Source organism: Bradyrhizobium sp. NBAIM18 (genome assembly GCF_020193825.1).
Lineage (GTDB): Bacteria > Pseudomonadota > Alphaproteobacteria > Rhizobiales > Xanthobacteraceae > Bradyrhizobium > Bradyrhizobium yuanmingense.
On sequence record NZ_JADYVO010000002.1, the window covers coordinates 387195 to 444739 of the forward strand.

Annotated in this window: 48 protein-coding genes and 1 pseudogene (2 of these 49 cut by a window edge); 18 read left to right on the forward strand and 31 right to left on the reverse strand. The window is 64.7% G+C overall.

All coding sequences use genetic code 11. The annotated features are described in order from the left end of the window. Window positions 1–507 carry the final stretch of an MFS transporter gene (locus I6F17_RS05940; RefSeq protein WP_225124231.1) on the forward strand. The gene continues 984 nt to the left of window position 1, outside the view, so the window shows 507 of its 1491 coding nt (coding positions 985–1491); its start codon lies beyond the left edge, outside the window; its stop codon occupies window positions 505–507. A 360-nt stretch (window positions 508–867) separates the two neighbouring features. Then, window positions 868–2484, forward strand: coding sequence for a hypothetical protein (locus I6F17_RS05945; protein ID WP_225124232.1), 1617 nt, complete (start codon window positions 868–870; stop codon window positions 2482–2484). 95 nt (window positions 2485–2579) lie between these two features. On the opposite strand, the gene I6F17_RS05950 is transcribed toward I6F17_RS05945, so the two are convergent. Further along, on the reverse strand, window positions 2580–3293 hold the full coding sequence (locus I6F17_RS05950) for an RlmE family RNA methyltransferase (RefSeq protein ID WP_225124233.1): 714 nt from the start codon (window positions 3291–3293) through the stop codon (window positions 2580–2582). A gap of 2 nt (window positions 3294–3295) precedes the next feature. Next, a complete protein-coding gene (locus tag I6F17_RS05955; protein ID WP_128262074.1) occupies window positions 3296–4369 on the reverse strand; it encodes a Ppx/GppA phosphatase family protein in 1074 nt (357 codons plus the stop codon). 210 nt (window positions 4370–4579) lie between these two features. Between I6F17_RS05955 and I6F17_RS05960 the strand changes: the two genes are divergently transcribed. Beyond that, window positions 4580–6952 carry a xanthine dehydrogenase family protein molybdopterin-binding subunit gene (locus tag I6F17_RS05960; protein ID WP_225124234.1) on the forward strand — a complete coding sequence of 791 codons (2373 nt, stop codon included), beginning with the start codon at window positions 4580–4582 and terminating at the stop codon, window positions 6950–6952. 226 nt (window positions 6953–7178) lie between these two features. Here the strand turns inward: I6F17_RS05960 and I6F17_RS05965 are convergent, their stop codons facing one another. Next, the gene (locus tag I6F17_RS05965) at window positions 7179–7979 is read right to left on the reverse strand and encodes a hypothetical protein (protein WP_225124235.1); all 801 of its coding nucleotides are present in this window, start codon (window positions 7977–7979) and stop codon (window positions 7179–7181) included. A gap of 107 nt (window positions 7980–8086) precedes the next feature. Here I6F17_RS05965 and I6F17_RS05970 point away from each other — a divergent pair, with 107 nt between their 5' ends. Genes I6F17_RS05970 through I6F17_RS05980 form a run of 3 tightly spaced genes read left to right on the forward strand, consistent with a single transcriptional unit; the run spans window position 8087 to window position 11475 of the window. Continuing rightward, window positions 8087–8578, forward strand: a complete 492-nt coding sequence (locus tag I6F17_RS05970) for a YaiI/YqxD family protein (RefSeq protein ID WP_225124236.1) — start codon at window positions 8087–8089, stop codon at window positions 8576–8578. Between the two features lie 2 nt (window positions 8579–8580). After that, window positions 8581–10392 carry an ATP-binding cassette domain-containing protein gene (locus tag I6F17_RS05975; RefSeq protein ID WP_225124237.1) on the forward strand — a complete coding sequence of 604 codons (1812 nt, stop codon included), beginning with the start codon at window positions 8581–8583 and terminating at the stop codon, window positions 10390–10392. 3 nt (window positions 10393–10395) lie between these two features. Then, the gene (locus tag I6F17_RS05980; RefSeq protein WP_036001049.1) at window positions 10396–11475 is read left to right on the forward strand and encodes a D-TA family PLP-dependent enzyme; all 1080 of its coding nucleotides are present in this window, start codon (window positions 10396–10398) and stop codon (window positions 11473–11475) included. Window positions 11476–11590: 115 nt separating this feature from the next. Here the strand turns inward: I6F17_RS05980 and I6F17_RS05985 are convergent, their stop codons facing one another. The 8 genes from I6F17_RS05985 to I6F17_RS06020 form a co-directional block, all read right to left on the reverse strand. Continuing rightward, on the reverse strand, window positions 11591–12817 hold the full coding sequence (locus tag I6F17_RS05985; protein ID WP_225124238.1) for a TIGR03862 family flavoprotein: 1227 nt from the start codon (window positions 12815–12817) through the stop codon (window positions 11591–11593). 146 nt (window positions 12818–12963) lie between these two features. Then, window positions 12964–13881, reverse strand: coding sequence for an SDR family NAD(P)-dependent oxidoreductase (locus I6F17_RS05990; RefSeq protein ID WP_225124239.1), 918 nt, complete (start codon window positions 13879–13881; stop codon window positions 12964–12966). A gap of 120 nt (window positions 13882–14001) precedes the next feature. Continuing rightward, window positions 14002–14481, reverse strand: a complete 480-nt coding sequence (locus tag I6F17_RS05995) for a MaoC family dehydratase (protein WP_225124240.1) — start codon at window positions 14479–14481, stop codon at window positions 14002–14004. 127 nt (window positions 14482–14608) lie between these two features. Then, on the reverse strand, window positions 14609–16327 hold the full coding sequence (locus I6F17_RS06000; RefSeq protein ID WP_225124241.1) for an AMP-binding protein: 1719 nt from the start codon (window positions 16325–16327) through the stop codon (window positions 14609–14611). Next, window positions 16327–17247 (reverse strand): 3-hydroxyisobutyrate dehydrogenase, encoded by a 921-nt coding sequence (mmsB, locus tag I6F17_RS06005; protein ID WP_225124302.1) that lies wholly within the window; start codon window positions 17245–17247, stop codon window positions 16327–16329. The genes I6F17_RS06000 and mmsB overlap by 1 nt, the downstream gene beginning before the upstream one ends. Beyond that, on the reverse strand, window positions 17243–18310 hold the full coding sequence (locus tag I6F17_RS06010) for an enoyl-CoA hydratase/isomerase family protein (RefSeq protein ID WP_225124242.1): 1068 nt from the start codon (window positions 18308–18310) through the stop codon (window positions 17243–17245). Before I6F17_RS06010 ends, mmsB begins: the two co-directional genes overlap by 5 nt. Next, window positions 18307–19452 (reverse strand): isobutyryl-CoA dehydrogenase, encoded by a 1146-nt coding sequence (locus I6F17_RS06015; RefSeq protein WP_225124243.1) that lies wholly within the window; start codon window positions 19450–19452, stop codon window positions 18307–18309. The genes I6F17_RS06010 and I6F17_RS06015 overlap by 4 nt, the downstream gene beginning before the upstream one ends. Window positions 19453–19572: 120 nt before the next feature. Then, a complete protein-coding gene (locus I6F17_RS06020) occupies window positions 19573–21069 on the reverse strand; it encodes a CoA-acylating methylmalonate-semialdehyde dehydrogenase (protein WP_225124244.1) in 1497 nt (498 codons plus the stop codon). Between the two features lie 102 nt (window positions 21070–21171). Between I6F17_RS06020 and I6F17_RS06025 the strand changes: the two genes are divergently transcribed. Next, window positions 21172–22080, forward strand: a complete 909-nt coding sequence (locus I6F17_RS06025; RefSeq protein WP_225124245.1) for a LysR family transcriptional regulator — start codon at window positions 21172–21174, stop codon at window positions 22078–22080. Window positions 22081–22218: 138 nt separating this feature from the next. On the opposite strand, the gene I6F17_RS06030 is transcribed toward I6F17_RS06025, so the two are convergent. After that, the gene (locus tag I6F17_RS06030; RefSeq protein ID WP_036001077.1) at window positions 22219–22839 is read right to left on the reverse strand and encodes a TetR/AcrR family transcriptional regulator; all 621 of its coding nucleotides are present in this window, start codon (window positions 22837–22839) and stop codon (window positions 22219–22221) included. A gap of 69 nt (window positions 22840–22908) precedes the next feature. Then, window positions 22909–23436: a PaaI family thioesterase gene (locus I6F17_RS06035; protein ID WP_225124246.1), complete on the reverse strand. Its 528-nt coding sequence runs from the start codon at window positions 23434–23436 to the stop codon at window positions 22909–22911. Between the two features lie 155 nt (window positions 23437–23591). Between I6F17_RS06035 and I6F17_RS06040 the strand changes: the two genes are divergently transcribed. From I6F17_RS06040 to I6F17_RS06055, 4 genes and pseudogenes are all read left to right on the forward strand, one after another. Continuing rightward, window positions 23592–24362: an enoyl-CoA hydratase gene (locus tag I6F17_RS06040; RefSeq protein WP_225124247.1), complete on the forward strand. Its 771-nt coding sequence runs from the start codon at window positions 23592–23594 to the stop codon at window positions 24360–24362. 303 nt (window positions 24363–24665) lie between these two features. Continuing rightward, window positions 24666–25857: pseudogene (locus I6F17_RS06045) on the forward strand (acetyl-CoA C-acyltransferase). Between the two features lie 110 nt (window positions 25858–25967). Further along, window positions 25968–27257 carry an MFS transporter gene (locus I6F17_RS06050; RefSeq protein ID WP_225124248.1) on the forward strand — a complete coding sequence of 430 codons (1290 nt, stop codon included), beginning with the start codon at window positions 25968–25970 and terminating at the stop codon, window positions 27255–27257. A 164-nt stretch (window positions 27258–27421) separates the two neighbouring features. After that, complete coding sequence (locus tag I6F17_RS06055; RefSeq protein ID WP_225124249.1) at window positions 27422–28897, forward strand: FAD-binding oxidoreductase; 1476 nt, start codon at window positions 27422–27424, stop codon at window positions 28895–28897. A 97-nt stretch (window positions 28898–28994) separates the two neighbouring features. On the opposite strand, the gene I6F17_RS06060 is transcribed toward I6F17_RS06055, so the two are convergent. From I6F17_RS06060 to I6F17_RS06075, 4 genes are all read right to left on the reverse strand, one after another. Further along, window positions 28995–29588 (reverse strand): hypothetical protein, encoded by a 594-nt coding sequence (locus I6F17_RS06060; protein WP_225124250.1) that lies wholly within the window; start codon window positions 29586–29588, stop codon window positions 28995–28997. Window positions 29589–29868: 280 nt separating this feature from the next. Continuing rightward, complete coding sequence (locus I6F17_RS06065) at window positions 29869–31566, reverse strand: GMC oxidoreductase (RefSeq protein WP_225124251.1); 1698 nt, start codon at window positions 31564–31566, stop codon at window positions 29869–29871. A 276-nt stretch (window positions 31567–31842) separates the two neighbouring features. Continuing rightward, a complete protein-coding gene (locus I6F17_RS06070) occupies window positions 31843–33402 on the reverse strand; it encodes a carboxyl transferase domain-containing protein (protein ID WP_036001111.1) in 1560 nt (519 codons plus the stop codon). Further along, window positions 33332–34306 (reverse strand): helix-turn-helix domain-containing protein, encoded by a 975-nt coding sequence (locus I6F17_RS06075; RefSeq protein WP_225124252.1) that lies wholly within the window; start codon window positions 34304–34306, stop codon window positions 33332–33334. The genes I6F17_RS06070 and I6F17_RS06075 overlap by 71 nt, the downstream gene beginning before the upstream one ends. Window positions 34307–34401: 95 nt before the next feature. Between I6F17_RS06075 and I6F17_RS06080 the strand changes: the two genes are divergently transcribed. From I6F17_RS06080 to glsA, 4 genes are all read left to right on the forward strand, one after another. Then, window positions 34402–34623 (forward strand): biotin/lipoyl-containing protein, encoded by a 222-nt coding sequence (locus I6F17_RS06080; protein WP_225124253.1) that lies wholly within the window; start codon window positions 34402–34404, stop codon window positions 34621–34623. A gap of 167 nt (window positions 34624–34790) precedes the next feature. Next, window positions 34791–35957 carry a TAXI family TRAP transporter solute-binding subunit gene (locus tag I6F17_RS06085; RefSeq protein ID WP_225124254.1) on the forward strand — a complete coding sequence of 389 codons (1167 nt, stop codon included), beginning with the start codon at window positions 34791–34793 and terminating at the stop codon, window positions 35955–35957. A 236-nt stretch (window positions 35958–36193) separates the two neighbouring features. After that, a complete protein-coding gene (locus tag I6F17_RS06090; RefSeq protein WP_225124255.1) occupies window positions 36194–38269 on the forward strand; it encodes a TRAP transporter permease in 2076 nt (691 codons plus the stop codon). 21 nt (window positions 38270–38290) lie between these two features. Continuing rightward, a complete protein-coding gene (glsA, locus tag I6F17_RS06095; RefSeq protein WP_225124256.1) occupies window positions 38291–40138 on the forward strand; it encodes a glutaminase A in 1848 nt (615 codons plus the stop codon). Between the two features lie 131 nt (window positions 40139–40269). Here glsA and I6F17_RS06100 read toward each other — a convergent pair whose 3' ends face one another. The 14 genes from I6F17_RS06100 to ugpC all read right to left on the reverse strand — a co-directional run bounded on the left by I6F17_RS06100 (window position 40270) and on the right by ugpC (window position 53423). Then, window positions 40270–40572: a nucleoside triphosphate pyrophosphohydrolase family protein gene (locus I6F17_RS06100; protein WP_036022497.1), complete on the reverse strand. Its 303-nt coding sequence runs from the start codon at window positions 40570–40572 to the stop codon at window positions 40270–40272. A 28-nt stretch (window positions 40573–40600) separates the two neighbouring features. Further along, complete coding sequence (locus I6F17_RS06105; RefSeq protein WP_036001128.1) at window positions 40601–41128, reverse strand: carboxymuconolactone decarboxylase family protein; 528 nt, start codon at window positions 41126–41128, stop codon at window positions 40601–40603. A gap of 639 nt (window positions 41129–41767) precedes the next feature. Continuing rightward, a complete protein-coding gene (locus I6F17_RS06110) occupies window positions 41768–42127 on the reverse strand; it encodes an OB-fold domain-containing protein (RefSeq protein ID WP_225124257.1) in 360 nt (119 codons plus the stop codon). After that, the gene (locus I6F17_RS06115; RefSeq protein ID WP_225124258.1) at window positions 42124–43260 is read right to left on the reverse strand and encodes a thiolase family protein; all 1137 of its coding nucleotides are present in this window, start codon (window positions 43258–43260) and stop codon (window positions 42124–42126) included. Before I6F17_RS06115 ends, I6F17_RS06110 begins: the two co-directional genes overlap by 4 nt. 157 nt (window positions 43261–43417) lie before the next feature. Beyond that, a complete protein-coding gene (locus I6F17_RS06120; RefSeq protein ID WP_225124259.1) occupies window positions 43418–44617 on the reverse strand; it encodes a CoA transferase in 1200 nt (399 codons plus the stop codon). Window positions 44618–44741: 124 nt separating this feature from the next. Next, window positions 44742–44948: a hypothetical protein gene (locus tag I6F17_RS06125; protein ID WP_036001140.1), complete on the reverse strand. Its 207-nt coding sequence runs from the start codon at window positions 44946–44948 to the stop codon at window positions 44742–44744. Between the two features lie 121 nt (window positions 44949–45069). Continuing rightward, window positions 45070–46239 (reverse strand): acetyl-CoA acetyltransferase, encoded by a 1170-nt coding sequence (locus I6F17_RS06130; protein ID WP_027571779.1) that lies wholly within the window; start codon window positions 46237–46239, stop codon window positions 45070–45072. Window positions 46240–46299: 60 nt separating this feature from the next. Next, window positions 46300–46950, reverse strand: coding sequence for a bifunctional 4-hydroxy-2-oxoglutarate aldolase/2-dehydro-3-deoxy-phosphogluconate aldolase (eda, locus tag I6F17_RS06135; protein ID WP_036022476.1), 651 nt, complete (start codon window positions 46948–46950; stop codon window positions 46300–46302). Window positions 46951–46975: 25 nt separating this feature from the next. Next, entirely contained in the window at window positions 46976–47950 is a 975-nt protein-coding gene (locus tag I6F17_RS06140) for a sugar kinase (RefSeq protein ID WP_225124303.1), read from the reverse strand. A gap of 24 nt (window positions 47951–47974) precedes the next feature. Then, entirely contained in the window at window positions 47975–48961 is a 987-nt protein-coding gene (gene denD, locus I6F17_RS06145; protein WP_036034293.1) for a D-erythronate dehydrogenase, read from the reverse strand. Between the two features lie 75 nt (window positions 48962–49036). Further along, on the reverse strand, window positions 49037–49972 hold the full coding sequence (locus I6F17_RS06150) for a carbohydrate ABC transporter permease (protein WP_036034295.1): 936 nt from the start codon (window positions 49970–49972) through the stop codon (window positions 49037–49039). Continuing rightward, complete coding sequence (locus I6F17_RS06155; RefSeq protein WP_085972022.1) at window positions 49965–50918, reverse strand: sugar ABC transporter permease; 954 nt, start codon at window positions 50916–50918, stop codon at window positions 49965–49967. Before I6F17_RS06155 ends, I6F17_RS06150 begins: the two co-directional genes overlap by 8 nt. A 65-nt stretch (window positions 50919–50983) precedes the next feature. Continuing rightward, window positions 50984–52303: an ABC transporter substrate-binding protein gene (locus I6F17_RS06160; protein WP_225112195.1), complete on the reverse strand. Its 1320-nt coding sequence runs from the start codon at window positions 52301–52303 to the stop codon at window positions 50984–50986. A gap of 52 nt (window positions 52304–52355) precedes the next feature. Continuing rightward, on the reverse strand, window positions 52356–53423 hold the full coding sequence (gene ugpC, locus I6F17_RS06165) for a sn-glycerol-3-phosphate ABC transporter ATP-binding protein UgpC (RefSeq protein ID WP_036001178.1): 1068 nt from the start codon (window positions 53421–53423) through the stop codon (window positions 52356–52358). Window positions 53424–53624: 201 nt separating this feature from the next. On the opposite strand from ugpC, the gene I6F17_RS06170 reads away from it, so the two are divergent. The 3 genes from I6F17_RS06170 to I6F17_RS06180 form a co-directional block, all read left to right on the forward strand. Further along, entirely contained in the window at window positions 53625–54725 is a 1101-nt protein-coding gene (locus I6F17_RS06170; protein ID WP_225124260.1) for a LacI family DNA-binding transcriptional regulator, read from the forward strand. A 122-nt stretch (window positions 54726–54847) separates the two neighbouring features. After that, window positions 54848–56677, forward strand: coding sequence for an IlvD/Edd family dehydratase (locus I6F17_RS06175; RefSeq protein WP_225190409.1), 1830 nt, complete (start codon window positions 54848–54850; stop codon window positions 56675–56677). A 154-nt stretch (window positions 56678–56831) separates the two neighbouring features. Continuing rightward, window positions 56832–57545 carry the 5' portion of an SDR family oxidoreductase gene (locus I6F17_RS06180; RefSeq protein ID WP_225124262.1) on the forward strand. 18 nt of this gene lie beyond the right edge of the window, so the window shows 714 of its 732 coding nt (coding positions 1–714); the start codon lies at window positions 56832–56834; the stop codon falls past the right edge of the window.

The following is a 57545-nucleotide window of genomic DNA, read 5'->3' on the forward strand; positions in this document are numbered from 1 at the left end:
ACGGTGAACGCGATCATCAGCGCGTTCTTCCTCGGCGTCTGCGCGCTGTTCACGGTGACGACGCCGCTGCTCATCATCATGGTCATCCTGGTGGTCGGCGGCTTCTTCCGCTCGCTGCAGTTCACCGCGATCAACACGGTCGCCTATGCCGACGTCGAGACCCCGCAAATGAGCCGCGCCACCACCCTCGTCAGCGTCAACCAGCAGCTCGCGATCTCGGCCGGCGTCGCCGTCGGCGCGGCCTGTGTCGAGACCACGATGTGGTTCAGCCATGTCAGCGAGCTCAACGCCACGGTGTTCGCGCCGGCCTTCGTCGTGGTCGCGCTAACCTCGGCGGCCTCGAGCTGGTTCTTCTGGCAGATGCCCGCGGACGCCGGCCACGAGATTTCGGGACGCAAGGCGGTGGAGATCGCGAGCCGCAAGGGTGCCGGCAAGGGCGCAGAGAAGGCCGCGGTCAAGGCAGCGAGCGAGGATACGCAGGACGTGCGGGATCAGCGGCTGGGATAAGGCGTTGCTTGCATCTGCAGACGGGCCAAAGCACAGGTTCCCTGCCGTCCGCGGCCTACCTGGAGCCCCACATTGAACGCTCCCATTAAATCTCGCAGATAAATCAGTCTCGATTAAATTTGATTAGACATTAATGCAACTTGTAATTTAATACCGCCCGCCTGCAGAGAGCAGTGCTGCGGCAAAGGAAGCCTACGAAAGAATGATGCAGACCCGAGCCGATGAGGCCCGGCGGAGCGCCGACACGCGAATGCGTGAAGCGGCAGCGCGAAGCGATATTCATTTTTGCCGCGCTTCGCGAAATTCAATCCATGCGCCGAATTCCATTGACTTTGAAATTTCATATCCAAGGAGGAAAACATGGCGAATACCATACAAACAAAAAGCCAGGTCGCTCACCGATTGCTTCGAACCGACGGAACTCTCGCCGCAGATTCTCATCTATTCGACTGGATCTCCCTCCTGGACCCCATCAACAGTTTGATCATCGGCAGCAGGCACGACGATGTCCTGAGCGCGCACGCCGAGGGCGACATTGTCTTGGGACTTGCCGGCAATGATCATCTGGATAGCGCATGGAACCGGACAGCATTGATCGGCGGCAGCGGCAACGACAATCTGACGACCAATGTCGTCGTCCCGCTGCAGGGTGATACGTCCCTGCATGGACTCGCCATTCAGTTCGGGGGGACAGGCAACGACGCCCTCCATGCGACCGTAACTCTGCAAGGTGGGAACGCGCCTCAGGGCCCGGAGCAGGTCGCCGATGTGCGGCTCGATGGTGGCAGCGGACACGACACCATCAGCGCCACCGCGAATGTGGCGCTTCCTGTAGTCGCAGATGTGACGGTGAGGACCGATCTGATCGGCGGAAGCGGCAACGATACCATTCACGCCGTTGCCGATGGTCGAAATACCCTTGGCAATAGCATCGCCCTGAACACCATTGACGGCGGCTCGGGCGATGACCGGATCACCGCTCATGCCGAAACTGCATTCTTCGCCCTCCACGGCACAGCCTGCAACGTACTCTTCGGCGGCGCCGGCAACGACGAGTTGAATGCAAGCGCCCATGGCGTATCCAATCAGACCGATCTGGTCACGAATGAGCTGCACGGGGGCCACGGCGACGACGTCCTGCACGCCTTCAACCTGACCGATTCCAATACCAGGGCTCCGGTGGGCATCAACCAGCTCTGGGGCGATGACGGCAACGACACCCTCGAGGCGATCCACTCCACCGATGGGGAGAACGCCGTCACGGATGTCACGAATTACCTGGATGGCGGGGCAGGCAATGACAATCTGGTCGCAGACTCCACCGCGCTCGGCGGGTTTGTCCACGCACTGAATCAACTTGAGGGAGGCAGCGGACGAGACAATCTCACGGCGCACCTCCACGCCGTCGCTCACGGTGGGTTCGGTCCGGCGCAGGCTCTATACGATGTCGCGAACGTCCTGAATGGTGGTGCCGGAGATGACCAACTCACCGCGTTTCTTTCGGCAACTCCTGATCCTACGGTTACAGACGATTCGACTGCCGAGAACCGTCTGAATGGCGGCGCTGGAAACGATGTTCTGACCGCAACTGTTGCGCCAGGTTCGCTCGGATCGAGCGTCCTTGCTGGCGGGGCAGGCAATGATCAACTCACAGTGTTTGGTGGGTCGGGAAATGTCCTCAATGGAGGCGATGGCAAAGATACGCTCGTGAGCGGCATCGGGAACGATAGCATGTTTGGCGAATCCGGCGCGGATACGTTCGTCTTTGCCGCCCAGAACGGGCATGACATGGCCATTTTCGAACAGGGCCAAGATAAAATCGATCTCAAGGGCCTGGCCGCGAACGACATCCACGGTTTTGAGGACTTGAATATCGAGGTCACCGGGGCAGAGACCATCATTCACTTCGATGCAAATAACGACCTCACGATCGTGGGCGTTGTGAATCTCAACGCAAATGATTTTCTGTTCGCCTAGTCGGAGGCCAAAAAACTCCGACCGACAAGACTCTTGTAAAGAATGACCTACAGACCGAAGCCGCGTTGCATGGTGAGAGCGGCCGATTGATCGCTCTACCCTGATCGAGAGGGTATATCAGACTCGCTCCTCGTACCGCCCCGAAATCCCGTCGCCAGCACGTAGCGCTCCGAGGAGTCCTGCCGGCTCGCGGCCGGCTTGACGTGACGCACGGTGGCGAAGTCGCGCTTGAGCTGGGCGAGCAGCTCGGCATCGGCGCCGCTCTGGAAGGTCTTGGCCAGGAACGCGCCGCCGGGCTTGAGCACATCGCAGGCAAAGGCCGCCGCCGTCTCGACCAGGCCGACGATGCGGAGCTGGTCGGTCTTGCGATGGCCGGTGGTGTTGGCGGCCATGTCGGACATCACGACGTCGGCCTTGCCGCCCAGCATCGCGGTGAGCTTCTCAGGCGCGTCGTTGTCCATGAAGTCGAGCTGCGCGAAATCGACGCCCGGAATCTCGGGCATCTCCAACAGATCGATGGCGACGACCTTGCCCTTGCCTTCCAATGAGCCGACGCGCTTGGCGGCGATCTGGCTCCAGCCGCCGGGTGCTGCGCCGAGATCGACCACGGCCATGCCGGGCTTTAGAAGCCGGAACTTGTCGTCCATCTCCAAGAGCTTGAACGCGGCGCGCGAGCGATAGCCCGCCGCCTTGGCCTTGGCGACATAGGGATCGTTGAGTTGCCGCTCCAGCCACAGCTTCGACGACAATTTGCGCTTGCCGCCGGTCTTGACCTGAACGTGCAAGCGGCCGGTGGTGTCCTTGGCCATACTCACCAGCTCCTGAGCGCGCCGTCCTCGCGCATCATCTCGACCAGCATGCCCTCGCGCAAGCCACGGTCGGCGACGCGCAGGCGCGGCAGCGGAAAGGCGCGGCGGATCGCGTCGAGGATGGCGCAGCCCGCCAGCACGAGATCGGCACGCTCGACGCTGATGCAGCTGTTGGCGGCACGCTCCTCGTAGCTCATGCCGAGCAGCTTGTTGATGGTCGCGGTGATGTCGGCATCGTTCATCCAGATGCTGTCGATGCGGCGGCGGTCATAGCGCGCGAGGTTGAGATGGATGCCGGCCAGCGTCGTCACCGTGCCCGACGTGCCGAGCAGGTGCATGTCGGCGAGATCGCGGCCGTGCTCCTCGGCGAACGGCGCGACGTGGCTTGCGACCTCCTGCTCCATGGCGGCATAGATCTCCGGCGTGACGTCACGCCCGCCGAACTGCTCCGCGAGCGTGACCACACCGTACGGGATCGACATCCAGGCCTTGATGCGCGGCTCCGGGTTTTCCGGGTCGCGCTCGATCCGCACCAGTTCCGTCGAGCCGCCGCCGATGTCGAACAGGATCGCGCCCCGCCCCCTGGGGTCGACCAGCGGCGAGCAGCCCAGCACGGCGAGCGCGGCCTCGGTCTCGCGGTCGATCACCTCGAGCTCGATGCCGGTCTCGGCCGCGACACGGCTGCGGAAGCCTTCCGCGTTCGAGGCGGCGCGGCAGGCTTCGGTCGCGATCAGCCGCAGCCGACGCGCCTTCCGCAAATTGATCTTGTCGCGGCAGATGCTGAGCGCGGCGATGGCGCGCTCGATCGCGGCGTCGCTGATGCACCCCGTCGCCGAGACGCCCTCCCCGAGCCGGATGATGCGGGAGAAGGAATCGACCACGCGAAAGCCGTCCTGGGTCGGACAGGCGATCAGCAGCCTGCAATTGTTGGTGCCGAGGTCCAGCGCCGCATAGACGCCGGTTCCCGGCGCCTGCGCGCCGACGGCCGGATTGGTGGCCAACGCCACCGCCGCCATCGACCCCTCCAGCTCGCTATGCGGCGCATGGCCGTCGCGGAGCCGCGTGTGGTCATTCATACAAACTGTCTTTCCGCGGCCGGTCGGGCCGGTCTGGAATTGATTATTCGCCTGAAACATTAGCAGCGCGGCAGGCCTGCGCAACAACGCATCACATGGGACCATGTCCAATCGTGCGTTGTCGTGAACGGGGGTGGTGGGTTATTTGAGGGAGTCCGGTGCTCCGCTGCCGCGAAAATGCGCAAATGCCGGCTTTTCAGGTCAATTCCCATGCAAGAACACACCAAATCGTCGACGCTCGAGAACGCTATTGCACTGCAAAAGTATGGCGTCGGGCAACCGGTCCGCCGCAAGGAGGACGACACGCTGGTGCGCGGCAAGGGCCGCTACACCGACGATTTCAACCTGCCGAACCAGGCCTATGCCGTAGTCGTCCGCTCGACCCATGCCCATGGCATCATCCGCGGGATCGGCCTCGATGCCGCCAAGGCCATGCCGGGCGTGCTGGGGGCGTGGTCCGGGAAGGATCTTGATGCCGCCGGCTATGGCCCCTTCACCTGCGGCCTGCCGCTGAAGAGCCGCGACGGCTCGCCCCTGCTCCAGACCAACCGCCAGCCCCTGGCGACCGACAAGGTCCGCTTCGTCGGCGATCCCGTCGCCTTCGTGGTGGCCGAGACGCTGGCCCAGGCGCGCGACGCGGCCGAGGCGGTCGAGCTCGACATCGAGCCGCTGCCGGCGGTGACCGACCCCGAGGCAGCCGCCAAGCCCGGCGCGCCGCAGCTCTATGACCACATCCCTGGTAACGTCGCACTCGACTACCACTATGGCGACGTGGACAAGGTGAACGCAGCCTTCGCGAACGCCGCCCATGTCACCAAGCTTGACATCGAGAACACCCGCGTCGCCGTGGTCTCGATGGAGCCGCGCGTGGGGCTTGCCTCCTACGACAAGAAGACCGAGCGCTACACGCTTCAGGTGCCGACCCAGGGCGTTGCCGGCAATCGCGCTAACCTCGCGAAGAACCTGAAGGTGCCGAACGAGAAGGTGCGCATCCTCACCGCCAATGTCGGCGGCTCCTTCGGCATGAAGAACATCAACTATCCCGAGTACATGTGCATTCTGTATGCGGCGAAGGCACTTGGACGCCCGGTGAAGTGGCTGGACGAGCGCTCGACCAGCTTCCTCTCCGACAGTCACGGCCGCGCGCAGAAGATCCATGCCGAGCTCGCGCTCGATGCCGAGGGGCAGTTCCTCGCGGCAAAGCTGTCCGGCTACGGCAATCTCGGCGCCTACATCACAGGCGTCGCGCCGGGGCCGCTTTCGCTCAACACCGGCAAGAACTTCTCCAGCGTCTATCGCACGCCGCTGATGGCGGTCGACATCAAGGTGGTGCTCACCAACACCACGCTGATGGGGGCCTATCGCGGCGCCGGCCGGCCCGAGGCGAACTATTACATGGAGCGGCTGATCGACCGCGCCGCCGACGAGATGGGCATCAACCGGCTGACCTTGCGCAAGCGCAACTTCATCAAGCCGAACCAGATCCCGTTCGCGGCGTCCTCCGGGGTCACCTACGACAGCGGCGACTTCCAGGCCGTGTTCAACAAGGCGCTCGAGATCTCCGACCACGAGAACTTCGCCAAGCGCAAGAAGGAGAGCAAGAAGGCGGGCAAGCTGCGCGGCATTGCGGTCGGCTCCTATCTCGAGGTCACCGCGCCGCCCAGCCCCGAGCTCGGCAAGATCGTGTTCGATCATGACGGCACCGTGCAGCTCATCACCGGCACGCTCGATTACGGCCAGGGCCATGCCACGCCGTTCGCGCAGGTGCTGTGCGAGCAGCTCGGCGTCCCCTTCGAGAGCGTCAAGCTCGTGCAGGGTGACAGCGATATCGTCCACACCGGCAACGGCACCGGCGGCTCACGCTCGATCACTGCGACCGGCCAGGCCATCGTGGGGGCCGCAAAGCTCGTCATCGAGAAAGGCAAGCGCGCCGCCGCGCACATGCTGGAAGCATCCGAAGCCGACATCGAGTTTGCCGACGGCAGCTTTACGATCGCCGGCACCGATCGCAGCATCGACATCATGGAGCTCGCCAAGCGTCTGCATGACGGCAAGGTGCCGGAGGGCGTGCCTGACAGCCTCGATGTCGACCACACCAGCGAACCGGTCGCCTCCGCGTTCCCGAACGGCTGCCACGTCGCCGAGGTCGAGATCGACCCGGACACCGGTGTGGTGCAGATCGTGCGCTACAGCGCGGTCAACGATTTCGGCACGGTGATCAATCCGATGCTGGTCGCAGGCCAGCTCCATGGCGGCGTGGTCCAGGGCATCGGCCAGGCCCTGATGGAGCACATTCGCTACGACGACAGCGGCCAGCCGATCACGGGCTCGCTGATGGACTACGCCCTGCCCCGCGCGGAGGACGTCCCCAACATGACGGTCGGCGACCACCCGGTGCCCGCCACCACCAATCCGCTCGGCAGCAAGGGCTGCGGCGAAGCCGGCTGCGCCGGCAGCCTGTCGACGGTGGTGAACGCGGTGCTCGACGCGCTGTCGGAGTACGGCATCAAGCACATCGACATGCCGCTGACCCCCGAGCGGGTGTGGCGCGCGATCCAGGAGGCGAAGGCCAAGGCGGCGTAACAGACGAGGCTCCCTCCGTAGTCATGGCCGGGCTTGTCCCGGCCATCCATGTGTTAGGGGCGCCATGCCGCTCCATACCCACGACTGTCATCGCCCGCGAAGGCGGGCGATCCAGTACTCCGAGACGGCAGCGATTGACCGAGAAGCTGCGGCGTACTGGATACCCCGCCTTCGCGGGGCATGACACCGACTTTGGAGTGACGAGCTTGGCCTTTCCTCTCCTTCGCTACGCCGCCGCCTGCTCGCGCGGCTGGTAGATCGCGGTGTGCTGGCAATGCGCAATCGGCGTCGTGCCGTTGGCGACGACCAGCGCGTCGAGCTCGACGAAGCGGTGGCCCTTCTTCTCGTAGTTTGCGGTGACTTTTGCCCGCGCGGTAATGTCGTCGCCGGTACGTACCGCAGACAGCAGCTGCATGCGGCTTCCGACATGGATCCAGGGGCCCAGGATGGTGTTGTCCACCAGCACGCGGTTCATGACGCGTTGGATCAGGCCGGGATGGCCGAGCCCCTCGCGCGCGAAGATCGGATCGGCCTCCCTGACGTCAGTGAGATAGTCGGCCGCATCCTGCCCGGCCCAGCGGCGCGGTGTCGTGCCCAGCCATTTGCCCAACTCGAATGTCGCAGGACTGACAGGCTTGCGCTCGGCGGCGGCGGGGACTTCGAGATATTCGCTCAACGACACCGCCGGCACCGCCGCCGGCAGCGACGCCGTTCCCGTGGCACACAGCTCGGTGCGACTGAACACCTCGATAGTCAGCAGGCCGTTGTGCTCGGTGGCATCGACATCGGCGGTCTCGCCGTCATAGACCGGCTTGATGAAGCGGGCCTCGACCAGCCCGCGAGAGAGGAAATCGCGGCCCCAGCGCGCGATCGGCACGTGCATCATGTAGGCGAAGACGTCGACGCCGGGGACCAGCCCGCCGGAAAAGCCGAAGCGGCGGGCCACATTGTCGTCGTGCATCTTGTTTTCGGACTGCTTGGCGGTGTTGTAGGCCTCGACGCGGTAGGTTTCGAGCCGGTTCGGCATGGCTTGGCTTTCCCGTATTCTTATTGTTTCAGGAGCGATCGTAGGCTCCCGGGAACAGCGGTCAATCCCCTCGCCTTTGCGGCCCGAATGCGGTACCACGCGGCGGAATGACCGAGACCCCGACCCGCATCTATGTCGACGCCGACGCCTGTCCGGTGAAGGACGAAATCTATCGCGTCGCGATCCGGCACGGCGTGCCCGTGAGCGTGGTCGCCGGCAATTTCATCCGCGTGCCACAGGACCCTCTGATCGAGCGCATTGCCGCGGGCAGCGGCATGGACGCCGCGGACGACTGGATCGCCGAGCGCGCCAGGCCCGGCGACGTCGTGGTGACCTCGGACATTCCGCTGGCCAGCCGCTGCGTGAAGGCGGGCGCCGACGTGATCGCCCCGAACGGCAAGCCGTTCACAGAGGAGTCGATCGGCATGACGCTGGCGGTGCGCAATCTGATGACCGATCTGCGCTCGGCCGGCGAAGTCACCGGCGGCCCACGCTCGTTCTTGCCACGAGACCGCTCCACCTTCCTCTCGGCGCTCGACCAAACGCTGCGCCGGATCCAGCGCCGCCGCGCAGATCAGGCCGCAACGAGCCAAGGTTAACCATGGCGCCGCCGCTGATCCAACTCAAAGACATCAGGCTGACCTTCGGCGGCACGCCGCTGCTGTCAGGCGTCGAGCTCAACGTCGCGCCATCCGAACGGGTCTGCCTGATCGGCCGCAACGGCTCCGGCAAGTCGACCCTTTTGAAGATCGCAGCCGGCCTGGTCGAGCCTGACGCCGGCACGCGCTTCGTGCAGCCCGGTGCGACGGTGCGCTACCTGCCGCAGGAGCCGGATTTCGGCGCGCACAAGAGCACGCTCGCCTATGTCGAGTCCGGGCTCGCGCCGGGGGACGACCAGCACCAGGCGCGCTATCTCCTGGAGCAGCTCGGCCTCACCGGCGAGGAGAACCCGCACAACCTCTCCGGTGGCGAGGCGCGCCGCGCGGCGCTGGCCTTTGTGCTGGCGCCCTCGCCCGACATTCTGCTGCTGGACGAGCCGACCAACCATCTCGATCTCGCCACCATCGAATGGCTGGAGCAGGAGCTCGACTCCAGGCGCAGCGCGCTCGTCATCATCAGCCATGACCGCCGCTTCCTCACCAATCTCTCGCGCTCCACCGCCTGGCTTGACCGCGGCAGGATCAAGCAGATCGACCGCGGCTTTGCCTCGTTCGAGAGCTGGCGCGACGAGGTGCTGGCCGAGGAGGAGCGCGACCAGCACAAGCTCGACCGCAAGATCGTCGACGAGGAGCACTGGCTGCGCCACGGCGTCTCCGGCCGCCGCAAGCGCAACGTCAAGCGGCTCGCCAATCTGCATGCGCTGCGCGCCCAGCGCCGCAACTATCGCGGCACCGCCGGCAGCGCCAACCTCGCAGCCAGCGAAGCCGAGCAGTCCGGCAAGCTGGTGATCGAGGCCAAGGGCATCACGAAGTCCTACGGCGAGCGCAAGATCGTCGAGAATTTCTCCACCCGCATCCAGCGCGGCGACCGGCTCGGCATCATCGGGCCGAACGGCGCCGGCAAGACCACGCTGGTCAATCTGCTCACCGGCGGCATGCAACCTGATTCAGGCATGGTGCGACTTGGCGCCAATCTGGAGATGGCCACGCTCGACCAGCACCGCGAAAGCCTCGATCCCAAATCGACGCTCGCCGAAGCGCTCACCGGCGGCCGCGGCGATCAAATCACGGTCGGCGGCAAGCCGAAGCACGTCGTCGGCTACATGAAGGACTTCCTGTTCGCGCAAGAGCAACGCGGCACACCGCTGGAGGTACTCTCGGGCGGGGAGCGCGGCCGGCTGATGCTGGCGCGCGCGCTGGCAAAGCCGTCGAACCTCCTGGTGCTGGACGAGCCGACCAACGATCTCGATCTCGAAACGCTCGACGTGCTCGAGGAGATGCTCGGCGACTACGAAGGCACCGTGATCTTGATCAGCCACGACCGCGACTTCCTCGACCGCGTCGTCACCTCCGTGATCGCGCCCGAGGGGAACGGCAAGTGGATCGAATATGCCGGCGGCTACAGCGACATGCTGAGCCAACGCGGTGCGGACCTCAAGCGCGAGACAGCGAAGGCGCAAGCTCCCGTGGAGAAGAAAGAGGAGCGCGCCACGGTCCCCTCGTCCGCGCCCAAGCGCAAGCTCAGCTTCAACGAGAAGCACGCGCTGGAAACGCTGCCGAAGAAGATGGAAACGCTGCACGCCGATATTGCAAAATTGCAGCGCGTGCTCGACGATCCCGGTCTCTATGCGAAAGATCGCAAAAAATTCGACGACACCTCGGCTGCCATCGCCAAGGCGCACGAAGAACTGTCCGCCGCCGAAGAGCGCTGGCTCGAACTCGAAATGCTCCGCGAAGAGATTGAACAGGCATAACTCATGACAACAACTCTTGCAGCCAAGATCGCCCGCGAATACGGCACACCCTGTGCCGTCATCGACATGGATAGGGTCGAGCGCAACATCGCGCGGATCCAGAAGGCCTGCGACGACGCCGGAATCGCCAATCGCCCCCACATCAAGACGCACAAGAACCCGACCATTGCCAAGATGCAGGTCGCGGCCGGCGCCAAGGGCATCACCTGCCAGAAACTGGGCGAAGCCGAGATCATGGCCAATGCCGGCATCGACGACATCCTAATCAGCTACAATCTGCTGGGCGATGAGAAGATGGCGCGGCTCGGCGCGCTGCAGGCGAAGGCCAACATGACGGTGGCGGCCGACAATTCGACCGTCGTCGCCGGCCTGCCTAAGGCGGCTGCGGCGTCAGGCCGCCCGCTCTCGGTCGTGGTCGAATGCGATACCGGGCGCAAGCGCGCAGGCGTCGAAACGCCGGCGGAGGCGATTGCGCTGGCGCGCGAGATCGCTTCGTCCAAGGGGCTCGAATTCGCCGGCTTCATGCTCTACCCCACTGAGACCGGGTGGACGGATGCGCAAAGATTCTACGACGAGGCGCTGGCCGGCGTGCGCGCGCACGGGCTCGACGCCAAGATCGTCTCGACCGGCGGCACGCCGAACCTCGTCAATATCGGCAAGCTCAAGGGCGGCACCGAACATCGCTTCGGCACCTACATCTACAACGATCGCATGCAGGTCGCCGCGGGCTCAGCGACCTGGGATGATTGCGCGCTGCATATCTATTCGACGGTGGTGAGCCGCGCCGCGCCCGAGCGCGGCATCTTGGACGCCGGCTCGAAGACGCTGACCACGGATACCGGCGGGCTCGACGGCCACGGCCTGATCCTGGAGCATCCCGAAGCCAGAATCGCCAAATTCGCCGAGGAGCACGGCTTCCTCGATCTCTCCCGCAGCAATACCCGGCCCAATGTCGGCGATGTCGTCCGCATCGTGCCTAACCACGTCTGCGTCGTCGTCAACATGATGGACGAGGTGGTGATGGTCCGCGGCGAGGAGATCATCGGCACGCTGCCGGTGGCCGCGCGTGGGAAGCTGCGGTAGGGGTACGCGCACCGTTGCCACGGCCGTCATTGCGAGGAGCTCTTGCGACGAAGCAATCCAGACTTCCGCGGAGGAGGGATTCTGGATTGCTTCGCTGCGCTCGCAATGACAGGGGTTAGCGTTTGAGCCACTCCAGCACGCCCCTGCCCGCGGCAGCCCCAGTCGCGAAGGACGCCTGCAGGAGATAGCCGCCGGTCGGCGCCTCCCAATCCAGCATCTCGCCGGCCGCAAACGTGCCCGGCAGCTTGCGCAGCATGAATTGCTCGTCGAGCTCGCCGAACGTGATCCCGCCTGCCGTCGAGATCGCGCGATCGATCGGCGGCACTCCGGTGAGCTGAACCGGAACAGCGTTGACCAGATCTGCGAGCTCCGCCGGCGAGAACGCGGCCAGCGGCCGGCCGGATGCGATGGCGGCTTCCTGCATCAGGCCGATGCCGACCGGCGACAATTGCGCGGCCTTGCGCAGGAAGTTCGCCAGCGATTGCTTGCCGCGCGTGCCTGACAGCCGCGTGGTCAGCCCGGCTGTGTCGAGATCGGGCCGCAACGCGATCATCAGCGTCGCCTGCCCGAGACTCAGCACGGCCTCGCGCAGTTCCGCCGAGAGTGCGTAGATCGCGCCGCCTTCGATACCGCTGCGGGTGATCATCGCCTCTCCACGCACCGTGTGTGCGCCGATCGTCAACGCCACGCCCTTGAGCGGCTGGCCTTCGAAACGGTCACGGAACACTTTGGACCACGCGACCGTGAAGCCGGAATTGGCCGGCCGCAGCTTCGAGACGGCAATGCCCTTTGCAGCGAGGATATCGACCCAGCGAGCGTCCGAGCCGAGCCGCGGCCAGCTTGCGCCGCCGAGCGCGAGCAGCGTGGCGTTCGCTTCGATGGCGGAGACGCCTTTCGGCGTCTGAAAGATCAACCGACCCTCGCCGTCCCAGCCGATCCAGCGATGGCGAAAAGCAAAGCGGACACTGGCATCGAGCCGCCGCAGCCAGGCGCGCAGCAAGGGCGAGGCCTTGAACGTTTTCGGAAACACGCGTCCGCTGCTGCCGACGAAGGTCGGCTCGCCCAGCGCTTCGCTCCAGGCCCGCAGTGCATCCGGCGAGAATGCCTCGACCGCCGCCTGAACCTTCGGTGCGGCCTCGCGATAGCGCGTCATGAACTGCTGCAGCGGCTCGCTGTGGGTGAGGTTGAGTCCGCCGCGGCCGGCCATCAGGAATTTGCGTCCCGCTGATGGCATCGCGTCATAGACGGTGACGCGGGCGCCGCCTGACGCCAGCACCTCCGCCGCCATCAGCCCGGCGGGACCGGCGCCGATCACGGCGATATGGGGGGCGGTAATGGTCATGGCGTGAGTTTAGGCCGAGCCGCGTGCCAAACCAAAGGTCGTCATGCCCGGGCTTGTCCCGGGCATCCACGAGAGCGATGTTCGCGGATACGAAGACGTGGATGGCCGGGTCAAGCCCGGCCATGACGACTGAGACTGAGATTCGCTTAAAGCTTGATCCCCGCCCGCGCAGCAGCCTGGGCAACGTATTTCTGCGTCTGCTCGAACGCGCCCTGCAGGGCCCTGGCCTTCGACATGTCACTGATTTCGGCGAAATGCGCGGCGATCGCATCCGGCGTCCACTCGCTCTCCGGCAGGTTGATACCTTCGCTCTCCAAAATCTTGATCACCGCAAACGAGCCGGCGCCCGCGCCCATGATGGTGCGGGTCGGTGCATCCTCGCTCAGCATGTACTCGACCGCAGGCGTGATCGCGTTCGGCTTCATCAGCTGCAGCGCCTGCGGCGGCAACAGCTCCTCGGTCATGCGGGTCGCCGCGGTCGGCGAGATGATGTTGACGCGAATGTCGTTCTTGCGGCCCTCCTCGGCGAGCACGTTCATCAGGCCAACCATGCCGGATTTCGCGGCGCCGTAATTGGCCTGGCCGAAATTGCCGTAGAGGCCCGAGGACGACGTCGTCAGCACGATGCGGCCGTAATTGCGGTCACGCATGCCGGTCCAGGCCGCCTTGCAGCAATAAAAGGTGCCGACGAGATGCACGTCGAGCACCTTCTGGAAGTCGGCCACCTCCATCTTGCCGAACGACTTGTCGCGCAGGATGCCGGCATTGGCGCACAAGAGGTCGACGCTGCCCCACTCCTTGGTAGCGCGCTCGACCATGGCGGTGACCTGCTCGAAATTGGAGACGTCGGCGCCGTCGGCCATCGCGGTGCCGCCGGCCTTGCGGATCTCCTCGACCACGGCCTCGGCCGGCGACAGCGAGCCGCCGCTGCCGTCGCGCGCGCCGCCGAAATCGTTGACCACGACCTTCGCGCCGCGGCTCGCCAGCCCCAGCGCATGCGCCTTGCCAAGACCATTGCCCGCGCCGGTGACGATGGCGACGCGTCCGTCGAACCTGATTGCCATGAGTGCGTTTCCCAGATGTTAGCCGTCATGGCCGGGCTTGACCCGGCCATCCATCAAAATCGACAGGCTTTTGAGCAGCGATGGGTTGCGGGGTCAAGCCCGGCAAGGACGGCACGGGGCCTACTCGAAATAGATCAACCCAAGCCAGTCGGCGACCAGCGCCGGCTTGTCCTCGCCCTCGATCTCCACCGTGACGTTGGTGCGGGACTGCAATTCGTTCGGCTTGCGGAGCTTGGCTTCCGCCAGCACGAAGCGGCCGCGCACGCGCTTGCCTGAGCGCACCGGCGAGATGAAGCGCAGCCTGTCGAAGCCGTAATTCACGCCCATCGTGGTGCCCGCAATCACGGGCATCACCTCGTAGGACATGATCGATAACAGCGACATCGTGAGAAAACCATGCGCAATGGTAGTGCCGAACGCGGTTTCCTTCTTCGCGCGTTCCGGATCGACGTGAATGAACTGGTGATCTTCGATGACGTCGGCATAGCTGTCGATGCGGGGCTGGTCGATCAGATGCCATGACGACACGCCGATCTCCTTGCCGACCATGGCCTGATAGGCCTCGAGCGTAACAGGCGGCTTCTTCCAGACTTCGTTCATGGTAACTCCGATTGCCGTCATTCCGGGGCGCGCGAAGCGCGAGCCCGGAATCCATTTGACAGCAAGCTCTGCCGCAAAATGGATTCCGGGTTCGATGCTGCGCATCGCCCCGGAATGACAAGCTCCACTACGTTTCGCTCCGTGTCTTCGCCAGCTCCGGAAAATCCTCCTCGCGGAATTCCCGGCCGCGCAAGGGATCGCTGCGATCGTCGTCGCGTTCGAGCCGTCGTAGCTGGACGCGGCGGATCTTTCCAGAGATCGTCTTCGGCAGCTCGGTGACGATTTCGAGGCGGCGGATGCGCTTGAACGGGGCCAGACGCGCGTGCAGGTGCTTGAAGATCGATAGCGCGGTTTCCGACGAGCGTTCTGCACCCGCGGTCAGCAGCACGAACGCCTTGGGGATCGCGAGCCGGATTGGATCCGGGCTCGGCACCACCGCAGCTTCCGCGACCAGCTCGTGCTCGAGCAGGACGCTCTCCAGCTCGAACGGGCTGATGCGATAATCGGAGGATTTGAAGACGTCGTCAGAGCGGCCGACGAAGGTCAAGTAGCCGTCCTCATCCGCGAACACGACGTCGCCGCTGCGATAGAGCGCGCCTGCGGCGCCGGACAATTTGCCGTCGTCGCCCTGATAGCCCTGCATCAGGCCGGCGGGGCGGTCGGCGCCGAGCACCAGCGTCACCTCGCCCTCCTTTGCGGGATGACCGTCGGCATCGCTGATTTGCACGCGATAGCCCGGCAACGGACGGCCCATCGAGCCGATCTTGATCGGCTGGCCCGGCGAATTGCCGGCGAGCGCCGTGGTCTCGGTCTGGCCGTAGCCGTCGCGAATGGTGAGGCCCCAGGCCGCCTGCACCTGATCAATCACCTCGGGATTGAGCGGCTCGCCGGCGCCGCAGACCTCGCGAAGCGCCACCTTGAACGAGGCCAGATTCTCCTGGATGAACAGCCGCCACACCGTCGGCGGCGCGCACAGCGTGGTGACACCGCAGCGGCCGATGGTGGCAAGCAGCGCCTTGGCATCAAAGCGCGGCTGGTTGACCACGAACACGGTCGCACCCGCATTCCACGGCGCGAAGAAGCAGCTCCAGGCATGCTTGGCCCAGCCGGGCGAGGAGATGTTGAGATGGACGTCGCCGGGCTTCAGCCCGATCCAGTACATCGTCGAGAGATGGCCGACGGGATAGCTGCGCTGACTGTGTCGCACCAATTTGGGTTTTGCTGTCGTACCCGAGGTGAAATACAGCAGCATCGGATCGTCGGCATTGGTCGGACCATCAGGCGCGAAGCTTTCGGAAGCTTCTGCTGCTTCGTCATATGCAAGCCAACCGTCGGAGCCCGCGCCGACGACGATGCGAACGACATTCTCGGCGCCTAGGCTCGTGAATTTCGCGACCTGGTCCTGCGCGGCGACCACTGCCCTTGCCTTGCCGCGATCGAGCCGGTCGCGCAGCTCATCGGCGGTCAGCAGCGTCGTGGCGGGAATGACGACCACGCCGAGCTTCATCGCGGCAAGCATCGTCTCCCACAGCGGAACCACGTTGCCGAGCAGCAGCAGGAGATGGTCGCCGCGCCTCAGGCCCTGCGCGCGGAGGAAGTTGGCGACCTGGTTGGAGCGGCGCGACAGCGCCGCGAAGGACAGCTTCGTCTGCTTGTCCTGGGCGGCATCGACGATCCAGAGCGCGGGCCGATCCTTGCTGTCCGCATTGGCCGCGAGCTCGGCGTCGAACCAGTCGAGCGCCCAGTTGAAAGGAACCGGATCAGGCCAGCGGAAACCTTTGACCGCAGCCTCGTAATCCGTGCGGTGTTGCAGAAGGAACGCGCGTGCTTCCTGGAATGTGGTCATCAAGCTTTCCCGGCTAAACTCCTAACGTGCTTGATAATTCCGGAAAAATCCACCCCGCCCTGGCCGGCTGCGTCGAAAGACTGATAGATCTCCTGCGCATGCTTGCCGAGCGGCGTCGCCGCGCCCGCAGCCTTGGCCGCATCCTGCGCCAGGGTAAGGTCCTTCACCATCAGCGCCGAGGCAAAGCCCGGCTTGTAATCGTTGTTGGCCGGCGAGGTCGGCACCGGGCCCGGCACCGGGCAATAGGTCGTCAGCGACCAGCACTGGCCGGACGAGGTCGAGGCCACATCGAACAGCGCCTGATGCGAAAGCCCGAGCTTTTCAGCCAACGCAAAGGCCTCGCTCACCGCGATCATGGAAATGCCGAGGATCATGTTGTTGCAGATCTTTGCGGCCTGGCCGGCACCGGCGCCGCCGCAATGCACGATCTTCTTGCCCATATTCTCGAGCACGGGCTTTGCCGCGGCAAATGCCTTCTCCTCGCCGCCGCACATGAAGGTGAGCGTCGCACCCTTGGCACCGCCCGTGCCGCCGGAGACCGGCGCATCGACCGAGAGCACGCCGTGCTTGGCGGCGAGCGCATGCGCGGCCCGCGCGCTTTCAACGTCGATGGTGGAGCTGTCGATGATCAGCGCACCCTTGGTCATGGCGGGCACGACCTCGTTCCAGACGCCGAGCACGTGCTTGCCTGCGGGCAGCATGGTGACGACGACATCGGCGCCCTTCACCGCGGCCGGGGCGCTGTCGGCGATGCTGGCGCCATCGGCCTTGGCCTGATTGCGCGAGGCTTCGACGAGATCGAACGCCACCACCTTGTGGCCGGCCTTGACGAGGTTGGCCGCCATCGGGCCGCCCATGTTGCCGAGACCGATGAATGCGATCGTGGCCATTGTCGTTTCCTCCCCTGTCGCGTTGTTAATTGAACTTCAACTCGTCCGCGCCGATCTCGGCGAGATAGGGCGCAAGCATCTCCGGCGTCACATGCTCGATTGCTCGCGGCGACCAGGTCGGGTTGCGGTCCTTGTCGATCACGGCAGCGCGCACGCCCTCACGGAAATCATCGCTCAGAAACACTTCCAGCGCGGCGCGGTATTCGCGCACCAGGCACTCTTCCAGGCTCGATGATTGGCGAGCAAGCCGCAGCAGCTTGAGCGTCACCACCATGCCGCGCGGCGATTTTTCGTTCAGCGTCTTCAACGTGGCCAGCGCGAACTCGGAACCATCGCGTGTCAACGCAGCGAAAACGTCCTCCATGCGATCGAAGCCGAACAACGCATCGATGGCCGGCTGCCTGGCGGCGACCGGCCCCGCAGTCTCGCCGGAGGCGAAGCCGTCGATGAGCTTGCTGACATCGGCTGCGGTCGCACTGGACCGCAGCTTGGTCAGCGCCTCGCGCAGCTCCGGCAATCTCACGGCCGGCACCACCCAATCGGCAAACTTCGCGTAGATCGCGTCCGGCCCGTTCATGGTCTGGCCGGTCAGCCCGAAATAGGTGCCGATCTCGCCCGGCGAATGCGACAGCAGATAGGTGCCGCCGACATCGGGGAAGAAGCCGAGGCCGACTTCGGGCATCGCGAGCTTCGTCCGATCGGTGACGATACGGTGGCTGGCATGGGCGGACAGACCGACACCGCCGCCCATCACGATGCCGTCCATGAAGGCGACATAGGGTTTTGGAAATTTCTTGATCCGGGCATTGAGGATGTACTCCTCGCGCCACAGGATCTTGCCGAGATCGCCATTGACCTTCGAGCTTTCCCAGAGCGCGCGGATGTCGCCACCGGCGCAGAGGCCGCGCTCGCCGGCGCCTTCCAGCAGGATCACGGCAATTGCAGGATCAGCCTCGAAGCGGTCGAGCGCCTTGTCGATGTCGCGAAACATCTCCAGCGTCACGGCGTTGATCGCCTTGGGACGATTGAGCCTGATGATGCCGGCCGCGCCTTCGACGCGCGCGACCAGATCGCCCTCTTCCGCTCCGCTCATCGCGCGCCCTCGATCAGTTTGCGCGCCACGATGAGCCGCATGATTTCATTGGTGCCTTCGAGGATCTGGTGCACGCGTAAGTCGCGCACGATCTTCTCGATGCCGTATTCGCTGAGGTAGCCGTAGCCGCCGTGGAGTTGCAGCGCATGGTTGGCAACCTCGAACCCGACATCGGTGCCGAAGCGTTTCGCCATCGCGCACAGCATGGTGGCATCGGGGTCCTTGCGATCAAGTGCCGCGGCGGCGCGCCACAGGAAGGTGCGCGCGGCCTCCAGCTCGATCGCCATGTCGGCGAGACGGAATTGCAGCGCCTGGAATTCGTCCAGCCGTTTGCCGAACGCCTTGCGCTCCTTCATGTAGGTGCGCGCCTTGTCGAGTGCTGCTTGCGCGCCGCCCAGCGAGCACGCCGTAATGTTGAGACGGCCGCCGTCGAGACCCGCCATCGCGATCTTGAAGCCTGTGCCCTCCTCGCTCAGGCGATTGGCCACCGGCACGCGGGCGTTCTCGAACATCACCGCGCGGGTCGGCTGCGCGTTCCACCCCATCTTGCGCTCATTGGCGCCGAACGAGACACCCGGTGTCTTGCCGTCGATGACGAGCGTCGAGATGCCGCCGGGGCCATCGCCGCCGGTGCGGACCATCGCGACCAGAATGTCGGTGCCGCCGGCGCCGGAGATGAACTGTTTCTGGCCGTTGAGCACATAATGATCGCCGTCGCGCACCGCGCGGGTGCGGAGCGCTGCCGCATCGGAGCCGGCACCCGGCTCGGTCAGGCAGTAGCTCGCGATCAGCTCCATGGTGCAGAGTTTGGGCAGCCATTGGTGGCGCTGGGTGTCGCTGCCGAAGGCATCGATCATCCAGCTCGCCATATTGTGGATGGAGATGAAGGCCGAGGTGGTCGGGCAACCCGTCGCCAGCGCCTCGAAAATCAGCGCCGCGTCGAAGCGTGTCATCGCGGAGCCGCCGACATCGTCGCGGATGTAGATGCCGCCCATGCCGAGCGTGGCAGCCTCGCGCATCACGTCGACGGGGAAATGCTTCTCCTCGTCCCAGCGCAGCGCGTGCGGCGCGATCTTTTCCGCCGCAAACGCCAGCGCCATGTCGCGAACCGCGATCTGATCCTCATTCAGAGCGAACTGCATGCCGGGCTGCTCTTTCTTTCGTCATTGCGAGCGAAGCGAAGCAATCCAGACCGTCTCCGCGGAAAGATACTGGATTGCTTCGTCGCTACGCTCCTCGCAATGACAGGCTGGGCTACAGCCTTACTTCATCAGCGGAATCGAGAACTCCGCGCCTTCCTTGACGCCCGACGGCCAGCGCGAGGTCACCGTCTTGGTCTTGGTGTAGAAGCGGATCGAGTCCGGGCCGTGCTGGTTGAGATCGCCGAAGCCCGACTTCTTCCAGCCGCCGAAGGTGTAATAAGCGATCGGCACCGGGATCGGCACGTTGATGCCGACCATGCCGACGTTGACTCTGGCCGCGAAGTCGCGCGCGGCATCGCCGTCGCGGGTGAAGATGGCAACGCCGTTGCCGTAATCGTGGTCGGACGGCAGCGCCAGCGCCTCGTTGTAGTCGTGCGCGCGCACCACCGAGAGCACCGGGCCAAAGATCTCTTCCTTGTAGATCCGCATGTCCTTGGTGACGTTGTCGAACAGCGAACCGCCGAGATAGAAGCCGTTCTCGTAGCCCTGCATCTTGAAGCCGCGGCCGTCGACGGCGAGCGTCGCGCCTTCCTTGACGCCGATGTCGATGTAGCTCTTGACCTTCTCGACCGCCTCGCGGGTCACGAGCGGACCGTAATCGGCCGACGGATCGATCGAGGTGCCGATCTTGAGCGACTCGACGCGCGGGATCAGCTTTTCCATCAGCCGGTCGGCGGTGGACTTGCCGACGGGGACCGCGACGGAAACGGCCATGCAGCGCTCGCCGGCGGAGCCGTAGCCGGCGCCGATCAGCGCGTCGACGGCCTGGTCCATGTCCGCGTCGGGCATGATGATCGCGTGGTTCTTGGCGCCGCCGAAGCACTGGCAGCGCTTGCCGGTCTGCGCGGCGCGCTCGTAGATGTATTGCGCGATCGGCGTCGAGCCGACGAAGCCGATGGCCTTGATGTCGGGATCGTCGAGGATGGCGTCGACCGCCTCCTTGTCGCCGTTGACGACGTTGAGGATGCCGGCCGGCAGGCCCGCTTCCATCATGAGTTCAGCGAGCAGCATCGGCACGCCGGGGTCGCGCTCCGACGGCTTGAGGATGAAGGCGTTGCCGCAGGCGATCGCCGGCGCAAACTTCCACATCGGGATCATCGCCGGGAAATTGAACGGCGTGATGCCTGCGACGACGCCGAGCGGCTGGCGCATCGAATAGATGTCGATGCCGGGGCCAGCGCCTTCGGTGTATTCGCCCTTCATCAGATGCGGAATGCCGCAAGCGAATTCCGCGACTTCTAGGCCGCGCTGGATGTCGCCCTTGGCGTCGGGGACGGTCTTGCCGTGCTCGCGCGCGAGCAGCTCGGCGAGCTTGTCGTAATCGCGCTGGACCAGCTCAACAAATTTCATCATGACGCGGGCGCGGCGCTGCGGATTGGTCGCGGCCCATTCCGGCTGTGCCGCGCGCGCGTTCTCGACGGCGGCGCGGACTTCGGCCTTGGACGCCAGCGCCACCTTGGCCTGGACGTCACCGGTCATCGGCTCGAAGACGTCGGCAGTGCGGCCCGAGGTGCCCTTGACCTCCTTGCCACCGATGAAATGTCCGATTGAACGCATGGAATGGTCTCCTTCAGGCCGAGCGTGGTCGCTTTGACAAATCCTATTGACCTGCATTTTATAGGATTCAAGTCTGAGATAATGCACCATAGATGTGCGAAAATGCCGGATCAAGGCGCTATCGATTGGGACGACTTTCGCTTCGTGCTGGCCATCGTGCGGGGCGGCTCGGTGTCGGCTGCGGCAAAACAGCTGGGGGTCGACCATGCCACGGTGATCCGCCGCGTCGACCGGCTGGAGAAGCACCTCTCGGCCAAGCTGTTCGACCGGCGCAAGACCGGCTACCTCCTCACCGAGGCCGGCCAGCGCGTCGCCGACAGCGCCGAAGCCATGGAATCGACTATTGTTGCCAATCAGGAGCAGGTCGGCGGCTCCGTGGCGCGGCTGACCGGGACGGTGCGGATCGGCGCGCCTGATGGGTTCGGCACCGCCTTCCTGGCGCCGCGGCTGACGCCGTTCGCGGACCGCTATCCCGATCTCGATTTGCAACTTGTGGCCACCGCGCGGCTGTTCAGCCTCTCCAAGCGCGAGGCCGACATCGCCATCAGCCTGACCATGCCCAAGGAAGGCCGCATCGTCGGCCGCAAGCTGCTCGACTATCGCCTTGGGCTCTACGCGGCCCCCGCCTATCTCGACCGCTTCCCGAAAATCGCCTCGCGGCAGGATCTGACGCAGCACCGCTTCGTCGGTTACATCGAGGAACTCCTGTTCACGCCGGAGCTCGACTATCTGCCGCAGGTGTCGCCGCGAATCTCGGCGCGCTTCCGCAGCGCCAATCTGATCGCCCAGCTCAACGCCACGCTCTCAGGCTTCGGCATCGCGGTGCTGCCGCATTTCATGGCGAGCGACTATCCGCAGCTCGTCGCCGTGCTGCCCGACGAAATCTCGATCACGCGGACGTTCTGGATGCTGATGCACGCCGACAGCAAGGACCTGGCGCGGATCAGGGCCGTGGCGGATTACATCTCGGAGATTGTCGAGCGCGAGCGGGCGTTGTTTGCTGGGCGGTGAGCGACGGTCTCGTAGGGTGGGTTAGCCGAAGGCGTAACCCACCTCTTCCGTCTCCGCGGACGAACACAGTGGTGGGTTACGCCAAGCGAATGCGCTTCGCGCAATCGCATGGCTAACCCACCCTACACGGCATCTCGCCTAATTCTGTTTCGCCTTCTTCGCGGCCGCCACCTTCGACTCACGCTTCGCTCCCTCGAGCGCGTGGTCCCGGCCGGCCTTCAGCATCTCGTCGGACAATTCGCTCGAGCCGGCGATGCGCGCCAGCAGCATGGTTCCGGCCATCGTCGCGAGCGTCGCGATCGCCTGCTTGCGTGCCGCCTTGCGCGGCATGTTCGGGATGGTGTCGGTCAGGGCCTCGATCATCTCATCCAGCTTGCCGGCAAAGGCCTTGCGTGTCTTCGGGCTCTCGCGGGCGATCTCGGCTCCCAGCGCGGGAATCGAGCAGCCGTGACCGGGATTGTCGCGATGCAGCGTGGACAAATAGCTTTCCGCGATCAGCGCCAACCGCTTTTCCGGAGCGACCTCGCCGGTGAGCTTGCGCCAGTGTTCCATCGAACGGTCCATCGCGTAGGCAAAAGCCTCGATCACCAGCGCCTCGCGGGAATCGAAATGCGCGTAAAAGCCGCCGTGGGTCAGGCCCGCCTCCTTCATGAGGTCGGCGACGCCGATACCGTGGGCACCCTTCTCCCGCAGCCGCACCGAGGCCTTCTTCACGATGCGATCGTGGGTTTCCTGCTTGTGTTCCCGGGAATAGCGCATGCGGATCTCATTGAATGTCGGAGATCATCTCATAACACGCAAATGCCGAGATGGGTGCATTAATTCATGTCAAGTTGTGCCGATCATGGAGAAGGTCGCAGTTGCATGGACCGCAAGTGCGCCCTTGCCGTCCCGCACAAAACCCTCGGTGTAGCTGGTCTGGCGTCCTAGCTTGATCACCTTGCCCTCGGCCGAAATCAGCCCGGAACGCACCGACAGGGGGCGCAGATAAGTCAGCTTCAGATCGAGGGTCACCGAGCTTTGTCCGGCCTCCAGCCTGGTCGAGATGGCGCATCCCATGGCCGTATCGAGCAGCGCTGCGGCGGTCGCGCCATGGAGAAGTCCGATGGTGTTTTCGAGATCCTCGCGCGGCTCCAGTTCCATGACGATCCGGCCCGGCTCGACCACGGCCATGGTGAAACCTATCAGCTTGGCGAAGGGCGGCGGCGGCAGGCGGCCGTCGCGGATGCCCAGCATGGCATCCATGCCCGACAGACCCATCGCCGCCCGCGCCACCGGCGCAGGCACCTGCCAGTCCACTACGCGTTCCCGCCTCTGCGTGGGCGAAAACAGGTCGGGTTGATCGTCACCGGTCATGGCAGCCTCTTTAGATGATATGCGTCATGCTATGCCACGGACTTCACGCTGGCAACCCGCCCTCCCCGCCGCTTGACAAGACGTACGTTTCGGCCCGGAAGTGATCCCGACCGGCGCGCCCCGCGCATGTCCACGAAACCTTTCGAGATCCCACGATGGAAATGCTCAACAATCATTGCGGCGTGACGCGCGATGCGCGCGGCGTCGTGCATGTCGCGATCTGCAACGCCGGCCCGCTCAACATCCTCGGCTCGCCCGTGACCGACGCCGTGCGCGAAGGCCTGGAGCAGCTCGCATCCGACCGCAGCATCCGCGTCGTGGTGCTGCGCGGACAGAGCGAGAAGAGCCTGATCGGCGGAGCCGACATCAAGGAGATGGCCGGGCTCGACCAGACATCCGCCGAGGCCTTCATCAGCCGCCTGCGCGATCTCTGCGAGGCGATGCGCGCCTTCCCGGCCCCGGTCATCGCACGCATGCCGGGCTGGTGCCTCGGCGGCGGGCTCGAAGTGGCGGCGGCCTGCGACTTCCGCGTCGCCGCGCATGATGCCCATTTCGGCATGCCCGAGGTGCGTGTCGGCATCCCCTCGGTGATTCACGCCGCGCTGCTGCCGCGCCTGATCGGCTGGGCCCGCGCGCGCTGGCTGGTGATGACGGCCGAGAACATTGATGCCCCGACGGCGCTGGCATGGGGGCTGATCGACAAGGTCGCCGCGCCCGGCGAGCTGGATGTCGAGGTCGAGCACGTGGTGAACGCCTTGCTCGAATGCGGCCCCCAGGCGCTGCGGTCGCAAAAGGCGTTGTTGCGGCAATGGGAGGAACTGCCGCTGACCGAGTCGGTGAATTTGAGCGTGAAAGTGTTCGGCGAGTCGTTCCTGACGGACGAGCCGACGCGGCTGATGGGCGCGTTTGTCAACCGGAAGCGGTAGACGCGAGGAAGCAACAGCGCAGCCAAGAAAAGACGGTGTCATGCCCCGCCTAGTGCGCAATTGCGAACGGGGGTGGGGCCCCCAGTACGCCGCGCCTTCTCGGTTCTAGCCGCGTGGCCTCTGGAATACTGGATTGCCCGCCTTCGCGGGCAATGACAGCGTACTGTGGGGAAGCAGCCCCCCAACCGCACGACCAAATCTCATCCGACCCACGACATTTTCTCATCCCTGCCGCGGTTGCATTTTTTGCGCCGCATCATATGATGATCATAATCCTACAAATCATCGCCAGGGAACCCCATCATGGCCGAAGCCGCCGATCCCGTCGTCATCGTCTCTGCCGCACGCACCCCGCTCGGCCGCTTCATGGGGCGAGTTGTCGTCGCTCCCCGCGCACAAGCTCGGCTCGCACGTGATTGGCGCGGCGCTGGAACGCGCCAAGCTCGCGCCCGAGAAGGTCGACGAGGTCTTCATGGGCTGCGTGCTGCCGGCAGGCCAAGGTCAGGCGCCGGCGCGGCAGGCAGCACGGAGCGCCGGTTTGCCCGATGCGACCGGCGCCACCACCGTCAACAAGGTCTGCGGTTCCGGCATGAAGGCGACCATGCTGGCGCACGACATCATCCGCGCCGGCTCGGCCGACATCGTCGTCTCCGGCGGCATGGAGAGCATGAGCAACGCGCCCTACCTGCTCGCCAAGGCGCGCGGCGGCTATCGCGTCGGCCACGACCGCATCATCGACCACATGATGATGGACGGCCTGGAGGACGCCTACGAGACCGGCCGTTCCATGGGCGATTTCGGCGAAGCCACGGCGGAAGCCTATCAATTCACCCGCAGGGATCAGGACGCCTATGCGATGGAGACGCTGAGTCGCGCCCGCAAGGCCGTCGAGGGCGGCGCGTTCAGGGCCGAGATTGCGCCGATCACGCTGACCGAAAAGGCCGGACCGCGCGTGATCGCCAATGACGAGCATCCGCTCAAGGTCGACCCCGCCAAGATCCCCGGATTGAAGCCGGCGTTCCGCGCCAACGGCACCATCACGCCGGCCGCCTCCTCCGCCAATGCCGACGGCGCCGCAGCGCTGGTGCTGACGAAGCGCGCGCTTGCTGACCGGGGCGGCCTGCCTGTTCTCGCCGAGATCAAGGGCCACGCCACCCACAGCCAGGAGCCGCAATGGTTCACCACGGCGCCGATCCCGGCGATCCGCAAGCTGCTGGACAAGGTCGGCTGGAGTGCGGGCGATGTCGACCTGTTCGAGATCAACGAGGCCTTTGCCGTGGTGGCGATGGCGGCGCAGCGCGACCTCGGCATTCCCGGCGAGAAGCTCAACGTCAACGGCGGCGCCTGCGCGCTGGGCCACCCCATCGGCGCCACCGGCGCGCGGCTGATCGTGACGCTGCTGCATGCGCTGGAGGCCAACAACCTCAAGCGCGGCATCGCCGCACTCTGCATCGGCGGCGGTGAAGCCACGGCCATCGCGGTGGAACGCCGCTGACGCGGACGTCCGGAAACGAGGGAACTCTGTCATTTGCGACAGATACATCCCGTGTCATTCTCTAGACTGACGCAGGTCTGTCTCGGCCTGCCCATCAATGTTGAGGCCCAATGATCTCGAACTGGCTCGCGGCAGCACTGTCCCGCCGTAACATTCATTACGGTTGGATGATGGTCGGCGTGACTTTCCTCACCGCGCTGATCAGCGCCGGCACGGTCGGCGCGCCCGGCGTGTTCATCGTTCCCCTGCAGAAGGAGTTCGGCTGGAGCACGGCGGAGATCTCGTCCGCGCTGTCGATCCGCTTCATCCTGTTCGGACTGATGGCGCCGTTCGCGGCCGCCCTGCTCAACCGCTATGGCCTGCGCAACGTCACGCTGGCGGCACAGCTGATCGTGGTCTCGGCGCTCGTGCTCTCGCTCGGCATGACGGAGGTCTGGCAGCTCATTGCCCTCTGGGGCGTGGTGATCGGGATCGGCACCGGCATGACGGCCTTGGTGCTCGGCGCGACCATCGCCACGCGCTGGTTCGCGGCACGACGCGGCCTCGTCATCGGCATCATGACGGCGAGCGTTGCCACCGGCCAGCTCGTGTTCCTGCCGCTGCTGGCAAGCCTCACCGACCGCTATGGCTGGCGCCTCGCGCTCGGCCTCGTCTGCATCATGCTCGGTGTTTCCGCGCTGGCCGTGCTGCTCGCGATGCGTGACCGCCCCAGCGACGTCGGCCTGCGGCCGTTCGGCGACGAAGGCACCGCACCCTTGCCCGCGCCGCCCGTCAGCCACGGCTCGATCACGGGCGTTGCACTCGGCACGCTGCGCGACGCCTCGACGTCGATGACGTTCTGGATCCTGTTCGCGACCTTCTTCATCTGCGGCGCCTCCACCAACGGGCTGGTGCAGGTGCACCTGATCCCGATGTGCCTCGATTTCGGCATCCCGCAGGTGCAGGCGGCGAGCCTGCTGGCGGCGATGGGCATCTTCGACTTCTTCGGCACGATCATGTCGGGCTGGCTGTCCGACCGCTACGACAATCGCTGGCTCCTGTTCTGGTACTACGGCCTGCGCGGGCTCTCGCTGATCTTCCTGCCGTTCAGCGATTTCTCCTTCTACGGCCTCTCGGTCTTCGCGATGTTCTATGGTCTCGACTGGATCGCGACGGTGCCGCCGACGGTGCGGCTCACCGCGCAAAAATTCGGGCCCGAGCGCGCCAATCTGGTGTTCGGCTGGATATTCGCCGGCCATCAGCTCGGCGCCGGCGCCGCGGCGTTCGGCGCGGGGTTCTCGCGCACAGTCTACCAGAGCTACCTGCCCGCCTTCTTCATCGCCGGCGCGCTCTGCGTGTTCGCGGCCTTGATCGTGCTGGCGCTGTCGCGGCAGCCGAAACTGCAGCCGGCGGCGGCCTGAAGCCGGCTTACGACCCGATCGTGATGGTGACGCCTGACCCGGCGGCGTCACCATCCGCAGGTCGCGCTCGGCCACATTCCCATTAGACTCCTCGCGCCAAACGTGGACAATGCCCTCCGCACGTCATCGTGCGCAGTGCACACCAAGATGCGCCAGAGGAAACAATGCCGGCTGCCTTCCCATCGTCCCCGCCCGTCATCCCAACCGCCCCCTTGACCGCCGAGATGCGCGATGCGTTGCGCGCGATCGTCGGCGAGAAAGGCCTGATCGAGGACGAGCACGACAAGCAGCCGTTCGTGACGGATTGGCGCGGATTGCTGGTCGGCAGCGCCGGCGCGGTCATTCGCCCTGGGAGCACCGAGGAGGTCTCAAGCGTGGTCCGGCTCTGCCATGAGCAGGGCGTCGCGATCGTGCCGCAGGGCGGCAACACCGGTCTGATGGGCGGGGCGACGCCCTGGCCTGCGCACACCGGCATCGTGCTGTCGCTCGGCCGGATGAACCGCATCCTGGATGTCGATCCCGTCGGCTATTCGATGACGGTCGAGGCCGGATGCGTGTTACAGACGCTTCAGGAGACCGCAAGCGAGCACGACCGCTTCCTGCCGCTCAGCCTCGGCGCCCAGGGCTCCTGCATGATCGGCGGCAATCTCTCGACCAACGCCGGCGGCGTGCAGGTGCTGCGCTATGGCAATGCCCGCAATCTCGTGCTGGGGCTCGAAGTCGTGCTGCCGAATGGCGAGGTCTGGGACGGATTGCGCGCGCTCAAGAAGGACAACACCGGTTACGACCTCAAGCATTTGTTCATGGGCGCCGAGGGGACGCTGGGCATCATCACCAAGGCCGTGCTCAAGCTGTGGCCGGCGCCGAAGGACGTCTGCACGGCGTGGCTGGCGGTCCGCGATCCCCGCGCGGCGCTGGAAATTCTGTCCGAGGCGCACGCGGCATCCGAGGACAATGTCGGCTCCTGCGAGCTGCTCAGCCGGGCGGCCATCGACCTTTCCCTGCGCCACATTCCCGGCACGCAGGATCCGCTGAAGGCGGACACGCCCTGGTACCTGCTGCTGGAATGGTCGTCGGCGCGCCCGCGGCAGGACGGAACCGAGGGCATGTCCGGCAAGATGGAGCAGTTTCTCGCCGATCAGCTCGAAGCCGGCCGCGTGCTGGATGCGGCGATCGCGCACACATTCGGTCAATCGCGCAACATGTGGCGCATCCGCGAAGCCATGGCGGAGGCCTCCCGCGCCGGGGGACCGGGGATCAGTTTCGACGTGTCGGTGGCGATCTCCAGAATCCCGGAGTTCATCGACAAGGGCCTCAGGGCCGTGCTCGGCATTCTCCCGACCATCCGGCCCTATCCGCTCGGCCATATCGGCGACGGCAATCTGCACTTTTCGTTCATGGGGCCGAAGGGCATGGACCAGCAGACGCTGAACCAATACACGGCCGCCATCACGCGCGCCGTCAACGATCTCGTCACCTCCATGGGCGGCTCAATCTCGGCGGAGCACGGCATCGGCATCGACAAGCTCGACGAGCTCAGCCACTACCGCTCGAAGACCGAGCTCGACATCATGCGCGCCATCAAACGCGCGCTCGATCCGCACAACATTATGAATCCCGGCAAGGTGCTCCGACTGTGATCGGCTCGGCGCCCGGCGCCAACAATTTGTTTCGGCGTTGGCGGGTCGCAAAGATGTTGCGACCCGTCCGCCGTTTTTGGAGTGCTATCCGCTGGCCTCAAGCCACCGAGCCGCCGCGCGGGTTGACAATCGTATACCCTCGCAGCGAACGCGCGTGGATTCGCGTCGCGCGCCCACCCGAGTTGGCGTCATAGGCCATCCAGACGTCGCCTCCGAGGTGCTGCTCAAGGACGAACACGTGTCCTCGTCGCGCAGCAACCATTCCCGGCGCGGGTGATGTCCTGGGAAAGCGGAGCCAATTGGACGCAAGATTTAATTCCGGCACGATACGGCCGAACACGCGCAGAGCCGCGCCGCAGCCGCAGAACGACGAAGGGCAACCGGCCGGACGGCCACCGACAATGCGAGTGCCGTGGGCACCGGAGACGGCCGCCGGCGTGGTCGTGCTCCCAGCGTCAGTCACCGTCAGTTGTGTCGAGCGGTACGCTTGCAGTGTGGGCCTGGAAATCAGCGAAGATCTGGAAGCCAGTGAGGGCCTGGCAGCCCGCTCGCGTCGCGTCTGCGAATAGGAGAAGTCGCAGGGCATGGTGACGTTGCATTCAGGAGCTTGATGAATGCGATAAGGGCGCGCTTCCGAAGCGACAGAACCCAGGGCAACGAAGACGCACGCAGAAAATACTCGCTTGAACATTGCAGGACTCCAAATGAGAGACCCTGCCCCGGGGCAAAGAGACCAATAACAGTTTGGCTGAAATGGGCCTAAAGCGCGGCTGAAACGGGCTGCGATCGTGCGCCACGACTGCACGACCTCATAGCCTACACGTAGCGCCTGAGATGATTAACTCGCAGCGCTCGAATGCTCGATCAGCGCGTCAAGCTCGCGGCATGCAACCAAGTCAGACCGCGCGAGGCAAGTATCGATCAGGGCTCCTCCTCCCCGCACTGCCCGGATCGCCAAAACTCGCTGCCGCTCATTGCATCATTGCGGCCGCGATCTTCTCCGCCGACATCAACACCGGAAAGTTGGTGTTGGCGCATGGCACCACCGGGAAGATCGAGGCATCGACGACGCGCAGCCCCTGCACGCCCTTGACGCGGCCCTGATTGTCGACCACCGCCATCGGATCCTCAGTGCGGCCCATGCGGCACGAGCACGAGGCGTGCCAGACGCCGATCGTCGCCTTGCGCACGAAGGCTTCCAGCGCCTCGTCGTCGTTCATCACCTGATCGAAGGTGAAGCCTTCGACGACGAAATTGTCGATCATGTAGTGACGCAGCGCCGCCGGCCCGTCCATCAGGGTCGCGGCAATCGTGGTGAGAATCTTGTTCCTGGTGTTGACCACGCCGATCTTGCGGACGCGATCGGTATAGGCGGCCGGAAACGGCTTGTCCGTCACCTTCCTGACCACCTCGCTCATCTGGATCGCCGCCATCTTGCGGAAACCGCTCATCAGGCGATCGAGATCGCGGCGGTCGGACAGCAGGTTGAACTCGACGATCGGCTCTGCCGAGGGATCGCGCGAGGCGAGCTTGACCTGTCCGGTCTCGGAATAGGTCTTGTTGACGAAGGTCAGGAGCGAGCCGATCTGCGCGCCGACGGCGTGCCAGGCCGATTTGCTGATGACGACGACGAACATGTCGCCCTTGGGCACATCAGGCAGCCCGGAGGAATAGCGCAGGCCGAGCTGCATGTGACGCCTGGTGTGCTCGTTCATGCGCGCGCCGCGGCGGACAAAGGACGACAGCGAGATCGAGGGATGATCCATCAGACGTTGGCCGACGCCCGGCAAGGCCGCCAGCACGGGAATGCCCAGGTCCTTGAGGTGACCGACGGGGCCGATGCCGGCGCGGAGCAGATGCGCCGGCGAATGAATGGCGCCGCTGGAGAGAATGATCTCGCGTCCGCGGAATTCCTGCTCGCGTCCGTCGACCATCGCCTTCACACCGACGCAGCGCGTGCCTTCGAACAGCAGCTCTCGTACCTGCGTGTTGGTGGAGATCGCAAGGTTCACACGTGCGCGGGTGTCGCGATCGAGATAACCCATCGCGGCCGAGACGCGCTGCTCGGCCTGGTTGGAATGCGTCACGGGGAAGAAGCCGTCGACGAATTCGCCGTTCTGGTCGGCCACGAATTGATGGCCGGCCTGCTGGAAGGCCTGCGCGAACGCCTCCGAATGCCGCGTCCAGTGCTCGCGCGGGATGCGGCGGACAGGGATCCTTCCGTCCTTGCCGTGATACGGTCCGTCGAAATCGAGGTCGCGCTCCACCTTCTTGAAGAACGGCAGCACGTCAGCCCACGACCACCCCTCGGCGCCGCGCGCCTCCCATTCATCGTAGTCGGTCGGCGCGCCGCGGTTGGCCATCTGCCCGTTGATCGACGAGCCCCCGCCCAGCACGCGCGCCTGCTCGTATTTGCGCAAAGGAGGCCGCGACTCCTCGGGATTGTTGTGGCTGACGACCTGGGTCGTCACCTTGAGCTCGGTCCAGTGAAAGCGCGGATCGAAATAGGCGGTGCCGGGATAGCTGTCCCTGATTTCGGCTGGCTCGTTGCCGGGTGGCGTGTCCTGACCGGCTTCGCAGAGCAGGACCTTGTTGGCGCTCCTGGCGGAGAGCCGGTGGGCCAGCACGGACCCCGCCGAGCCGCCGCCCACGATGATGAAGTCGTACACGATTGGCGCTTCCTCTTGTTCTTGTTGGCGGAGCTTACCGCGTTATTGTTTTGCCGTGGAAGTGTCTTGGATTGTGTCGATGCCGCACCTCGTGTCCCGGACGCAGTGCAACGCTTCAAGCGTTGCGGCGCTGAGCCGGGACCCAGGAGGCTCCGGATTCGCTGTGGCATGGGCCCCGGCTCTGCAGCGCACTGCTGAACTGGACGATGCTTCGCATCGCCAGGGCAGCGGCGCGCTGCGTCCGGGGCACGAGCGTCATGACTTGGCACAAGGATGCTACGGCCTGATCGTCATATTCTCCGGCGGCCCCGGCTTTCGCAGCGGCTCCGCGAGCCGGGCAAACTCGCACAGCAGCGATCGCGTCTTCCTGGGATCGATGATCTCCTCGACCCAGAATTTTTCGGCCGAGCGGAACGGCGAGCGGAGCTTGTTGAGCCGCTCCTCGATCTCCTTCAGCTTCGCCGCCTTGTCTTCCGCCGCGTCGATGTCGGCGCGGTAGGCGGCTTCGATGCCGCCTTCGAGCGGCAGCGAGCCCCAATAGGCCGAGGGCCAGGCATAGCGGATCGAGAAGCGGTCGGCCGGCTGGTGCACGACACCGGCGACGCCGAAGGCGTTGCGCAGGATCACGGTGCACCAGGGCACGGTGGTCTGGTTCACCGCCGCCATGGCACGCACGCCGTGGCGGATGGTGGCGGCCTTCTCCGCATCAAGGCCGATCATGAAACCGGGGCAATCCATGAGATAGACGACCGGCAGGTGGAAGGTCTCGGCGAAGTCGACCCAGCGCACCACTTTCTGGCAGGCATCCGCGGTCCAGGAGCCGCCGTAATGAAAGCTGTCGCTGGCGAGCAACAGCACCGCCCTGCCCTCGAGCCGCGCGAGACCGACAATGATCGGCTTGCCGAAGTTCTTGGCGACCTCGAAGAACGAGCCCTTGTCGACGACGGACTCGATGATCGGCCGCATCTTGTAGACCTGCTTGCGGTTGCGCGGCACCGCGTTCATCAGCGCTTCGTCGCTACGTTCAGGACTGTCCGTGCAGGGCAAGGTCGGCGGCAGCTCGTAGACCGATGACGGCAGGTAGGAGAGGAAGCGCCGCGCGCAGGCGAACGCCTCCTCCTCGGTGTCGACCGCATGATCCACCGCGCCGGCGCGGGTCTGGATATCGGCGCCGCCGAGCTCCTCCTTGGTAAGGTCCTGCCCCAGCGCCTTCACTACCGGCGGACCCGCGACGAACATCGCGGACTTCCGCGTCATGATGGAATAGTGGCTGGCGGCAAGACGCGCGGCGCCCAGGCCCGCCACCGAGCCGAGGCCGAGCGCGACCACCGGCACGCGCGACAGATTCTCCGTCGTGAAGCGATACCAGCGCGTGCCGCCGATGCCGCCGGGCAGATTGGCCGCGCCCTTGGTCTCGATGGTCTTGACCGAGCCGCCGCCGCCGGAGCCTTCGATGATGCGGACGATGGGCAGGCGGAAATCGTGCGCCATCTCCTCCGCCATCAGCGGCTTGGCCGAGATCGACGCATCCGCCGAGCCGCCGCGCACGGTGAAATCGTCGCCGACCACGACCAATGTGCGGCCGTCGACGCGCGCGCGGCCGAACACGCAATTGGCCGGCGTGAGCTTCTTCAGATCGCCGCTGGAATCGTACTCACCGATGCCGGAGACGGCACCGATCTCGTGAAAGCTGCCTTTGTCGATCAGCTTGTCGATACGCTCCCGAACAGTCAGCCGGCCCTGGTCATGCTGTCGCTTGACCTTGTCAACGCCGCCCATCTCCCGCGCGAAGGCTTCGCGCCGGGCGAGCTCGTCGAGTTCCGGCTTCCAGTTCATTCACTCCCTCCGAATGGATCGGCTTGTTATTGTTGTGCACGGCCATGGCGACCGGCTTACGCGAGATACGGTTGTTGAAGGCGTCGCCTTCCGCGCCTTCCATCAGGCTGCCGAGCGAGCGGCCAAGCTGGAGCATCAGCGGTGCGACTTCCTCGTGCAGACGCTGCTCGTCATACATCGCCGACAGAAGGCCGATCGTGATGACCACGAAGGTCTGGTACTGCGGCGACCAGATCGGCACCGCGAGGCCGTTGATGTGCGGGCTCCACAGGCCGCAGGCGACGACATAGCCGCGCTCGCGCAGCATCTGCCGGTTGGCCTCGATGCGGGGCTTGAGAATCTTCGCAGCCTCGGGCGCTTCCCGCTCCATGTCCGCGACGAAGGCATCACCCACTTCCGGCGCGAGCGCCGCGGTGTAGGCCGCGCCCGCGGCGGTCGAGGCCATCGAGATGCGGCTGCCGGTGCCCTCGTGCAGGCCGAGCGCAGTCGCCGAACGCGCGAACTGGAGATAGACGAGATGGAAGCGGTCGGGGACGACGAAGCCGACCGTGCCCGGCAGCTGCTCGGCGACTTCCTGCAGCCGCTGGCGAATCATGCTGCGCAGCTGCGCGCCCTTCATCATCGAAGCACTCATCGCCACCGCGCTCGGGCCGATGCGATACTTCTGGTCGCGCGGGAGATACACGAGCTGGCCCATGCGGGTCAGCGTATGCGTGAGCCGCGATACCGTCGAGCGCGGCAGACCGCAGCGATTTGAAATCTCGAGATTGCCGAGTCGCGCCTCGTGGCCCTCGAAGCATCGCAATACGTCGAACGCGCGCGACACCACCTGGATCACATCACCCTCACCGGCTTCGCCAGCGAGCGCACCTTGCCTGCTCAACCGCTCCGAACGTCGTCCCATGATCCCTACCGTTGTGTTCCGCTGTGCGGAATTAAATTCCACTTGCAGACGACGCTACCTCAGGCATTTTGCGACGACAACAAAAAGGCGATGGCATGCCAGAAATTAAGATCGTCACGGAGGTCGCGGGACGCATCTGCGCAACTCCCGTGCAAGTTGGAGGAACCGTCGCGGATGGCGATGACGTTGTGGTGGTCGAAGCGATGAAGATGGAGATCCCAGTGCCCTCGCCCGCAAACGGCACCCTCACATCGCTTCTGGTAAAGGTCGATGACGTCGTTGCGGAGGGACAGGCGATAGCGATCGTCGCGAGCTGAGCGTCTTATCCGGTCTTTTCCGCGACAATGTGTCAGTCGCATTCCCACGCGCGCTGTATGGCGTTGCCATCGCTTGATCGCGGTGACATGATCGGTTTCAAACAAAACGTTGTTTCAAACAAAGAATGAAAATCTTCGCGGCAAAGCGAAGATCATTGGAGGGAAACATGCTTCGTGGGCTGCTCGTGCTCGCGCCTGCTCTGGTGGCGGGCATTTCTTTTGCGTCTACACGCTATTCGTCCGCCGAAGACATCAAGCTGCCGGCGACATTGACCTTCACCGCCTATGACACCGGCACCGCCGGATTCAACATCGCGGTCGGCGTCGGCAAGATGATGAAGGACAAGTACGGCACCGACGTGCGCGTGCTCCCCGCAGGCAACGACGTCGCGCGCCTCGCGCCGCTGCGCGCCAAGCGCGCGGTTTCCGCGGCGATGGGGTCGGGCACCTACTTCGCGCAGGAAGGCGTGTTCGAGTTCGGCTCGAAGGAATGGGGTCCGCAGCCGCTGCAGACCCTGCTCTCGACCGTCGACTGCAATTGCGCCTCGCTTGCGGTGGCCGCCGACACCGGCGTGAAGGAGCTGAAGGACCTCAAGGGCAAGCGCGTCGGCTTCGTGGTCGGCTCGCCCGCGCTGAACCAGAACTCGCTCGCGGTGCTCGCCTTCGCCGGGCTGACGCAAAAGGACGTCAAGGCTGTCGAGTTCGCCAGCTACGGCGCGATGTGGAAAGGGCTGATCAACAACGACGTCGATGCCGCCTTCGGCACCACCATCACCGGCCCCGCCAAGGAGGCCGAGACTTCGCCGCGCGGCCTGATCTGGCCACCGCTGCCCGCCAAGGACAAGGAAGGCTGGGCGCGGATGCAGAAGGTCGGCTCGTTCTTCTTCCCGCAGCTTGCGACTTGCGGTGCCGGCATCTCGCCGGAGAAGCCGATCGAGCTCGGCAATTATCCCTACCCGATCTTCGTCGCCTACGCCTCGCAACCGGCCGACCAGGTCTATGCGATCACCAAGGCGATGATCGTCAACTACGACGCTTATAAGGACTCCGCGCCCGGCGCCGGCGGACTCGCGGCCAACCGCCAGACCAAGAACTGGGTGGTGCCGGTGCATCCCGGCGCGGTGAAGGCGTTGAAAGAGGCCGGCCAATGGAGCGACGCTCAGGAGGCACACAACAACCAGCTGATCAAGCGGCAGGAGGTGCTGGCGGCCGCCTGGGCCGATTACGGCAAGTCCAATCCGCCGTCGGACGACAAGGCGTTCCTCGACGGCTGGACGAAGGCGCGTGCCGCCGCGCTAGCGAAAGCGGGCATGCCGAACGGGTTCGAGGAATAGAGTGAGGTGTTGTTAGGCGTGATCGTTGCCTCGCGAGAAGTGCGCCCCCTCTCCCGCTTGCGGGAGAGGGTTGAGGAGAGGGTGCCTCCGCGCTGGGATTCCCCCAGAGGAGAAAGCCCTCACCCGGCGCTTCGCGCCGACCTCTCCCGCACGCGGAAGAGGTTGAGCGCGCGGCCAGAGCGGTTCAAACAACTGCCGTTTGCCTGATTGCGTTCACCAGCCCACGCGCGGGATCGATGATGTCCTCTTCCACTTCCACCGTCCCGCAAGACGAGCCCAAGCGCGTCGTGTTCGATGATCCCCATGGCGCCGCCGGCAACATGCAGGAAGCGGAAGTCACGCGCGTCCGCACGTTGCGCGGCGCGTGGCGCTGGACGCTGATCGTTGCGACCGCGGCGACGATCCTGCTCTGCATCAACCAGCAATTCTCGCTGCGCTTTTTCATCGGCTTCACCCAGCTCAACACGGAATATTTCTATCTCCTGATCGCGTTGATGCTGCCATTCACGTTCCTGATCTTTCCGGGCACCGGCCGCGCGCCGCTCGACCGCGTTCCCTGGTATGACCTCGTCTTATTCGTCGTGACCTTCGCGGCGGCGCTCATACTGATGGTTAACGTGCGCAAGGGGGCGGAGGCCGGCTGGGAATTCGGCGGCGCGCCCAACACGGTGATCGCCGCAGGCCTCGTGATGTGGGTGATGCTGATGGAAGCGTTGCGCCGCACCGGCGGCTGGAGCCTGCTCCTCAGCGTGCTGCCCTTCACCGTCTATCCGCTGTTCGCGGAGGCTGGCTGGCTCGGGCCGTTCCGTGGCACGCAATCGACGCTCGAGCAGGCGACCGCCTATCACGTGCTCTCGGGCGAGAGCCTGCTCGGCATTCCCATCCAGGCCTTCGCCGACACCGTGATCGGCTTTTTGGTATTCGGCACCGCGCTGATGATGACGGGCGCCGGAAAATTCTTCATCAACCTCGCCTTCGCGCTGTGCGGCACCTTCCGCGGCGGCGCGGCAAAAGTCTGTATCTTTGCCAGCGGCCTGCTCGGCATGATGTCGGGTTCGATCATCTCCAACGTGCTCACCGCCGGCACCATGACCATCCCCGTGATGAAGAAGAGCGGCTTTCGCGCCTCCTATGCCGCCGCGATCGAGGCCTGCGCCTCGACCGGCGCCGTGCTGGCGCCGCCAGTGATGGGTGCGACCGCTTTCGTGATCGCCCAATTCCTCAACGTCAGCTACGCCGATGTCGCCCTCGCTGCAATCATTCCGGCCGTGCTCTATTACGTCGGCCTCTTCATGCAGGTCGATGCCTACGCGGCGCGCCACAAGCTGAAGGGTATTCCCCGCGCCGAGCTGCCGCGGATCATGGATACGATCAAGGACGGCTGGTACTACGTCTTCGTCATCGCGCTTCTGATCGTGATGCTGCTCTATTTCAAGCGGGAGAGCCACGCGCCATTCTACGCCACTGCGCTGCTTCTCGTGCTCAACCAGTTCTTCTCGAAGGACACGCGCTGGACATTTGCGACGATCGGCAAGTTCCTAGAGGTCAACGGCCGCACCTTCGTCGAGCTGGTCGGTATTCTCGCCGGCTGCGGCCTGCTGATCGGCGCGTTCTCGATGACAGGTGTGGTGTCGAGCCTTGCCAACGACCTCCTGCACATTGCCGGCGACAACGCCTTCCTGCTGCTCGGCATGTGCGCGCTCACCAGCCTCATTCTCGGCCTTGGGCTGACGACGACGGCCTGCTACATCTTCCTCGCCATCCTGGTCGCGCCGGCGCTGGAGAAGCTCGGCCTCAACCGCATGGCCGTGCACATGTTCATCTTCTACTGGGGTATGCTGTCATCGATCACTCCGCCGGTCGCGATCGCCTCCTTCGCGGCCGCCGGCATCGCCGGCTCGCCGGCCATGAAGACGGGCTGGGAATCGATGTGGGTCGGCAGCATCATCTATTTCCTGCCGTTCTTCTTCGTGCTCAATCCGGCGCTGGTGCTGCAGGGACCAAGCCCCTATCTCGCCGGCCTCGGCCTGATGGGCCTGGCTGCCTTCGGTACGCTGTTCATCTGCGGCGGCATCCAGGGCTACCAGCCTTTCGTCGGGGACTTGCGCGGCACAGGCAGCCTGGAATGGCCCATCCGTGTGCTGCTGGTGATCGGCGGCTTCGTGGTGGCGACCCCCGGCGGCGGCATCATGCCGCTGTCGCAGATGCAAGTGACGCTGCTCGGCCTTGGCATCCTGCTGCCGACGATCCTGATCGCGCTTCTCTTGGTCCGGCGCCCGCCTGTGATGCCGGATGGGTTGCGCGTGCCCTGATTGCGTTGCACAAGGGAGGCGATGAAACCGCTCTCGCCTCTCGCCAGCGCTTGGACCCGTTCGAAGCCGCCCCTGCTGCGGTTTCTGGACAATTGCCTCAGCGAATTCTCCGCCGAAACGTCGGGCCATGTCGCCGATTACATTCCCGAGCTCGGCAAGGCCGACCCTGCCTATTTCGGCATCAGCCTGGCGACGCTGGACGGCCATGTCTATGAAGTCGGGGACAGCCGGGTGCCCTTCACCATCCAGTCGATGTCGAAACCCTTCGTGTTCGCGCTGGCACTGGACCTGCTCGGCGCCGGCAAGGTCGAAGGCGCGATCGGCGTCGAGCCCTCCGGCGATCCCTTCAACTCGATCCGGCTCAATTCCGAGAACCATCCGTTCAACCCGATGGTCAATGCCGGCGCGATCGCCTGCACCGGGTTGATCTACGACAGCAAGGGCGCGGAGGCTTTCGAGCAGATCCGCCTTGCGCTCAGCCGTTTTGCTGGCCGCGACCTTTCCGTCGACGACGCCGTCTATGCTTCCGAGAGCCAGACCGGCGACCGCAACCGCGCCATCGGCTATCTGCTCAAGACCAACGCGGTGATCTCGGACAACGTCGCCGGCGTGCTCGACGTCTATTTCCGGCAATGCGCCGTGCTGGTGACCGCGCGCGATATCGCGGTGATGGCGGCAACGCTCGCCAATCGCGGCATCAATCCGGTCACCGGCGAGCAGGTGCTGAGCGCCTACGCGATCTCGCGCACACTTTCGGTGATGACGTCGTCGGGCATGTACGACTATGCCGGCGAGTGGATCTACCGCATCGGCATCCCCGCCAAGAGCGGCGTCGGCGGCGGCATCCTGGCCGCGCTCCCTGCCCGCCTCGGCCTCGGCAGCTATTCGCCAAAGCTCGACAAGCACGGCAACAGCGTGCGCGGCATCAAGGTGTGCGAGGCGCTGTCCTCGCATTACGACCTGCACATGCTCAACCGCAGCGACGACGCACGCAACGCCGTCATCGCCGACTACGACATCGGCAAGAGCCCGTCGCGCCGCGTGCGCCGCCCGCAGGAGCGCGAGATCCTGGCGGCCCACGAGCAGGAGGTGCGCATCATCGAACTGGTCGGCACGCTGTCGCTGTCGGCGGTGGATTACGTCTCGCGCCGGCTCGCGGGACGACCGCGGCCGCAATTCGTGATCTTCGATCTCCACCGCGTGACCTCGACTACGCGGGCCGGCGCACGACTTGTGGCCGAAGCGTTCGAGGAATTGGCCGCGCTGAATGTCACGGTGGTCTTGTCGGGCGTCCGGCGCGCCTCCAAGGAATGGAATACGTTACGAGAATGGACCGCTGAGCTGAAGAACGTGCGCGATTTCTATCTGCTCGACACTGCGATCGAATGGGCCGAAGACCAGATCGTCTATCGCTACGGCGGCTCGATCGATTTTCACGAGACCACCGAGCTAGCCGACCAGCCGCTGCTGACCGGGCTGAGCGAGGAAGAGCTGACGGATCTCGCCTCGCTCTGCACCATCAGGACCTATCAATCCGGCGCCAAAATCCTCACGGCCGGCGACCCCGCCGATGCCCTGTACTTCCTGCGCAGCGGCGCTGTGCACGTCACCTTGCCCGATGGCGTCAGGCTGGCGACGCTCACCGCCGGCATGGCGTTCGGCGAGATGGCGCTGCTGGAACAAACCCGCTCCGCCGACGTGTTCGCCGACATGGCAGCGACGGCATGCGAGGTCCCGCTGAAGGATTTCGAGCGCTTCCGCAAGCAGCACCCCCGCGCCAGCGAATGCGTCATGCGCAACCTGGCCCAGCTCCTGGCCGACCGCCTGATCGTCGCCAACGCCAAGGTGGATATTCTGACCTCGACGTGAGCGGTTCATGCGCAACAGATCGTCATGCCCGGGCTTGTCCCGGGCATCCACGTTCTCCGTACCGATTGGCAAGTCGTGGATGGCCGGGACAAGCCCGGCCCAAACGCCGGACTTCCCAGCTCAAGCTTACATTAACGGCTCGCCGCTTCGCTGATGCGTCGCCTTATCTTGGCGGCACTGGCGTTGAGCAGCGCGGACGGCTGCTGACCGGTGGCGGCGCACAGGCAGGCCCAGTAGTAGACGACATCGCCAAGCTCTTCGACGAGACCGGCCTTGTCGAGCCAGTCGTCGCGCAGGAGCTTCTTGATGTGCTCGGCGACCTCGCCCGCCTCAGCGGCAAGGCCCAGCCCGAGATAAGACAACCGCTCGTTCGACGGATGCTCGTCGACTTTGGCAATGGTTGCGGCCCAGGCCGCATATTCATCGATTGTCATGAGCATCCCTCGCAAGCCGAGCTTTGGATCAGCCCACCACTTCGGTGACGGGCTGGAGGTCGATCTCGAACGTCTCCAGGAATTTTGACGTCATGATGTAGAAGCCGACCGAGAGCTGGAGCTCGACCAGCGCCGCTGGCGTCAGCTTCGATGCGATCGCCTTGAAGGTCGCATCCGTCGGCTTCGTCAGCTTCACGATCTCGTCGGTGAAGGCGAGCGCGGCGCGCTGCACCTCGTTGAAGCAGGATGCGGCCTGCCAGTTCTCGAGCGCCTCGTTCTGCTCGTCGGTGACGCCGACATTCTTGCCGATGCGCTTGTGCGCGACGATCTCATAGGGTGCCTCGCACAGGATGCCGGTACGGGTGATCGCAAGCTCGCGCACGATGGGGTCGAGCTCGCCCTTGTGCCTGATTGCGCCCCCGAGGCGGCAATATTGCTCAAAGTAACTCGGCGAATGCGCCATCATCCGGAAGATGTTGGCATGGCGGTTCTTGTCGAGGATTTCGCGGGTGCGGTCGGATGCCTTGGACGGGTCGCTGTACTGAATGCGGGCCATGATTTTCCTGAAGTTTTCCCTGATCTTTTGATGCTTTTTGTCGCCATTGGCGAAGGTTCCCGAAGACTCTATTCGCGTGGGGACGCACGAGCAACATCATCGAGTCAAATTGCCGCCGCATTGCTGATCGACCCTGACACAGTCGATATTCGCCGCGGGGGGACAAATCGCGGCGGATACTCGCAAGGGGTGTTCCGAGTAAAAACAATTGGCCGTCGTATGCGCTCACCGCGCAACGATGAGTCACGCCCAAGTCTAGGGAGAAAACGGCATGAAGGAAGCCACCAAGGGGGCGGCCTCGGGAGCGCTCGCGCATATGCTGGCGGTGACGGCGATGCTCGTCATCGCCAGCATCTTGTTCTACGGGCGTTAGAGTATTTCGATTGCGCATGATCTTTTCGGAAAACTGCTTCACACTTTTCCGGATCAGGTGCTCAGCGTTTTCGTCATTCCGGGGTGGCTCTCGCACAAGCCAAGCCCAGAATTCCCGTTCCAGGCTCGGTCGCATGACCGCCCCCGAATGACGGATCCCCTCTGTTGGCGTGTAGCCCGGATGAAGCGCAGCGCAATCCGGGAAGTCTGTCCGCGAGGTGCGAATCCCGGATTTCGCTGCTCCATCCGGGCTACATTCGCGTTTCCCTATTTGGTTTGGGCAAAGAACGGCACCAGATTGCCGGCAAACGGCTTGAAGCTTGCGATGACCGAATCGCCAATGGCGAGGTCATGCTCGCCATGGGCCATCATGCGAAAGCCCTCGGCGCAATCGACCAGCAGGATGTTGTAGGGCACGTGCGCGCGCGTCTCGGGCGTTGCCGCGCGGCAGACCAACGAGGTCGCATACACCCTGCCCTTGCCACTGGCGCGCTGCTCGCGCGGGTCCGATTCGCCACAAGCTGCGCAGAAGGCCCGATGAAAATACTGTACATGCCCGCATGCGGTGCAAATCTGGTAGGTGATGGCCTCTTCACCCTTGGTCCAGTCCGCCAGACGCTCGCTCATCTGACCCGCTCCAGGAACATGCTGACGTGAGACGACAGCACGCCGCCATCGCCGTGCAGCAGTACAATCGAGGCGTCGCGGACTTGGCGGCTAGCCGCCCGCCCCGTCATCTGCAAATGCGCCTCGACGAGATGCGCCATGGCGCCGCCGACGCCGCAATGGCCGTAGCTGAGCAGGCCGCCATGGGTGTTCAGCGGCATCGCGCCGTCGCGGCTGAAATGGCCGGCGCGTACGCGCGCGGCCGCCTCGCCGCGGCCGGCGAGACCGAGGTCTTCCAGCAGCATCGCGAGCGTGATCGTAAAGCTGTCATAGATCGCGGCGTAGCGCACGTCGGAGATCGCGAGACCCGTGGTCGCCTTTGCACGCGCGACGGAGATCTCGGCGCCAAGCTCGCTGAGGGCGGGCGCTGCCGTGACATGCTGATGCGTGTGGGCCTGGGCGCAGCCGCGGATACGCACGCCCGCTTCCCCGGTTCGCTCGCGGCTGACAACGAACGCCGCGCCGCCGTCGGAGACCGGGCAGCAATCGAGCAGCTTGAGCGGCAGCGCCACTGGCTTGGAGGCCATGACGTCGGCGACATTGATGGGATCGTGGAATTGCGCGCCGGGATGGGTGCAGGCGTGGGCACGCATCAGCACCGCGAATTCGGCGAGATCCTCTTCGGTCACGCCGTATTCGTGCATGTATCGGTTGGCAACGAGGCCGTAATAAGCGGGAATGGTCGGTCCTAACGGCACCTCGTAGTCGGGATGGCCGACCTGCGCCAGCGCCTGGATCGAGGCATCGCGGCTCTGCCCGGTGAGCCGGTTCTCGCCAGCGACCACCAGAACGTTCCGGCAGACGCCTGACGCGACGAGATGATGTCCAAGCATCGTCATCGCAAGACCCGTGGCGCCGCCGACCTGGACGGCATGAGCGTAGGACGGGCGGATGCCGAAATGCTCGGCGAAGACGGTGGCGAGCATGATGTGCGGGGAGACCGTGGAATAGCCGCAGAGAATCCCGTCGATGTCGGTGCGCTCGAGGCCGGCATCGTCGAGCGCGGCTTGCGCGGCCTCGCTCATCAGGTCGAGCGAGGAGGAGCCCTCGTGCTTGCCGAACGACGTGAGGCCGACGCCGGTGATGAAGCTCATGGTGCCATTTCTCCACCGTCATTCCGGTGCGCGACGAAGTCGCGAGCCCGGAATCCATCGAACGGCATGTGCGGAGGATGAATGGATTCCGGGCTCGCGCCCAAGTGGGCGCGCCCCGGAATGACGGATGAGAGAAGCGTGGTCATCTCCACTCTCCCTACTCCGGCGCCACGCGCGTGACGCCGTCGCGCACCATGGCTGCGATCTCGTCAGCGGAATAGCCGATCTCGCGCAAGATCTCCGCGCCATGCTCGTTGAGCCGCGGCGCCAGGCGTACCGGCTCGGCTTCGGTCTCGGACCAGGTCGCCGTCACCTTCATGCTGCGGATCGGACCTTCGGTCGGATGGGTCACCACCGGGAAAAAGCCGGTCGCCTCCAGATGCTCATCGTGCAGGATCGAGGCGAGATCGTGCATCGGCATGACAGGCACGTCGGCTTTCGTCAGCAGGTCGATCCATTCCGCCGTGGTCCGCGTCTCGAAGATGCGGGCGAGCTCGGCATACACCACATTGATATTGGCGGCCCGGCCGGCGAAGGTTGCAAATTTGGGATCGGCGCGCAGCTCGTCGCGCCCCGTGGCCTTGAAGAAGTTCTCCCACTGCTTGTCGTTGTAGACGATGACGCTGAGATAGCCGTCCGAGGTCTTGTAGGGCCTGCGGTCGCGCGAGAGATGGCGGGCATAGCCGCCCTTGTCGAGCGGCGGCTCGAACGTGAGCCCGCCCATGTGGTCGCCCATGACGAAGCCGGCCATGGTCTCGAACATCGGAATGTCCAGACGCTGGCCGCGGCCGGTGCGGTCGCGGTGCACGAGGCTGGCGCAGATCGCGCCGACCGCGGTGAGTCCGACGATACGGTCGACCAAGGCGTTCGGCACGTAGCGCGGCACGCCGTCGCCAGTCTGCGCCATCAGCGCTGGAAGCGCAGTCGCGCCCTGGATCAGGTCGTCGTAAGCGGGTTTTGCGGCATAGGGCCCGTCCTGGCCGAAGCCGAACACGCCGGCATAGACCAGGCGCGGGTTGATGGCGGAGACGACGTCGTAGCCGAGCTGAAGCCGCGCCATCGCCTGCGGGCGGACGTTGTAGACCAGGACGTCGGCGTCCTTCAAAAGCCGCAGCACGGCTTCGCGCCCCGCAGCCTTCTTCAGATCGAGGCAGATCGAGCGCTTGCTGCGGTTGGTGTTGAGAAACACCGGCCCCATGCCGGCGTGACGCATCGGGCCGATCAGGCGGGTGACGTCGCCGTCCAGCGATTCCACCTTGACGACGTCGGCACCGTAATCGCCGAGCATTTGGGTCGCATAAGGGCCCATCAGCACGGTGGTCATGTCGACGACCTTGATGCCTTTCAGCGGCCCCATCGTTCGCTCCCGATTGCGCCGAGCCCAACTGCCCACGCGATTTCGGTCCAGCTAACGGCAGTGCCGCCGCTCGCGCAAGGGCGGGCGGCGTATGGCGGCATGCGCCGCGGGGCGACGTCGGCCGCTATTTCTTCTGACGGGATTCCCGGATCTTCAGGAGCCGGTCGAGTTCGTCATTCTGCTGATTGATCCGGTCGGCGATGCGCGACTCGTTCTGCTCGCCGGAGGCGGCAGCGGCCTGCTCGATGAGCTGGCGGATATTGTCTTCGAGGATCGCGATACGATCGTTGAGTGCGTCCATCGACAGTGAATCTTCGTAGTTAGTGCTCATGATGCATTTCCCGCAAAATCAATCAGAGCATTAAGGGGGCCGCGCGAGCCCACCATGATCTAACGCAAAGAAATAAGGCGGGCATGGCGTATGGCGCCTTTGCCCACCCTACAGGATCAAACTACTTCAGCGGCTCCAGGACGGAGACGTAGTTGGCGACGGCCGCGCCACCCATGTTGAAGATGCCGCCGAGCTTGGCGTTCTTGAGCTGCATGCCCTCGGGCGCCTGGCCCGCGAGCTGCATCGCGGTCATCACATGCATGGAGACGCCGGTGGCACCGATCGGATGGCCCTTGGCCTTCAGGCCGCCTGACGGGTTGACCGGCAGCTTGCCGTCCTTCAGCGTCCAGCCTTCTTTGATGGCGCGGGCGCCCTGCCCCTTCGGCGTCAGACCCATCGCTTCGTACTCGATCAGCTCGGCGACGGTGAAGCAGTCATGGGTCTCGACGAAGGAGAGATCGGACAGCGTGACACCGGCCTTCTCCAGCGCCCGCTGCCAGGCGACCGTGCAGCCCTCGAACTGCAGGATGTCGCGCTTACTCATCGGCAGGAAGTCCTGGGCGTGCGCAGTGGCGCGGAAGCCGATCGACTTGGTCATGCCCTTGGCCGTCTCGGCATCGGCCAGCACCAGCGCAGCGGCGCCGTCGGAGACCAGCGAGCAGTCCGTCCGCTTCAGCGGGCCGGCGACATAGGGGTTCTTCTCGCTCTCGGCGCGGCAGAAGTCGAAGCCAAAGTCCTTGCGCATCTGGGCGAAGGGATTGGCGACGCCGTTCTTGTGGTTCTTGGCCGCGATCAGCGCCAGCGCATCGGACTGGTCACCGTATTTCTGGAAATAGGAGCTGGCGATCTTGCCGAACACGCCGGCGAAACCGCCGACCGTGTCGCCGTCCTCAGGGAGGTAGGAAGCCTTGAGCAGGTTCTTGCCGATCTCGGCGCTCGGCGTGCGCGTCATCTGCTCGACGCCGACGACCAGCACAATCTTGGCCGCCCCTGCGGCAATCGCGCGCAGGCCCTGATGCACGGCAGCAGATCCCGTGGCGCAGGCGTTCTCGACACGGGTCGCCGGCTTGAAGCGCAGCTTGGGATCGGCCTGCAGTACCAGCGACGCCGTGAAATCCTGCGGCGAGAAGCCGGCGTTGAAATGCCCGAGCACGATCTCGTCGACATCACCGGCCGAAATGCCGGCATCCGCCAGCGCCTCATTGGCGACGCGGGTGACGAGGCTTTCGACGGTTTCGGTGTCGAACTTGCCGAACGGCGTATGCGCCCATCCGACGATGCTGGCGGTCATGGTCATTTCTCCCTGGAGGCCTCTTCCTGAGCTAAGTCTTAGCCCAGGGATGGCAAGACTTCACGCGGCTTTCAGCGCCTTGAGGGTCCGCTCGCAGATGGCAGTTATGCCGGCCCAGTTCCCGGCCCGGATTTCCGCCGTCGGGCACAGCCAGGACCCGCCGACCGCAACGACATTGGGTTCGGCCAGCCAGGTCGCGGCATTGGCCTCGCCCACCCCGCCGGTCGGGCAGAACCGCACGTTCGGGAACGGCCCGCCGAGGGCGCGCAGGCCCTTGATGCCGCCGGCCTGCTCCGCCGGGAAGAACTTTGCGACGTCAAAACCGTAGGACAGCGCCATCATCAGTTCCGAGGCCGTGGCAATCCCCGGCGCGAACGGCAAGGAGCTGTCGGTCGCGGCCTTGAGCAGATCGGGGGTCAGGCCCGGGCTGATGCCGAACGCGACGCCGAGCTTCTCGACCCGGCTGAAGTCGGACGGGTTGAGAATGGTGCCGATACCCACGACCGCCTCGGGGACCTCGGTCATCATCGCGCGCGCCGCCTCGATCGCAACGGGGGTGCGCAAGGTCACCTCCAGCGTGCGGACACCGCCGGCAACCAGCGCGCGCGCCAGCGGCACCGCATCCTGGATGCGCTCGATGGTGAGGACGGGAATGACGGTCGCAGCCTTGAACAGCGCGACGAGGTGGTTCTGTTGGGCAGCCGTGGTCATGGGTCTCGATTCATTTGGTCGCTGTCTAATTGTTGGCCTGGCGGGACGCCGCCGGCCGGTGCCGCTTCTTCGGCGGCATGGCATAGCCCGGAATGATGGCGCCGGGATAGCAGATCACGAGGCTGGCGAGCCGATGTCCTGATAGGGCCGCCTCCACCGGCTCGGCGCCGGCGAGCCGGGCCGCGATATAGGCCGCGGCGAAGCTGTCGCCGGCGGCGGTGGTATCGACCACGGGCTTGGTCATGGGCTCGGCGCGGACCTCGCTGGCGCCGCCGGGGTAGCGCAACAGGCTCACCGGCTCGGGCAGACGGAACACCAGTTCCGGGGTTGGGATACGCGCCATCAGCTGGTCGTGACTTTCGCCGGGATGGAGGGCGAGCAGATCCTCGGTCGAGGTCAGCACGATGTCGGCGGCTGCGAAGGCGGTCGCAAACACCTCCCGCGCGATATCGCGGTCCGGCCAGCCGCGCGCGCGGAAATTGGTGTCGAACACGAAGCGAGTGCCGAGCAGGCGCGCGCGCTTGATGGCGCCGAACAGGCGCTCGCGCCCGGCCGCGTCGTAGATCGAGAGCGTGATCGCAGAGAGATAGACGACGTCGTAGCTCATCAGCGAGTTGAGCAGCTCGTCCGTCTCCGGCAGGCCCATCAGCTGGCGCGCGGCCGCACTGTCGCGCCAATGGAAGAACTGGCGCTCGCCCTTGCCGTCCGTCTGGATCATGTAGAGGCCGGGCAGCTTGCCCGCGAGCCGCACGACACGCCGCGTGCCGACGCCTTCCGCATTCCAGGCAGCGACCATCTCGTCGCTCAGGGCGTCATCGCCGAGCGCGGTGAGATAATCGACCTTGACGTCCAGCCGCGCCAGATACACCGCCGTGTTGAGGGTGTCGCCGCCGAAGCCGCGTGAGTACAGGCCACCGCCCTGCCCCTGCCCGGCGGACGCGCCGCCCTGGGCCTGCCGCAGCTCGACCATGCATTCGCCGATGCAAGCAACGCTCGCCATCATCAGGGCCCGCTCAGTCCGAGCTCAGGCGACGAAATTGCCGCCGAGCTCGTCTTCGATGTGAATGCGGATGATATCGTCGAACGTCTTCTCGGCGGTGGTGAAGCCGAGTTCGCGCGACCGCCTGGCATCGAAATTGCGCGGCCAGCCGCCGACGATGCCGACAATGAAGGGATCGGGCTCGCGCTTGATGCGCGCGGCGACCTTCTCGCCCGCAACCCGCTTCAAGGCGGCGATCTGCTCGCCGACCGTGGCCGACAGGCCCGGCATGGTCAGGTTGCGGCGCGGGCCGACAGTGGCGAGATCCATGGTGCCGGCGTGAAGCAGGAAGCCGACGGCCGAGCGAGGCGTCGCGTGCCAGTGGCGGACGTCCTCGGAGACCGGGAGGATCGCTTCCTTGCCGGCGAGCGGTTCGCGCAGAATGTTGGAGAAGAAGCCCGATGCCGCCTTGTTGGGCAGGCCCGGCCGGATGCAGATGGTCGGCAGGCGGATGCCGATGCCGTCGAGGAAGCCCCGGCGGGAATAATCGGCGAGCAGAAGTTCGCCGATCGCCTTCTGCGTGCCGTAGCTGAGCAGCGGGGTATGGAAGAACTCGTCGCCGATCGCATCGGGAAACGGCGCGCCGAACACTGCGATCGAGGACGTGAACACCACGCGCGGCTTGTAGCCGCCGCCCGCAAGGCGTATCGCATCGAGCAGCATCCGCGTGCCGTCGAGATTGATGCGATAGCCCTTGTCGAAATCGAGCTCGGCCTCGCCGGAGACGATCGCGGCGAGATGGAAGATCACGTCGGGGCGACCTGCGATCAGTTTCTCGGCGGCACCGGGGACTGCGAAATCGCCCGACACGGTCTCGACCGGGAAGCCGGCCTTCTCCGGCTTCCTGGGCTCGACCACGTCGTGCATGGTCAATTTCGTGATGTCGCTCTTGCCGAGCCGGCCGTCGCGCAGCAGCCGTTCACAGAGTTTGCGGCCGACCATGCCGGCGGCGCCGAGAACCAGAATGTGCAAGAGCTCAACTCCTTCTTATTGGCCGAAGCGCGCCGCTCTTGAAACAATTGGCGCGCCCCTCGGCAAGCCCCGCGATCATTCCTTCACGGCGCCGGTCATCGCCGACACATAATGCTCCACGAAGAAGGCGTAAAGGATCACGAGCGGCAGCGAGCCGGCCAGCGCGCCCGCCATCAGCGAGCCCCAGCGGTAGATATCGCCGTCCACGAACTCGTTGACGATCGCGACCGGCACCGTCTTGTTGCTGGTCGATTGCAGGAACGTCAGGGCGTAGATGAACTCGTTCCAGCACAGCGTGAAGCAGAAGATGAAGGCCGAGATCAGGCCGGGAATGGCCAGCGGCACGACGATCTTGACCAGGATCTGCCAGCGGCTCGCGCCGTCGATCAGCGCGCATTCCTCGAGCTCGAAGGGGATGGTCTTGAAATAGCCCATCAACAGCCAGGTCGAGAACGGGATCAGGATGGTCGGATAGGTCAGGATCAGCGCCAGCGGCGAATCGAACAGGCCGTATTGATACACGACCGTGGCGAGCGGAATGAACAGGATCGACGGCGGTACCAGATAGGCGAGGAAGATCAGGCCGCCGACGAGATTGGCGCCCTTGTAACGCAAGCGCACGATGGCGTAGGCGGCGAACACCGAGGCGATGATCGAGAGCACCGTCGCGCAGATCGCCACATACATCGTGTTCCAGAGCCAGTACGGATAGTAGCTCTCGAACAACAGCTTGTGGAAGTGCTTGAAAGTCGGATTCCAAGTCCAGAACGGATTGTACTTGTCGAGGTCGAGCAGCTGCTCGTCGGGCTTCACCGAGGTCAGCGCCATCCAGTAGAACGGGAACAGCAGGACGACGACGATGATGGCGAGCGGCAGGTACAGCGTCACCAGCCTGCGCGGCACCGACTGCAGATAGCTCATGCCCTCGCTGTGATCATCCTTCGCGACTGTCGGAGCCGAGCTATGCAGGACGGCCTTGAGATCGATCCGCGAGGTGGGGAGATCAGTCATTGTTTTCTCCCTGCTGCCACTTGCGACGCTGCAGGCCGAACCAGGACACCATGATGGCGGCGAGCAGGAACGGGATCATCGCACTGGAGATCGCGGCGCCCTCGCCGAGCTGGCCGGCGATGATCGCACGCTGATAGGACAGGGTCGCCATCAGATGAGTGGCGTTGACCGGGCCGCCACGCGTCATCGCCCAGATCAACTGGAAGTCCGTGAAGGTGAAGAGCACCGAGAAGGTCATCACGACGGCGATGATCGGCGTCAGCAGCGGATAGGTGATGTAGCGGAAATTCTGCCAGCGCGTAGCGCCGTCGAGCGTCGCCGCTTCATAGAGCGAGGGTGAGACGGTCTGCAGGCCTGCGAGCAGCGTGATCGCCACGAACGGCACGCCGCGCCAGATATTGGCGAAGATCACGCAAATGCGTGCCCAGGTCGTGTCGCCGAGGAAGTTGATGTTCTGGTTGATCAGGCCGAGCTGCTTCAGCGACCAGGAGATGATCGAGAATTGCGAGTCGAAGATCCACCAGAAGGCGAGCGCGGAGAGCACCGTCGGAACGATGAAGGGGATGAGCACCATCGCGCGCAGCATCGCCTTGAACGGCATGTGCTCGTTGAGCAGCAGCGCGAGGTAAAGGCCGATGCCGAATTTGAAGGCGCTGGCGACGAAGGTGTAGAGCAGCGTGTTGAACACCGACAGCCAGAAGATGGAATCGTCCCACAACCATTCGTAGTTCTCGAAGGCGATGAACTGTCCGACCCTGCCGATGCGCGTGTCGGTGAAGGACAGCCAGATGCCCAACCCCAGCGGATAGGCCAGGAAGAAGATCAGGAACACCATGGCCGGCACCATGAACCAGAAGCCGAGCCAATTGCGATTGTGTTTAAGCTGGGCCCAGGCGCCAGCCTCGGTCATCTGAGGCTTGGCCCGGGGAATTGCGACATCAGCCATGCCCGATATCCCTGATCGAAATGTTGACGGGCGGGCGGCCGAAGAGGCGCCCGCCCCGTGACTGTTCAGCGATAGATGCGCTTCAGCTGGCGCTCGGCTTCCGCCATCGCGCCCTTCGCATCCTTGGCGCCGGTGCAGTAATTGGCGAACATGTCGACGACGATGAAGTCGGCGATCGCGGTTGCCGCCTTCTCGCCGACGGTGCCGATGCCCGACGCCGGCAGCGTGCGCTTGGAAGCCTGCGAGAACACGGCGTTCTTGGGATCGGCCGTCCAGATCGGCGCCGATTCATAGGCGTTCAGGGTCTGCGTCAGATAGCCCTGCGCGCCGGCCAGCCACTTCTCGTAGTTCTCCTTCTCCAGCATGAAGGCGACGAAGGCCTTCGCAGCATTCGGATATTTGGTGAAGTTGAAGGCAAGGATCGGCAGCGCCAGCTGCAGCTCGGTCGGCTTGCCGACCGGACCGACCGGCCAGAGCGCGTGATAGGTGTCCTCGGTGAGCTCCTTCTTGCTGGGATCGGTCTTGGCGGCGACGTAGATCGAGATGCCGTTCGCCGTGCAATAGAGCTCGCCGGCGAGATACGCCTTGTTGTTGGAGGAATCGTTCCAGGACGCCGTGCCCGGAATGAAGCTGTCGTACAGCGCCTTGCAATATTCCAGCGCCTTCGCCGTCTCCGGCGAATTGATGACGATCTTGTCGTTCTGGTCGACCGTGTAGGCACCGTGGCCCCACAGCACCCAGTGCAGCCAGGAATTGCCATCGCCCGAGGCGTGACCGAGCGCGAAGCCGGCCGGCGTGTTGTTGGCCTTGAGCGCCTTGCACATCTCGAGGAAGCCGGGGAAGTCCTTCGGGAATTCCTTGAAGCCAGCCTTGTCGAGCGCCGACTTGCGGTAGGTCATGTAACCGCCGTTGGTCGCGACGGGAATGCCGAGCCAGTCGTTGCCGAGCTTGCAGGTTTTGGCCGCCGCATCGGTCCAGCCGCCGTATTTGTTGCCGAGATAATCGGCGACATCGTTCATCTTCAGCACTTTGGTCGGGAAAAGCTGCGGCAGGGTGTGCAGACCCCAGGCGAGATCGAGGCCGGAGCCGGTATTGGCCGCAACCGAGGCCTTCGGCTGCACGTCCTCGAAGGACTCGCTGAAGGTGTTCATCTCGGTGCCGGTCGCGGCCTTGAACGCCGCCACCATCGCGTTGAACGCATCGTCCTCGGCCGGCACGAAGCGCTTCCAGCGCATCACGGTCAGCTTGGCGCCCGGCTCGGCCTTCCAGGGCGCGCTCTGCGCCCAGGCCTTGGCGAAGTCGAACAGTGCCGGCCCCGTCAGCATGCCGGTCGCAGCCAAAGCGGTGCCGCCTTGAAGCAGAGACCGGCGGGTAAAGTCTTGCATGTTGTCCTCCCTGTGATGCTTTTTGTCGTCTTATGCCTTGTCGTCTGATGCGTTAGGCGTTCATGCGTTTGCCCGTCGCATCGTCGAACAGATGGACCAGCGATGGCTCGGGCTTCAGCCGCACCTTGTCGCCCGGATTGAACTGGTGACGCTCGCGGAAGACCGCGACGACCTGCTCGCCGCCGAGCTTGGCAAACACCTGCGTCTCCGAGCCGGTCGGCTCGACGACGATGATCTCGGCCTCGGCGCCGTCATCGGCGATGGTGAAGTGCTCCGGCCGCACGCCATAGACCGCAGGACGGCCGTCGGAATTGGCGGGCGCGGTCTTGAGCGGGAGCTTGACGCCGTTCGGTCCTTCGAAGCTCGCAACGCCGTTGACGCGCACATGGCCTTTGAGGAAGTTCATGGCAGGCGAGCCGATGAAGCCGGCGACGAACTGGTTGTCGGGCTTGTCGTAGAGCTCGAGCGGGGTGCCCATCTGCTCGACGATGCCGTCATGCATGACAACGATCTTGTCGGCCATGGTCATGGCCTCGATCTGGTCGTGGGTGACGTAGACGGTCGTCGTCTTCAGCCGCTGGTGCAGCTCCTTGATCTCGGTGCGCATGGCCACGCGCAGCTTGGCGTCCAGGTTCGACAACGGCTCGTCGAACAGGAACACCTGCGGATCGCGCACGATGGCGCGGCCCATGGCGACGCGCTGGCGCTGACCGCCGGAGAGCTGTCGCGGATAGCGGTCGAGCAGCGGCGACAGCGCGAGGATCTCGGCGGCGCGCTTGACGCGCTTGTTGATCTCGTCCGAGCTGGCATTCCGCAACTTGAGCGAGAAGCCCATGTTGTCGGCGACCGTCATGTGCGGATAGAGCGCGTAGTTCTGGAAGACCATCGCAATGTCCCGCTCCTTGGGCTGGACATTGTTGACGACGCGGTCGCCGATCGAGATCGTCCCGGAAGTGATGTTCTCGAGGCCGGCGAGCATGCGCAGAAGCGTCGACTTGCCGCAGCCGGAGGGGCCGACCAGGACGACGAACTGGCCGTCCTCGATCGGAATCGTCACGCCGTGCAGGACTTCAAAATTGCCGAACGATTTCCGCACGTCGCGGATTTGCACAGACGACATCTAGCTCCCTCCTCGAAAGTCGACGGCGCCTCTCGCGCCGCGACCGTCTTGTTTTTCGGACTTTACCGAACCAGGCCCGATATTAGCGGGCAACATTGTCGGTACTTTGTGCGGTTTTGGCAATTTGTCTTTGGTTAGTCGTTGCTGGTAGCGCTGTCAACGTTCCTTTGTTTGCGGGACTGACTGTGTTAAGAGCAGCTAATGGGTCGAAAACGCACCAAGTCAGGCAAAATCCGGCTGGCCGAAGTGGCCGAGCTCGCCGGCGTCAGCCCGATTACCGCGTCGCGCTTTTTCCGCAATCCGGAGGCCCTGTCGGTCGCCAAGCGGACGCGGGTCGAGAGCGCCGCCAAGGAGCTCGGCTATGTGCCCAACCTTGCCGCGCGCGCCCTCGCCTCGCAACGCACCGAGGTCATCGGTGTCCTGATCCCATCGCTCACCAACAACGTGTTCTCGGACGTGCTGCGCGGCATCTATGACGCCTCCGAAGGCAGCCGCTACTCGATCCAGTTGTCCAACACGCGCTACAGCATTCTCCAGGAAGAGAAGTTGCTGCGTCTGTTTCTGGCACAGAAGCCGGCCGGGCTGATCGTCACCGGCATCGACCAGACCGCGGAGTCCCGCGCGATGCTTCAGGCCGCGGACTGTCCGATCGTGCAGATCATGGAGATAGGCCCGGACCCGGTCGACATGATGATCGGCTTTTCGCACTATGATGCGGCCCGCGCGGCGATCGCGCATCTGTTCGAGCAAGGTCACCGCAAGGTCGGCTTCGTCGGCGCGAGGATGGATCCCAGGGTGCAGCGGCGGCTGGACGGATATGTCTCGGCCATGAAGGACGCCGGATCGTTCGACCAGCGCCTGGTGGTCACGACGGCGACGCCGACCTCGGTGACGCTCGGCGGCGCCCTGTTCACCGATCTGCTGGCGCGCGAGCCGGACATCGATGCGGTGTTCTGCGCCAACGACGACCTCGCGCTCGGCGTGCTGTTCGAATGCCGGCGCCGGGAGATCACAGTCCCCGGGCAGATCGCGATCGTCGGCTTCAACGATCTCGAATTCATGGCCGCCGCCGTCCCCACCCTCACCAGCGTCCGCACCAACCGCTATGAGATGGGCAAGACGGCCGCCACCATGCTGATCGACGCGATCGAGGGCCGCCGCCCGGAGCAGCCGGTGCTCGATCTCGGCTTCAAGGTGATCGAGCGGCAAAGCTCGTCGGCGCGACGTTCGGACAGCAGGCCAGCCGTATCGGGCGCGGGCGCGGCGAACAAAATGATAGCGTTACCAAGCAGCCACGACTAGTATCTGAATCGTGAGGAAACGACCCGCCAGCGGGAAGGCAGATCATCGCGCGCGCCGTTGGGCACCGCACATGCCGACACCATGGGACGGACGGTAGTCGCGTTTGCATGCAGGAGAAACCAATGACAAAGAAACCAACCAACGGGCATGCCGCCGGCAGCAACGGTACCCGCCGCCATCTTCGCTCGCAGGAATGGTTCAACAACCCGCACAATCCGGGCATGACCGCGCTCTATATGGAGCGTTACCTGAATTACGGCCTCACCCGCGCCGAGCTGCAATCCGGCAAGCCGATCATCGGCATCGCCCAGACCGGCAACGATCTGTCCCCCTGCAACCGCCATCATCTCGAGCTCGCGCACCGCGTCCGCGAAGGCATCCGCGAGGCCGGCGGCATCGCGATGGAATTCCCGACCCATCCCATTCAGGAGACCGGCAAGCGACCGACCGCGGCGCTCGACCGTAACCTCGCTTATCTCGGCCTCGTCGAAATTCTCTACGGCTATCCGCTCGACGGCGTGGTGCTGACCACCGGCTGCGACAAGACCACGCCGGCCTGCATGATGGCGGCGGCGACGGTGAACCTGCCCGCGATCGTGCTGTCGGGCGGCCCGATGCTGAACGGCTGGCACAATGGCGAGCGCACCGGCTCCGGCACCATCGTCTGGAAATCGCGCGAGCGGCTCGCGGCCGGCGAGATCGACTATGAAGAGTTCATGGAGATCGTGGCCTCCTCGGCGCCCTCGGTCGGCCATTGCAACACCATGGGGACGGCCTCGACCATGAACGGGCTTGCCGAAGCGCTCGGCTTCTCGCTGCCGGGCTGCGCGGCGATCCCGGCGCCCTATCGCGAGCGCGGCCAGATCGCTTACGAGACCGGAAAACGCATCGTCGAGATGGTCTGGGAGGATTTGAAGCCTTCCGACATCCTGACCCGCAAGGCGTTCGAGAACTGCATCGTGATCAATTCGGCGATCGGCGGCTCGACCAACGCGCCGATCCACATCAACGCCCTCGCCCGCCATATCGGCGTCGAGCTGTCGATCGAGGACTGGCAGAAGTTCGGCCACGACGTGCCGCTCCTGGTCAACATGCAGCCGGCCGGCTTCTATCTCGGCGAGGAATTTCACCGCGCCGGCGGCGTGCCCGCCGTGGTGCGCGAATTGATGAAGCACAAGCGCATCCATGAGGACGCGGTCACGGTCAACGGCCGCGGCATCGGCGAGAACTGCAAGAACGCGCCCGCTCCCGACAACGACGTGATCTGGGCTTACGACAAGCCGCTGGTGAAGGACGCCGGCTTCCTGGTGCTGAAGGGCAATCTGTTCGATTCCGCGATCATGAAGACAAGCGTGATCTCCAAGGAATTCCGCGACCGCTACCTCAGCAACCCGAAGGACCTCAATGCCTTCGAGGGCCGCGCCATCGTGTTCGAGGGGCCGGAGGATTATCACGAGCGGATCGACGATCCCTCGCTCGACATCGACGAGCGCTGCGTGCTGTTCATCCGCGGCACCGGCCCGATCGGCTACCCCGGTGGCGCCGAGGTTGTGAACATGCAGCCGCCGGCGGCGCTGATCAAACGCGGCATCCTGTCCCTGCCCTGCATCGGCGACGGTCGCCAGTCCGGCACTTCTGGCTCGCCCTCGATCCTCAACGCCTCGCCTGAAGCGGCCGCCAATGGCGGGCTTGCCATCCTCAAGACCGGCGACAAGGTCCGCATCGACCTCAACAAGGGCAGCGCCAACATCCTGCTCTCGGACGAGGAGCTGAAGAAGCGCCATGCCGAGCTCAAGGCCAGCGGCGGCTTCAAGCATCCGCCGAACCAGACGCCATGGCAGGAGATCTATCGCAACACCGTCGGCCAGCAATCGACCGGCGCCTGCATGGAGCTCGCCACAAGGTATCAGAACGTCGCAGGCACGTTCGGTGTGGCGCGGGATAATCACTGACAACTTCCGTCATTCCGGGGCGCGACGCAGTCGCGAACTACGATGCGCACTTGCGCATCTGAGAATCCATAACCACGATCGGGAGTATGGATTCCGGGCCTGCGCCTGACGGCGCATCCCGGAATGACGACCCCAATTCAAAGGAGTGAACAAAATGGCAGACCGCCTCAAGGGAAAGCGCGCCGTCGTCACGGCTGCCGCGGCAGGCATCGGGCGCGCTTGCGCCATCGCGTTCGCGCGTGAAGGCGCAACCGTCATCGCCACCGACATCAACGAAGCCGGCATCGCGAGCCTGACGAACGAAGGCATCGCCGAGGTCGCAAAGCTCGACGTCCGCAACACCGCCGACGTCAACGCCTTCGCCAAGCGCGTCGGCAAGATCGACATCCTGCTCAACGCCGCCGGCTTCGTGCACCACGGCACCATCCTGGAATGTTCGGAAGAGGACTTCGACTTCTCGTTCGACCTCAACGTCAAGTCGATGCACCGGACCATCAAGGCTTTCCTGCCCGACATGATCGCAGGCGGCGGCGGTAGCATCGTCAACATCTCCTCCTGCGCCGCTTTGAGGCCGCCGGCCAACCGCTACGTCTACAGCTCGTCAAAAGCGGCAGTGTCGCTGCTGTCCCGCGCGGTCGCGCTCGACTTCATCACCAAGGGCATCCGCTGCAACTCGATCTGCCCCGGCACCGTCGAGACGCCGTCGATGCTCGACCGCGCGGCAGCCCAGGGCCCGCAGGGCAAGGAGATGTTCATCTCGCGGCAGAAGATGGGCCGGCTCGGCACCGCCGAGGAGATCGCGGCGATGGCGGTCTATCTCGGCAGCGACGAGAGCGCCTTCACCACCGGCGTCGATCTCGTCGTCGAC

Excerpts from the sequence above, each read along its gene's own strand:
- I6F17_RS06105 (WP_036001128.1), bottom strand. The coding sequence starts at position 41,128 with ATGGCCCGCATTCAGTACAGCGACCCGTCCAAGGCATCCGACCGCACC.
- I6F17_RS06040 (WP_225124247.1), top strand. The coding sequence starts at position 23,592 with ATGGAAATGCTCAACAATCATTGCGGCGTGACGCGCGATGCGCGCGGC.
- I6F17_RS06170 (WP_225124260.1), top strand. The coding sequence starts at position 53,625 with ATGGGTCGAAAACGCACCAAGTCAGGCAAAATCCGGCTGGCCGAAGTG.
- ugpC (WP_036001178.1), bottom strand. The coding sequence starts at position 53,423 with ATGTCGTCTGTGCAAATCCGCGACGTGCGGAAATCGTTCGGCAATTTT.
- I6F17_RS06075 (WP_225124252.1), bottom strand. The coding sequence starts at position 34,306 with ATGGGACGACGTTCGGAGCGGTTGAGCAGGCAAGGTGCGCTCGCTGGC.
- I6F17_RS06035 (WP_225124246.1), bottom strand. The coding sequence starts at position 23,436 with ATGACCGGTGACGATCAACCCGACCTGTTTTCGCCCACGCAGAGGCGG.
- I6F17_RS06060 (WP_225124250.1), bottom strand. The coding sequence starts at position 29,588 with ATGTTCAAGCGAGTATTTTCTGCGTGCGTCTTCGTTGCCCTGGGTTCT.
- I6F17_RS06025 (WP_225124245.1), top strand. The coding sequence starts at position 21,172 with ATGCCGGATCAAGGCGCTATCGATTGGGACGACTTTCGCTTCGTGCTG.
- I6F17_RS05995 (WP_225124240.1), bottom strand. The coding sequence starts at position 14,481 with ATGAACGAAGTCTGGAAGAAGCCGCCTGTTACGCTCGAGGCCTATCAG.
- I6F17_RS06085 (WP_225124254.1), top strand. The coding sequence starts at position 34,791 with ATGCTTCGTGGGCTGCTCGTGCTCGCGCCTGCTCTGGTGGCGGGCATT.
- I6F17_RS06055 (WP_225124249.1), top strand. The coding sequence starts at position 27,422 with ATGCCGGCTGCCTTCCCATCGTCCCCGCCCGTCATCCCAACCGCCCCC.
- I6F17_RS06125 (WP_036001140.1), bottom strand. The coding sequence starts at position 44,948 with ATGAGCACTAACTACGAAGATTCACTGTCGATGGACGCACTCAACGAT.
- I6F17_RS05960 (WP_225124234.1), top strand. The coding sequence starts at position 4,580 with ATGCAAGAACACACCAAATCGTCGACGCTCGAGAACGCTATTGCACTG.
- I6F17_RS05990 (WP_225124239.1), bottom strand. The coding sequence starts at position 13,881 with ATGGCAATCAGGTTCGACGGACGCGTCGCCATCGTCACCGGCGCGGGC.
- I6F17_RS06110 (WP_225124257.1), bottom strand. The coding sequence starts at position 42,127 with ATGAGCGAGCGTCTGGCGGACTGGACCAAGGGTGAAGAGGCCATCACC.
- I6F17_RS06120 (WP_225124259.1), bottom strand. The coding sequence starts at position 44,617 with ATGGGGCCGCTGAAAGGCATCAAGGTCGTCGACATGACCACCGTGCTG.
- I6F17_RS06010 (WP_225124242.1), bottom strand. The coding sequence starts at position 18,310 with ATGAGCGGAGCGGAAGAGGGCGATCTGGTCGCGCGCGTCGAAGGCGCG.
- I6F17_RS06000 (WP_225124241.1), bottom strand. The coding sequence starts at position 16,327 with ATGACCACATTCCAGGAAGCACGCGCGTTCCTTCTGCAACACCGCACG.
- I6F17_RS05970 (WP_225124236.1), top strand. The coding sequence starts at position 8,087 with ATGACCGAGACCCCGACCCGCATCTATGTCGACGCCGACGCCTGTCCG.
- I6F17_RS06130 (WP_027571779.1), bottom strand. The coding sequence starts at position 46,239 with ATGACCGCCAGCATCGTCGGATGGGCGCATACGCCGTTCGGCAAGTTC.
- I6F17_RS06160 (WP_225112195.1), bottom strand. The coding sequence starts at position 52,303 with ATGCAAGACTTTACCCGCCGGTCTCTGCTTCAAGGCGGCACCGCTTTG.
- I6F17_RS06140 (WP_225124303.1), bottom strand. The coding sequence starts at position 47,950 with ATGGCGAGCGTTGCTTGCATCGGCGAATGCATGGTCGAGCTGCGGCAG.
- I6F17_RS06175 (WP_225190409.1), top strand. The coding sequence starts at position 54,848 with ATGACAAAGAAACCAACCAACGGGCATGCCGCCGGCAGCAACGGTACC.
- I6F17_RS06115 (WP_225124258.1), bottom strand. The coding sequence starts at position 43,260 with ATGAGCTTCATCACCGGCGTCGGCCTCACGTCGTTCGGCAAGCACGAG.
- I6F17_RS05985 (WP_225124238.1), bottom strand. The coding sequence starts at position 12,817 with ATGACCATTACCGCCCCCCATATCGCCGTGATCGGCGCCGGTCCCGCC.
- I6F17_RS05950 (WP_225124233.1), bottom strand. The coding sequence starts at position 3,293 with ATGGCCAAGGACACCACCGGCCGCTTGCACGTTCAGGTCAAGACCGGC.
- eda (WP_036022476.1), bottom strand. The coding sequence starts at position 46,950 with ATGACCACGGCTGCCCAACAGAACCACCTCGTCGCGCTGTTCAAGGCT.
- I6F17_RS05945 (WP_225124232.1), top strand. The coding sequence starts at position 868 with ATGGCGAATACCATACAAACAAAAAGCCAGGTCGCTCACCGATTGCTT.
- I6F17_RS06050 (WP_225124248.1), top strand. The coding sequence starts at position 25,968 with ATGATCTCGAACTGGCTCGCGGCAGCACTGTCCCGCCGTAACATTCAT.
- I6F17_RS06030 (WP_036001077.1), bottom strand. The coding sequence starts at position 22,839 with ATGCGCTATTCCCGGGAACACAAGCAGGAAACCCACGATCGCATCGTG.
- I6F17_RS06080 (WP_225124253.1), top strand. The coding sequence starts at position 34,402 with ATGCCAGAAATTAAGATCGTCACGGAGGTCGCGGGACGCATCTGCGCA.
- I6F17_RS06070 (WP_036001111.1), bottom strand. The coding sequence starts at position 33,402 with ATGAACTGGAAGCCGGAACTCGACGAGCTCGCCCGGCGCGAAGCCTTC.
- I6F17_RS06020 (WP_225124244.1), bottom strand. The coding sequence starts at position 21,069 with ATGCGTTCAATCGGACATTTCATCGGTGGCAAGGAGGTCAAGGGCACC.
- I6F17_RS06100 (WP_036022497.1), bottom strand. The coding sequence starts at position 40,572 with ATGACAATCGATGAATATGCGGCCTGGGCCGCAACCATTGCCAAAGTC.
- glsA (WP_225124256.1), top strand. The coding sequence starts at position 38,291 with ATGAAACCGCTCTCGCCTCTCGCCAGCGCTTGGACCCGTTCGAAGCCG.
- I6F17_RS05980 (WP_036001049.1), top strand. The coding sequence starts at position 10,396 with ATGACAACAACTCTTGCAGCCAAGATCGCCCGCGAATACGGCACACCC.
- I6F17_RS06155 (WP_085972022.1), bottom strand. The coding sequence starts at position 50,918 with ATGGCTGATGTCGCAATTCCCCGGGCCAAGCCTCAGATGACCGAGGCT.
- I6F17_RS06015 (WP_225124243.1), bottom strand. The coding sequence starts at position 19,452 with ATGCAGTTCGCTCTGAATGAGGATCAGATCGCGGTTCGCGACATGGCG.
- I6F17_RS05955 (WP_128262074.1), bottom strand. The coding sequence starts at position 4,369 with ATGAATGACCACACGCGGCTCCGCGACGGCCATGCGCCGCATAGCGAG.
- I6F17_RS06090 (WP_225124255.1), top strand. The coding sequence starts at position 36,194 with ATGATGTCCTCTTCCACTTCCACCGTCCCGCAAGACGAGCCCAAGCGC.
- I6F17_RS05975 (WP_225124237.1), top strand. The coding sequence starts at position 8,581 with ATGGCGCCGCCGCTGATCCAACTCAAAGACATCAGGCTGACCTTCGGC.
- I6F17_RS05965 (WP_225124235.1), bottom strand. The coding sequence starts at position 7,979 with ATGCCGAACCGGCTCGAAACCTACCGCGTCGAGGCCTACAACACCGCC.
- I6F17_RS06150 (WP_036034295.1), bottom strand. The coding sequence starts at position 49,972 with ATGACTGATCTCCCCACCTCGCGGATCGATCTCAAGGCCGTCCTGCAT.